A 57,097-nucleotide genomic window follows, 5' to 3' on the forward strand; every position below is an offset into this window, starting at 1 on the left:
TGTTTCTGTTCATAGCAGGCGGGGTCTGCGCCGGGGACGCCCCAGCCGAACATGGAACCCGTTTTCATGGCTTTCTCCTGCGCGGGGGTAACGCCAAGCCGCTCGTTGTTATAGTCCGCTATATCACGGTTCTGCGCTGGATCGTTCGTGTTCCAATCACTGGGGTAGTAGCCGCTTTCACCGCGCTTGATGCAGATGAGCTCACCGGTGCCGGGGAGGGTGGAGAAGCACAGCTCCGGCAGTCCATCCGCCAGCTTGGGAGCGAATAATTCCTGCTCCGTCTGGATGCTCCACTCGTCCGAGTTCCAAAGGTGGACATACAATTCACCGCCGTCATCCACGGAAATCTCCCGCTGCTCAAAGCCCTCGCCCCAGCCGTCCGAAGCCTGCCCAGTGAGATATTCCTTTAAGGTTTCCAGCTCTGTGTCGGATAATTCCCCGGCGACACGGCATTCCGCCACGCCCCAGAGCTGCCGGTCACGCTTCTCCACGGTGAAGACGGCGGAGCGTACCTTGCGGTCAACGCTGTCGGCTTCATCATACCAATGCATGAGACCTCGCTCGGTCTCCTCCGGCATCCGGTTTTTCACCAGCGCCGCCGTGATCTGATCCTGATAGCCGCGCAGCTCACTGCCCTCCAGCAATGTGCTGCTGTCGTCGAAGTCGCCGTACTCGTTCCGCTCATAGAGATCGGCGGTCAGGGGCATATACAGCTTGAGGCTGGTCAGCTTGGGCGGCAGCACGGTGAAGCTGTCCTCGCCGGGGGCGAGCGGCAGTGTGCGGCCATTATCCCACTTCATGAAAATTTGACCCTCATCGTCCACAAAGTCTACTTCGCCCTCCGTGCCGGGAAGAATGGGATGATAAGGGTCCTTCATCGAATTAAGCCGGATGCGGGTGCCGGGGGGATACTGCTCCTTGATAAAATTCACCATTTTTCTGTCCATCATCGTTTCCTCCATGTTTTGCTCTCTGTCGTAAAACTCCAGCTCGTAGATCACGCCGCGATCTTGCTTTCGGGTATCCTTCACCTTGACCGTCGTACCATCAAAGATGTAATTGCTGGCTTTCCCAAAATCGGTGTAGAAGCCCTTGCCGTGGTTGCAGGTTGAGAAGGGATGCTCCGGCTGATCCTTGATCTTGGAATAGAAGCCCACCGTCTGCACCGTGGTCACCACACGGGTCAGTCCCACCAGATCAGGGTGATTTTTCTGGCTGAGCGTCTTAAACTCTACACCGGGCTGGATGAAGCGCTTCAGTTCAGCAAGGTTTTTGATTGCAACAGGCTTTCGCTGCTTATCCGATCTCTCCATGTTCACATCCCTCCCAGCGTCATATTGGGGCCGGGCTGCAGCTCGTAATCTTCCTGTTGGCGGGGATTTTCCTCGCCGTAGAGGTCGAAGACGATATCATCCACAGCCTTGCGGATGGTAGGATCGTCGGACAGCACCTCATACCGAAAGCCTGTTGTCGGGCGGTACGGAAGTTCCTCCCGCAGGCACTTGAGAAAGGCTTCCGTATCGGTGAAGTCCTGTGTATCGCCATTGGCATAAGTGATGCGGCCTACCAGCGGCTTGTCCCTTGCTATGTTCTGGCGCTGGACATCCAGATCATAGGCTGTCAGATACCCGTTATAGTCACCAGGGGACGGATTACAGCGCAGGCAGTAGCGGTAATGCTCGGTTTCCACGATGTAGCCGTAGTTCTGTACATAGCCGCCGGTGATCTTGCCTCCGTGTTCATAGCAGAAGCGCTCCATGGAAAAGCGGCTTTTCAGGATGTCCTCCCGCATCATGTCAACGACTTGCTGAAGCTCTGCTTTGAACACAGGGCTGTTCAGCTCCTCCGGGCCCCTCGGCCACCAGGTATGCCAGAACTCATTTCCGCTGCGACCGAAGTCCATGCGGACATGACCGATGGTACCCCGCCTCTTATCTTCTTCGGGGTTCGGAGTATAAAATAGGCCCGCCTCATCTGGGCGGGCCGGACGGATATGGAATCTGCTCATATTTTCCATCATTTTAACCTCTTTCTTATGGTATAGCTACACAACATAGCACATATCGGCTGTAATAGCTACTGAAACATTTGCTGTCTCTGCGTCTGTTCCGGAAAGGGCGGTTCCAAACGCCGCAGCCGACCAAACTCTGTTTCTATCACAGAGTCATTTTCCATGCAGTCAGTGCCATACTTTTCAAAGTCCATGTAACCGTCCAGTTCGCAGATGGCCTCATCGTCCAACCCCAGCGTTTCCTGCAAGCGCTGCTGACCATAGCCGTAGGTATCTACGATGCGCTGGTAGTTATCCAGATTCTGCAAGAGCTCTAAAGCTCCACGCAGAGTTTCCGGCTTCTCGGCATCCAACACAGCGGCATAGGTCAGAAGCATCCCGTCCTGCTGCCAGATACCTTCTAAGGCTTCCGCAAAGTCGTTGTAATCCTCCACGGCGGGGCAATCCGTGTCGCAGATCAGTTCACCGATGTATGGCACCTTGAAACGAATATCATGGAGCAGCGCATCCGCGAAAACATCGATGTCGAGATAAGCCTTCACAGCGTTGAGGTATTCCTCATCAGCGGGGAGGACGAGGGTGTAGTCCGGCTTTCCATCGACGCGCAATGTCATGCGGAGCATTTCATCCCGACTCTCGTCTCGCCAAGGCTCTGCCGGCGAAAGGTAACTGCGGTCGATTACCATATCCGGTGTCAGCAGACTGCGGGCATTCGGTACGAAAGCGCTGTACCGGGCGTAGTTATAGCCCTGTGGGTCAACAAGGACACCGTCTGTTCCATCCGCATCGAGGATGAGCAGGCAGTGCCTGGCATCATCATCGTGCTGAATGGCGTTTTTGTTCTCTGCGATGAAATCATAATCCACCAGCAGGGCACGGCTGAACTGCTGAAACCGCTGGACAGGCAGCTCGATGACCTTGTCCACAACACAGGCTTCGCCTTCGTACTCAGACTGCTTTCGCTTCAGTTCTGCCTGAATGATCATGCCATACCTCCCATCTCCATATGGCTGCTCTGACTGCCATCCATGATTTCCGCCAGACTGGTGTAGCCCTTGTAGGCGATATAGCCCCGGTCAGTGAACATTCCGTCCTCCTCGCCCATGCGCTGGAGGCCATACTTCTCGTAATCATAGAACTCATCCAGATTCTCATCGTAGTCAAAATGACCGGACTGCTGGATCATGTACTTGCCGTATTCCTCCGGCGTATGCGCACCAGGCGCGAAATCAAACAGGTCGAGATTCTCTACGAGGTTTTTAATCTGTTCCGCATTCTGCGGCTTTGCCAGCGTTACCACAGCGCCCAGCTTTTTCATGTCATCCGAGGATAACTCATCCGTTGCCTGTGCCAGCACATTGAGGCCCGCAAGGCTTTCCTGTTCCATATCCAGCAGCACATCCACTTCATTCGGCAGCTGAGTATCCTCCAACCGAAGCTGGATATCCAAAGGAGCTGTGATGCCTGCACGCTGGAGGGTGCGGTCGATCTCCTCCTGCGCCATGGGAAGGTACAGCCATGTGATATGCTCCGTGTCCTCTGGCTCGGACTTAGCGGTCACCGCAACCGTGATGGCATTTGGCTCATAGTAGTAGCAGGGGAAGAACTGTCCATCGTAGACCTGCTCCAGCTTCATGCCGTTATCATAGACCACGCCGTAGGGTGTGATCATACCGCTGCCGCTCTCGATGAGCTGCCTTGCTGTTGCCTCACCGTCCAGCGCATCCAGTTCCTCCGTTTTGGCGCAGCCACCGTGCAGATTCATGTAGTGGTCCCGGCCAATGGCAGCAAGGTCTGAAAAATCCGCAATGACCGTGGCCTGTTGGCAGCAGAAGGTCAGGTTGATCAGATCCTTCAGTTCAAAAAGCTCCAGCTTGTGAGCCATCGCCTGAAACTGTGCGGCTTCGCCGGTATCAAAGCTATCCAGCCGTTTGGCGAGGTAATTCAGTTCCTCTACATTGACCGTGAGCATCTCCGTGCGCTTAAGCACAGAGTAAAAGCTGTTGATCTCCTGCACCTGGCAGTCGGCTTTGACCGCATCGCCAATTTCCAATGCCTCCAGCAGCTTCATGCAGTGTGCGTACTGGTCGCGGGGGATGGGGAACGGGATAGTTGCCACGCCGTATTCCGGGTGATGCGGATTGCCGAGCACCGCTTGTATCATCATGTTTCATTCACTCCTTTTTCCAAATTCAAAACCACGTCTCCGTACTTGGCCATCAGCAGTGCGCCGGTGATCAGGTGGAACGCCTCATCTGTGACCAATTCCGGAGACGCAAGATCTGCAAGAGTGATATTGCAGCAGCCGACCGCAATGGCCTTCGCCGCCTGGTAGACGCTGTAGAGCTCCGGCTCGATTCCTCCGAGACGGACGCTTTGAAAGTCAAAGCCGTCGTTCCCGCACTTCCAAACCATCCTGCGCCAAAGGCTCTCGTATGCCGTGAGCAGGAAGAGGGCGGCTTTGTTCCGGTCGGACAAGCGCCAGCAGCGCTCTCGCCAGTGTGTCCATCTTCGTCGGTGGGCGTCTGACAGGAAGAATTGAGGTTTTCTTTCTCTGAATTGCTGATGCATCCGTTTTCGGAGCTGCGGCCCCATAGAGGGTGCGAAGCAGTCCCGCACGAACTCATTCAGTTCCAGTACGCCTGCTTCGATCCGTTCCTCCAGGCAGGTGCATTCACACAAGCGGCACGGATGCTTGCGGACATAGTTCTGGCAGTATTCGCACGCCACATCTTTGGGCGTGTAATGGAATGGGCTGCGGTATATTCCACCGCCTCTGGGCTTTTGACCGGGCTGAGACATCATCAGCTGCTCCATCGCCTGCAGCGGCGTGTCTCGCATAAAATAGCGCGTCATAAGTGAACTCCTCTCTGAAACAAAAAATGGCCGGAATCTTATTGCTAAGACTCCGGCCATTACCGTTTTATATTACATTGTCTGTTCCTGCGCAGCTTGTTCCAAGGTTTCTTCCTGCTGCCGAATCCGCTCATCCAAATCCGGCACACACTCCTCAATCTGCTGCTGAACACTGCGGATCATTTTTTCCTGCTCTCCCGTGAGTTCAAAGAAATCTCCGTCTACAGAGTCTGCACAGCAGCGATAAATCTCGGTCATCTGCTCTGGGGTGAAAAGCTGTTCCTTTTGAATCAGTCCGGAGCGGATGGCAAAGTCCTGTTTGGCTCCTGCATAGTTCTCCATGAAATAGTGACCATGACATACGCCTGTGTGCCCATAGGCCCAATCCCATGTGACAAAGTGGACTCCGTGTTTGCTCTGGACTCCGGCCAGCACAGTGCCGTTGAAATCGGCCAGCACCTTGTAGCCATCCTCCAGGCCGTCGGCTTTCAAAGAGGGCGCCGTCTCGAGCTGCCGCATATATTCCGCTGTGGTCTTGACGATCTCATATACCTTGTCCTTGGCGGCGATCCGTTCTGGCTCGTCAATATCCTCATTGCGGTAGGCAACGCCGCCGGTCTCAGTTACCTCACACAACGGCGAACCGTCAAGCTGGATACACAGCCTGTCAGCGTGAATTTCGTCCGACTGGAAACCCTCCTTAGCAAGGACAATTGCTGCTTCTCTGAGGTAGCGAGTCTGCGAATCTTTACTGTGGTCGTTCATAGCTATTTTCCCTCCGTCGTTGATAAAATAAAAAAGCGCCCATCTTCGTATTGAAAATGGACGCCAATTGTGTACTTGATTTAATTGTTGCGGGAAGCGGGGAGGTGTATCTGAACCGTAGATAGAACAAGACCGTAAGGCGTTGGCCTTACGGTCTGTTGTTGGTGGAGATAAGCGGGATCGAACCGCTGACCTCTTGAATGCCATTCAAGCGCTCTCCCAGCTGAGCTATACCCCCATGGAACCGGAAGCCCTTGATTTTACTGGACTTCCGGGATATTAACTTTTTAGATGCCGCGTTGCGATTGCGGGTTGCTTTACTGGTGACTTGCTCTCCCAGCTGAGCTATACCCCCATGTTGCCAGAAACCCTTGATTTTGCTGGATTTCTGAGCTATTCAATTTTTTGACTTTACTCTCCGTTGCGGGGGAGCACACCCGGTTGCTTGCGCTCCCAGCTGAGCTATACCCCCATATGGAAGAGAGTGTAAATATTGAGTTTTAAGTGCGGGGGTTGTTTACCGCTTCAACCGGGCTCCCAGCTGAGCTATACCCCCATATTTTGTTGCCGCATCGCTGTCGACTTGCTTAGTATAGCATAAAAGCGAAAAATGTCAACCCCTAAATTCAAAATTACCCGAGAAATTTTCCGACGCCGTCCAAACGTCCTCCGAGCTCTGCCCGACAGCCGCCGGAAAGGGAAAGGGGGACCGTGGAAACGGTCCCCCTTTGTGTCGGTGAAGGCCGGTACGTACCTGAAAGCTGGGGCTTACACCTTCAGCTTGTCCTTCTGCACCTCGTTCAGGCTGGCGATGACCATGCCCGTCAGGGCAAACAGCGCAATGACGTTGGGCAGGACGATCAGGTTATTGAACATGTCGGTAAGCTCCCAGACGAAGTCGCTGCTGGAGACGGTGCCCAGGAAGATGAACACCAGCGCGATGATGGTATAGATGACGCTGCACAGCTTGCTGTTCTTGCGGCCGAACAGATAGTTGGCGTTGATCTTGCCGAACAGGTTCCAGCTGAGGATGGTGGAGAAGGCGAAGAACAGCAGGCAGATGGCCACAAACTTGGCGCCCAGGCTGGCACCAAATACGGAGCCAAAGGCGGTCTGGGCCAGGTTGGTCTTGCCCAGGGTGGCGGTGATGTCGCCGGTGTAGCCGCCGGCCAGAGGGCCATCCTTGGTGTACAGGGTGCAGATGATGACCAGTGCGTTGAGGGTCAGCACCACGAAGGTGTCGATGAATACGCCGATCATGGCCACGACACCCTGATCGTGGGCGTGAGCTACGTTGGCCTGAGCGTGGGCGTGGGGCGTGGAGCCCATACCGGCCTCATTGGAGAACAGGCCGCGCTTGGCACCCTGACTGATGGCAGTCTTGAGAGCGTAGCCGAAGCCGCCGCCGATGATGGCCTGAGGCTGGAAGGCGTACCTGAAGATCATACCGAAGGTGGAGGGGACGTACTGGATGCGGGCCGCCAGGATCACCAGACCGCCCAGCAGGAAGATGCCGGCCATGATGGGGACGATCTTCTCCGTCACTGCGGCCAGACGCTGCACACCGCCCAGGAAGATGACGGCGCAGATGATGACCAGCACAATGCCCATGATCCAGGAGGGAACGCCAAAGGCGGTCTCCATGGTGGAGCCAATGGAGTTGGACTGGACCATGCAGCCCATGAAGCCAAGAGCCAGAATGATGGACACGGCGAAGAAGCCCGCCAGGAACTTACCGAAGCCGCCCTTGAACGCAGTGGTGATGTAATACACGGGGCCGCCCTTGATGTTGCCGTCCGGCTCCACGATGCGGGTTTTCTGGGCCAGCGTGGCCTCGCCGTAGATGGTGGCCATGCCGAAGAAGGCGATGATCCACATCCAGAAGATGGCGCCGGGGCCGCCGGTGAGGATGGCGCCGGAGGCACCCACGATGTTGCCGGTGCCCACCTGGGCGGCGATGGCGGTGGCCAGCGCCTGGAAGGAGGTCATACCGCTTTTCTGTGCGCCGCCGCGGAGGTTCATCTCACCGAAGAACTTCTTCATGCCCTCGCCGAAGCAGCGTACCTGCACGAAGCGGGTGCGGATGGAGTACCACAGGCCGACGCCCACCAGCAGGAAGATGAGGATGTAATTGCTGAGGTACTCGTTGATCTTGGAAACGATAGGGAACAGGGTGGATTCGATCATGGGTTCATTCTCCTTACCAAAAAATTAAGAGCCGCTGCAGGGCAGCGACTCTGGAGAAGTCAGGGGGCAAGCAAAACTACTTGTCAGCTCCGTCCTTTTGCCTGAGAGATTCGGCGCGGTAAACGCCTTGCACCTTCGGCACCCAATTGAATGGGATTCTCCAGAGTACCCTCCGCGTCCGGTCTGAACATTCCGGACGACTCATCGGGTGTATCAAATTGATGGACGTATGTTACCACAGAACGGACAGCTTGGCAACCCCCTTTTTCAGATTTTTGCGAAAAAATACAAATTCGCCGAAAAAACACGGACCCGCAGCAGGGCGGGCCCGTGTGGGTATCGCACGGTGCGGCCGTCAGGGCCGCAGCGTGAAGGTCATGGCGACGGGGTTGTGGTCGGACCAGGCGAAGCCGGTGTCGATGACCACGGCACTCTCGGCGGTGACGTTGGCCGTCACCAGGAAGCCGTCCACCGTCAGGACGTACTGCCCCTGGTGGTAGGGGCCGTCGGCGTTGCGGCAGCTGGGGACGGGGTCATCCTTGTCCAGCGGCGTTACCAGAGAGATGTCCAGTCCCTCGAAGGTGCCGGCAGGGATGGGCTGTGCCCAGGAGTACTCCTGATCCGCCTCGCCGAACCAGGCGGCGGAGTCGCCCAGCAGATCCTTATTGAAGTCGCCGCCGGCCACGCACCAGTTGCCTGCATCGTACTCCGACTGCATGTCCGCCAGCAGCAGCTTCAGCTGCTCCGTGGCGATGGTGCCATCGCTGGTATATGCGGAGAGATGCAGGTTGTAAAGGACAAGCTCTTTACCGCCTTCCACGGGGATGCGGCTGACGGAATAGCACCGGTCCAGGTCCAGCAGCTTCATGAAGCCGCCCTCCACCGGCAGCTCCACACGCCCGGCCGAGGTGATGGCGGCGGAGGAAAGGGTCAGCAGGCCGGAGCGGGACGCGCCGTGAGGCCGCAGCAGGGGGTACATCAGGTACGGCGAGTCGTAGTTCTGGCAGAACACGCCGCTCATGTCCTCCAGCGCCTCCGCCAGATAGGGCCGCTCGTCCACCTGATAGCTGCGGGTGGAGCCGATGTCCACCTCCTGCGCCAGCAGGAAGTCCGGCGACTGCTCCGTCAGAAACGCGGAGATCTCCGACAGATTCTTCGTCAGCCGCTCTTCGCTCCACGCACGGGACTCAGTGCCGCCGTCCATAAAGAAGCCGTAGTCGTCCTCGTAGGCGCCGAAGCCGATGTTGTAGGACAACACGGTGTAGGGCGTGTCCGTCCGGACGGATGCGGCGCCGCCGTCGGAGGGTGTCAGCGCCATGTCGCCGATGCGGTGATAGTCGATGAATACGTAGGCCACGTAGCCGCCCACGATGAGCAGGATCGCCAGCAGGACGCACAGCGCGGCCTTCAACCATTTTTTCACGTTCAGGGGCCTCCTTCATTTTGCATTGTTTACATTTTTCCCAGCTTATAGTATACTTGCTTTTATCGCATTTGAAAAGAGGGAATCCAGTTGAAGAAGATCGTGATACGCTTCAATGCACCGGTGATCCTGACGTTTGCCCTGCTGAGCCTGCTGGCCCTGCTGCTGGGCAACTGGACCAACGGCGCGACGACCTACCAATATTTCTCCGTGTACCGCGCATCGCTGTCCGACCCGCTGACCTACGTGCGGTTCTTCGGCCACGTGCTGGGCCACGCGGACTACGAGCACTATATGAGCAACATGCTGCTGATTTTGCTGGTAGGGCCGGGGCTGGAGGAGAAGTACGGCAGCGGCACCATGGTCTGGACCATCGCACTGACCGCCCTCATCACGGGGCTGGTGCACTTTGTGTTCTTCCCCAACACCGTGCTGCTGGGGGCCAGCGGCGTGGTGTTCATGATGATCGTGTTGTCCTCCTTCACCGCCATGCGCCGTGGCGAGATCCCCGTCACGCTGATTTTGGTGGTCATCTTCTATCTGGGCGGCGAGATCATGGATGGACTGTTCAAACAGGACAGCATCTCCCAGATCACCCACATCGTGGGCGGACTGTGCGGTCTGGTGTTCGGCTTTACCATCCGGCGGGGCAGGAGGTAGTGCCATGTGGATACTCATCGGTGTCACGGCGGCGCTGCTGGTGTGCGACCGCGTGCTGAAGGCGCTGGCACGCAGCGAAAAGCTGCGGTATCGCGGAAAGCTCCTGCAGCTGACGCATCTGGAGAACCCGGGCTTCTTTCTGGGCAAGGGCAGCCGCTATCCCAGGCTCCTGCGGTGGGTACCGCTGGGGATCTGGCTATTGGCGGCGGCGCTGCTGCTGCCCGATGTGGAGCGGCGGACGGCGCCGGCGCGGCTGGGCATCCTGCTGACTCTTACCGGCGGCCTGAGCAACCAGTACGACCGGCTGCGGCGGGGCAGCGTCACGGACTACGTCCGATTCCCCGGGGCGGGGAAGAAGCTGCGGAGCCTTGTGTGGAATCTGGCGGACTTCATGCTGCTGGGCGGCACGGTGCTGACGGCCATCGGGCTCCTGCGGGAGCTGATAAAGGGCAAATAAGACAAAAGGCTGAGCGAAGCTCAGCCTTTTTGTACGCGTATCCGTCACTTCTCCTTATAATACAGGCGGCAGTGGCAGTAGCCTTCGTAGTCGGGGTCGGCGATCTGGTCCTTGAACTCCCTGCACATGCAGCGGTTCTCCTCGGTGCGGGCCAGGCGGCAGGGACAGTAGCCGCCGGTGCGGCGCAGGCCCTCCCGGATGGTGCGGACGATCTCCTGATCCTCGTTGAGACGTACCTTCATACGCAGTTCTCCTTTGCATTGAGTTTGCTGTCAGTATAACCGGCGGCGCGGCGTTTTGCAACCATGTAAAAGGGTCAGGGAACGCCTGCGCGTTCCCTGACCTGCGGGAATAGAGCGGGGGTCGGATGACAGGTGGAAGGGCCTGTATCAGAACGCACGGCGCTGGGTGAGCAGCCGCACGAAAGCCACGATGGCCAGTACGCCGATGGCTGCCGCCGCGCCAATGCTCACAAAGGAGAGCACCGTACCTACGGCGTTGGGCAGAAAAAACGCTGCCACAGCGGACACCATGCACAGAACCACCAGACCTGCGATCGTATTCATCTTCACCATATTCGTGTTCTCCTTTCTGTCAGATCCGTGTTGCGTTTTACTTTGTACCTATACTATACCAGACCTTTTGGTACGCATCCTTACAGGGAAAAGACAAATTGGTGGGAAGTTGGATACAAAACGGTTACATACCGGTCAATTCGGTGACAATAGACGGGGGATTTCTCCTTGTCAACGGGAGGAATATTTGCTATAATACAGAGAACTATCGAAAAGCGGCGTTTCTGAAAGGGAGGAGCTTCCTTTGCAATATCTGACAAATCTTTGGAATGCGCTGGACTTCGGCTCGCTGGAGAGTATCCTGCTGCGGCTGACCGCCGTGTTCCTGTGCCTGACCATCCACGAGACGTGCCACGGACTGGCTGCCTACGCGCTGGGAGACCCCACCGCCAAGCGGGCTCATCGGCTGAGCCTGAACCCGCTGCGGCACATCGACTGGATCGGCTTTGTGATGATGATCGTGGCGGGCTTCGGCTGGGCTAAGCCCGTGCCGGTGAATCCCAACTACTTCAAAAAGCCCAAGCAGGGCATGGCGATCACGGCGCTGGCCGGCCCGGTCTCCAACTTCGTGCTGGCGCTGCTGCTTCTGCTGGCGGCGCGGCTGGTCTATCTCCGCGCTCTGGCCACGGGTACGCTGCCGGAGACGCTGTTCACGTTTCTGGTGAATACCGCGTCCCTGTCGGTGGGTCTGGGCCTGTTCAATCTGGTGCCGGTACCGCCGCTGGACGGCTCCAAGGTCGTGGCGGTGCTGCTGCCGGACCGCGCCTATAACTGGCTGATGCGCTACGAGCAGTTCGGTATGGTGCTGCTGGTAATCATCATCTCCGTAGGCATCGGCAGCAATGCGCTGGACGCGGCCATCCGCTGGGTGTTCGATCTATTCTGCCGCATCGTCGGCTTCTGAGGAGCAAAACCGTTGGACGATCTGATCTTTAAGCTGGAAAGGGTGGTGCAGACCAAGGGCAGCGAGCCGCTGGAGGATTTCGAGGGGCCGCTGGATCTGATCCTGTTCCTGCTGAGCAAAAACAAAATTGAAATACAGGACATCCCCATCGCGCTGATCCTTGACCAGTATCTGGCGTATCTGGAGCAGCGCAAGCAGATGGATCTGGAGGTGGCCAGTGAGTTCATCACCATGGCTGCCCACCTGATGTATATCAAGACCCGCATGCTGCTGAGTCTGGAGGATGAGGAGGCGCAGAGCGAGATGGACGCCCTCATCCAGTCTCTGGAGGAGCGGAAGCGGGGCGACGCCTACGCCAAGGTGCGCTACATCACCGAGCGGCTGGGCCCCATGGGAGAGTTCGGCCGTAGCGTGCTGACCCGCCCGCCGGAGCCTATGGAACGGGGCAAGATCTACGAGTACCAGCAGGAGCCGGCGGATCTGATCCTGGCTATGCAGGAGGTGACGGACCGCCGCGGTCAGGTGGAGGAGGCTCCACCGCTGAAGGCCTTCGACGAGATCGTGAAGCGGGAGCCGTACCCGGTGGAGACCAAGGCGCGGGAGATCATCCGCCGCCTGCGGCAGGGGGGCATCACCCGATTCCTGCTGCTGTTCCGCGGCAGCCGCAGCCGCAGCGAGCTGGTGGCCACGTTTATGGCGGTGCTGGAGCTGTGCCGGAGCAACCTGATCCGGCTGGCGGGCTCTGCCAGCGACTGCACCGTCACCTGCGACGGGGACGTGCCGGAAGAACTGACGTAAGGGGAGAAGCATGGATACACGGGAAATGAAAGAGATCGAAGCTGCGGTGGAGGGCATCCTGTTCGCCTCCGGCGAGCCGGTGGCCGTGGACCGCATCTGCGTGGCGCTGGACATGGACCGCCCCACGGTGGAGCTGGTGCTCCAGCGGCTTCAGGACTATTACAGCTATGAACGGCGGGGTATCCGCCTTTTGAAAATGGAGGACAGCTACCAGCTGTGCTCCGCGCCGGAGTATGGCGATCAGATCCGCAAGGCATTCGAGATCCGAAAGCCTGCCAAGCTGAGCCAGCCGGCACTGGAGGTACTGACCATCATCGCCTACTACCAGCCTACCACCCGCGCCTATGTGGACCAGATCCGCGGCGTGGACAGCTCCTACACCGTGGGACTGCTGCTGGACCGGCACCTCATCGAGGAGTGCGGCAGGCTGCAGGTGCCCGGGCGGCCCCGCCTGTACCGGACGACCCAGTCGTTCCTGCGGGCGTTCCACCTGAACTCACTGGAGGATCTGCCGCAGATGCCGGGGCTGGAGGCCGACGGCCAGATGCGCCTGGACGACGAGGGGAACCTGCCGGCGGAGGGAGAATAAGAGGAAGGGGGGACCCTGTTGGTCGCACTGTGGATATTGGGCATACTTCTGCTGCTGATCATCCTGCTGCTGTTGCTGCGGGTAGGTGTGCGCATCCGCTTCGGCGACGAGCTGTGCGTCACGGCCACAGCAGGTCCCATCCGGCTGCAGCTGGTGCCCAAGCCGGAAAAAGAAAAAAAGGAAAAGCCCAAAAAGGAGACGGCGTCCGGAGCGAAAAAGGAGGGCGGCGAGAAGAAGTCCTCCGACAAGAAGCTGCCGCTGGGCCTGACGTTCGCCGATATTCGCAGCGCGCTGCCCGCCCTGTGGGAATCCCTGAAGCGAGGCCTGCGCCGGACGCGGCAGCGCCTGCGCATCGACCCCATGCAGCTGTCGGTGTGCTTCGGCGGCGACGATCCCGCCCGGGTGGCGGAGACCTACGGCTGGGCTAACGTTGCCATGTGGACGGTGATGCCGGAGGTGGAGAAGCTGACGCGCATGCCGGACCCCCGCATCCATCTGGAGACGGATTTTAACGCCGCCGAGACCCGCGTCAGCGGCGAAGTGGGGCTGAGCTTCCGTATCGGCGATCTGGTGTCCATCGGCATTGCCTTTGCCGGCCCCGCCCTGAAATGGTTCCGCGCCTTCCGCAAGGCGCAGAAGACCCAGGAGAAGCAGGCGGCCAGGGAGCGGGAGGCCGCCCAGCGGAACACGAAAGACCAGGCGCCCGCCGCGGCGGACGCGACCCATACGACTAACTGAAAAAAGGAGCGTACAGCATGGAAAACAACGAGAAGAAGAACTCTATCAGTGCGATGATGGAAGCCTCTATGGATAAGATCCGCCAGATGGTGGACTCCAACACGGTGGTGGGCGAGCCGATCAACACGGCGGACGGCGTGACGCTGATCCCCGTGTCCCGTCTGAGCTTCGGCTTCGGCTGCGGCGGAGGAGATTACGGCAAGCAGCCGGATAAGGTGGGCGCTGCCGCAGCAGCAGGCGTGCGGGTGGAGCCTATGGCGTTCCTGGTGGTCAAGGACGGCGTGACCCGCATGCTGCCGGTGGGCACCCCTGCCATCACCACGGTGGACCGCGTAGTGGAGATGGTGCCTCAGGTCATGGACCGCGTGGAGAGCTTCATCGACAAGAAGCGGGAAAAAGCGGACTTCTAAGGCAAAATACTTGGCCCCGCCGCCGAATATACTGGGATGATTCTATCGTATAAGGGTGATCCCAATGTCAGTCAGAATGCTTCGGGGCTTGTGGGTCCTATGTCTCATTTTCTGCATAACGCCGGCTGTGGCGGAGGCTCTGGAGGTCTCCGCCACGGCTGCTGTCCTGATGGACGCGGACATGGGGCAGGTGCTCTACGAGAAAAACGGCGACCGCCAGATGCTCATCGCCAGCACCACCAAGATCATGACGGCGCTGGTGGTGCTGGAGCACGCCGCGCCGGACGACGTTATCACCGTGACGCCGGACCACATGGCGGAGGGCTCCTCCATGTACCTGAGGGCCGGTGAAACGGTGCGGGTGGAGGAGCTGCTGTACGGACTGCTGCTCTGCTCCGGCAACGATGCGGCGCTGGCGCTGACAGAGTGCGCCGGAGGGCTGACACCCTTTGTGGCGCTGATGAACGAGAAAGCGGCGGCGCTGGGCATGGCCCACACCAGCTTCGCCAATCCCAATGGGCTGGACGCGGACGGCCACTATTCCACAGCGCGGGACATGGCGGTGCTGGCCGCCGCGGCGGTGGAAAACCCCACGTTCCGGCGCATCTGCTCCAGCCGCAGTGTCACCATCGGCCAGCGCACCATGGAGAACCACAACCGCCTCCTGCGTCAGGTGGAAGGCTGCGTCGGCCTGAAAACGGGGTACACCCAGGCGGCGGGCCGCACACTGGTATCCTGTACGGAGCGGGACGGCTGCCGTCTGGTGGCGGTGACGCTGCAGGACGGCAACGACTGGGCCGACCACGCCGCCCTGTATGACTACGGCTTCCGGCTGACGGCTCCGCGCCGTGGGGTGCAGACGGCGCTGCTGCGCCTGCGGGAGCCGCTGACGGCGGCATGTGCGGCACTGCACAGTTAGAGAAAGACAGAGAGGGGAAAGTGTCATGGCTGAACGACTCCAGAAGCTGCTGGCCGCTGCGGGCCTGTGCTCGCGGCGGATGGCGGAGGAGTGGATCTCCGCAGGGCGCGTCTGTGTCAACGGTGCGCCGGCGACGCTGGGCGACCGCGCCGATCCGGAGACAGATACCATCACCGTGGACGGCCAGCCGCTGCCCGCCGACACGCGGCGGGTCTACCTGATGCTTAACAAGCCGCGGGGCTATGTCACCACCCTCTCCGATGAATACGGACGGCATACGGCGGCGGAGTTGGTGTCCGGCTGCGGCGCACGGGTGTACCCCGTGGGACGGCTGGATCGGGACTCCGAGGGATTGCTGCTGTTCACCAACGACGGCGATTTCGCCCACCGGCTGCTGCACCCCAGTCATCAGGTGGACAAGGTCTATCTGGTAACGGTACGCGGTGACATACGGGGCGCGGCGGAGCGCCTGATGGCCATCACGGAGCTGGACGGCGAGCCCATTGCACCGGCCCAGGCCCGGGAACTCTGCCGCCGCGAGGGGCAGGCCCTCCTGCGTGTCACCATCCATCAGGGCAAGAACCGGCAGATACGGCGCATGTGCGCCGGGCTGGGCCTGCATGTGGAAAAATTGCAGCGCGTGGAGGAGGACGGCCTGCGGCTGGACGACCTCCCAATTGGCAAGTGGAGATACTTGACAGCGCAGGAAATACAAAGGATAACGGGAGGCGATACACGTGAATAGGAGCGTTTTGCAGACCATACGGAACGGCATGGATACGTTCTCCAAGGGACAGAAGCGTATCGCCAATTATATTCTGGAAAACTACGATAAGGCGGCCTTCATGACCGCCAGTAAGCTGGGCCAGACGGCGCAGGTCAGCGAGTCCACCGTGGTGCGCTTCGCGGCAGAGCTGGGCTATAACGGCTACCCTGATATGCAGAAGGAGCTGCAGGAGCTGATTCGCGGTAAGCTCACGTCCATCCAGCGCATTCAGGTGTCCAGCGACCAGATGAGCGGCGGGGACATTCTGGGCAGCGTGATGCAGCGGGACATGAACAGTATCCACGACATCATCGAGGAGTTGGACCGCGACGAGTTCGAGCGGGTGGTGGACAAGCTGCTCCACGCCAAGCACATCTATATTCTGGGTGTGCGCTCGTCCTCATTTCTGGCGGGCTACCTCAACTTTTATATGCACTTTATCTTCGAGAACGTCACGCTGGTGCAGAGCGCGGCCGCCGGCGAGATCTATGAGCAGCTGGTCCACATCGGGCCGGGGGATGTGCTGCTGAGCATCTGCTTCCCCCGCTACTCCAAGATGGCCATCCACGCGGTGCAGTTTGCCTGCGCCCGCAAAGCGGATGTCATTGCCATCACGGACAGCCCCATGTCACCCATGTACCAGATGGCCACGCTGTCGCTGCTGGCGCCCAGCGATATGATCTCCTTCGTGGATTCCATGACGGCGCCGCTGAGCCTGCTGAACGCCCTGATACTGGCGGTGGGCAAGCAGCGCAAGGAGGAGCTGTCCGCCGCACTGGCGGACATGGAACAGGTGTGGTCGAAGTACGGTATCTTCGGGAAAGAGGACGATGATTGAGATCGTAGTCATCGGCGGCGGCGCCGCCGGTATGATGGCAGCCATCACCGCCGCCCGTCAGGGCGGACAGGTGACGCTGCTGGAGCCCAACGAGAGGCTTGGCAAGAAACTGAATATTACGGGAAAGGGCCGCTGCAATGTGACCAACGACTGCGATCAGGAGACGCTGATGGCCAATATTCCCGGCAACGGCCGGTTCCTGTACAGCGCCCTGACCCGCTTCACGCCCCAGGACGCCATGGCGTTTTTCGAGGGGCTGGGCGTACCGCTGAAGGTGGAGCGGGGGAACCGTGTGTTCCCTGTGTCCGACAGGTCCTTTGACATCTCCGGCGCTCTGGAGCGGGAGCTGCGGCGCCTGCACGTCCGCTGGGTGCGGGACAGGGCGCGGGAGATCACGGTACAGGACGGCCATGTCACCGGCGTGCAGGGCGAGAAGCAGCACTATCCGGCATCCGCCGTGGTGCTGGCCACCGGCGGCGTGTCCTATCCCGCCACCGGCTCTACCGGCGACGGCTACGCCATGGCGGCGGCGCTGGGGCATACCATTGTGCCGCCCAGGGGCTCGCTGGTGCCGCTGGAGAGCGGCGATCCCGACTGCGCCGCCATGCAGGGCCTGAGCCTGCGGAATGTGGAGGCTACGGTGCTCAACGGCAGGAATAAGCCGGTATTTCGGGAGTTCGGTGAGATGCTGTTTACCCATTTCGGCGTGTCAGGCCCGCTGATGCTGTCCGCCAGCGCCCACCTGCGCCGCTGGGACAAGGAGCAGTACCGGCTGGTCATCGACCTGAAGCCGGCACTGGATGAGCAGAAGCTGGACACCCGTATCCTGCGGGACATCGGGGAGAATCCCAACCGCGATATGGGCAATATTCTGGCAGGGCTGGTGCATCGCAGCATGGTACCGGTGCTGCTGCGCCGTCTGGCTCTGCCGGAGGGCGAAAAGGCCAACAGCCTCACCAGGGAACAGCGCCGCGTGCTGGTGCAGGAGCTGAAGCATTTCGCGGTACCGCTTACCGGTCCCCGCCCCGTGGCGGAGGCCATCGTTACCGCCGGCGGCGTCAAGGTGGGCGAAGTGGTGCCCAATACCATGGCCTCCAAGCTGACGGACGGGCTGTATTTTGCCGGCGAGGTGCTGGACGTGGACGCCTACACAGGCGGCTTCAACCTTCAGATCGCGTGGGCGACCGGATATCTGGCGGGACTTTTCGCCGCAGAGAGATGAGGATGGAATGATGAATAAAAAACAATACGCCGTGGCCATTGACGGGCCCTCCGGCGCAGGGAAGAGCACACTGGCCAAGGCGGTGGCGGAGCGTCTGGGCATCCTGTATGTGGACACCGGCGCCATCTACCGTACCATCGGGCTGTACGTGCAGCGCTGCGGCGTGGACCCCAAGGACGCACCGGCGGTGCTGGCGCTGCTGCCGGAGGTACACATCGGCATGGATCACGACGCCGACGGCGTGCAGCGTATGCTGCTGAACGGGGAGGACGTGACGGCGGACATCCGCCTGCCGGAGATCTCTATGTATGCCTCCGCCGTCTCCGCCATCCAGGGCGTGCGGGATTTCCTGATGGAGATGCAGCGCTCGCTGGCGCGAGAGCACAGCGTCATTATGGATGGCCGCGACATCGGTACGGTGGTGCTGCCCGATGCGGACGTAAAAATTTTCCTCTACGCCGATGTGAAGGTGCGGGCCGGGCGCCGCGCACTGGAGCTGGAGCAGCGGGGCACCCCCAAGCCCTATGAGGAGGTGCTGCGCGAGATGGAGGAGCGGGACTACAACGACACCCACCGCGCCGCCGCGCCGCTGCGTGCGGCGGACGATGCCATCATGATCGACACCAGCGATATGGATTTTGACGCCAGCCGCGAGCTGCTGCTGGACGTGATACGGGGGAGTGTATCCAATTGAGAAACAAGTTCTATGCCCGGGCCTGGAGCATCCTGCGCCCGCTGGTGATGTTTTTCCTGCCGGTGGAGCTGCGGGGCACGGAGAACCTGGGGGACGAGGCCGCCATTCTGTGCGCCAATCACTCCAGTGCCTGGGACCCCATCCTGCTGGTGCTGGCCATGCCCCAAAACTTCAACGTGCGCATTATGGCGAAAAAGCAGCTGTTTTCCATCCCCGTAGTGGGGTGGTTCCTGCGGAACATCGGCGTGTTCCCCGTGGATCGCGGCAACAGCGACATCAACGCGGTGAAGACTGCCATCACCAGCCTGCGTGACGGCTGGAACCTGCTGATCTTTCCGGAGGGCACGCGGGTAAAACAGCCTGGACAGGTGACGCCCAAGAGCGGCGCGGGTATGATGGCCATCCGCTCCGGCGTGAAGATGGTACCGGTGTTCATCGGCACGAAAAAACGGCTGTTCCGCAAGACGGTCATCACCTTCGGCGAACCCTTTGAGCCGGTCTACACCGGGCGCAAGGGCACGGCGGAGGAGTATCAGGCCAACACCGACGAGGTCATGCGTCGTGCCTACGCGCTGGGTGGTGTGACATGCGTGTGATACTGGCGAAATCCGCCGGCTTCTGCTACGGCGTGGAGCGCGCCGTGAAGCTGGCGGAGCAGACGGCCCGGGACAAGGGCGGCTGCGTCATGCTGGGCAGCATCATCCACAACGCCCACGTGGTGCAGGGGCTGGCCGCATTGGGTGCGCGGCAGGTGGACGACCCCGCGCAGGTGCAGGCGGGGGATACGGTGATCATCCGTTCCCACGGCGAGAAAAAGCAGGTTTACCAGCAGCTGGAGGCCGCCGGCGCGTCTATCGTGGACGCCACATGTCCCAATGTCCGGCGCATCCAGCGCCTGGTGGCGCAGGCGGAGGAGCAGGGCCGCACGCCCCTCATCATCGGCGAGCAGCACCATCCGGAGGTGATCGGCGCGGCCAGCTGGGCGGAGAATTCCGTCATTTTAGACGGGCCGGAGGCCCTGGAAAACTGGCTGTCGCAGCGGCCGGAGCGGCGTGAGCGGCCCCTGATGGCAGCGGCCCAGACCACCTGCATTCGGGTTCTCTGGGAAAACTGCGTAAAAATTTTAAAAAAACAGTGTACAAACGTAGAAATCTTTGATACAATATGTGATGCTACGCATAAGCGTCAATCGGAAGCGGCAGACATTGCCGCTAAGGTGGACGTGATGGTCGTGGTCGGAGATCGTAAGAGTGCCAACACCAAACATTTAACGGAGATTTGCAGCGAGAGGTGCCCCGTGGTCTGTCAGATCGAGCGGGCGGAAGAACTCAAGGGTGACTTTCTTAACGGATGTTCTGTGGCGGGGCTTACAGCCGGCGCGTCCACGCCTGCGGGCATCATTAAGGAGGTATATACAAGAATGAGCGACGAGATCAAGAACGTGGAAGCTACCGAAGAGAGCTTCGAGGAAATGCTGGAAAAATCTTTTAAGACTTTGAATACAGGAGAGAAGGTAACCGGTATCGTGACTGCCATCGGTCCCACCGAGGTGCAGGTTGACCTGGGCTGCAAGCAGGCAGGTTATATCAACATCGACGAGCTGTCCGCCGATCCCAGCGTGAAGCCTGAGGATGTGGTGAAGGTCGGCGACGAGATCGAGACCTATATCATCCGCGTCAACGACGTGGAGGGCTATGCCATGCTGTCCAAGAAGCGTCTGGACGCTGTCAAGGTCTGGGAGGATATCGAGAAGGCCCGTGAGGAGAAGACTACCCTGGAGGGCAAGGTCACCGAGGAGAACAAGGGCGGCATCGTGGTCAACGTCAAGGGCGTGCGCGTGTTCGTGCCCGCTTCCCAGTCCGGCCTGCCCCGCGGCGCTGAGCTCAGCGCTCTGATCGGCCAGACCGTCTCCCTGCGCATCACCGAGGTCAACCGTGCCCGCCGCCGCGTGGTGGGCTCCATCAAGGCCGTGACCTACGAGGCCCGTCAGGCTGCCCAGGCCGAGATTTGGGAGAACATCGAGGTGGGCAAGCACTACACCGGCACTGTCAAGTCTATGACCTCCTATGGTGTGTTCGTGGATATCGGCGGCGTGGATGGTATGGTACATATCTCCGAGCTGTCCTGGTCCCGCATCAAGAACCCCGCCGAGGTGGTTTCCGTGGGCGACACCCTGGATGTATATGTCATCTCCTTCGATCCCGAGAAGCGCAAGATCTCTCTGGGCGTGAAGGATCGTTCCTGCAACCCGTGGGACAAGTTCATGTCCACCTATAAGGTCGGCGATGTGGCCAAGGTCCGCATCGTCAAGCTGATGACCTTCGGCGCCTTTGCCGAGGTAGTTCCCGGCGTGGACGGTTTGATCCACATCTCCCAGATCGCGGATCGCCGCATCGAGAAGCCCGGCGACGTGCTGGCTGAGGGCGACATCGTGGACGCCAAGATCACGGCTATCGACGAGGAGAAGCAGAAGATCTCTCTGTCTATCCGCGCTCTGCTGACCCCCGCCGCTGACGAGGGTGACGACGAGTAAAAACGTCTGTTAAAAAGCAGCGGTACGAGTGTACCGCTGCTTTTTTTGTACGAAAGTGTACCTGTTTACACCCGTATACATACAAGCTCGTGCCCGAATCACGGTATGTTAAATTTTGCACAATCAGAAGGACTGATAATTGGCACATCCGCCAATGTACTTCTCCCAGGCTTGTGGTAAAATTAACGATTAGGAGAACGAAAAGAAAGAGGAGGAACTGCTATGTCTTTTGCTGATTATCTGGAACTGTACCGCCAGAAGCTGACCACCGCGGATGAGGCGGTGAAGATTATCAAGTCCGGCGATTGGGTGGATTACGGCTTCTGCGCCATTCAGCCCCGCGTGCTGGACGAGGCACTGGCCCGCCGCGCACCGGAACTGGAGGATGTGAAGGTCCGCGGAGGAATCAGCCTGTGGAAGCCTGCTATCTTCGATATCGAGGACCCCGCACGCCACATTATTTTCAATTCCCACCACATGAGCGGGGTGGAGCGCCATTACATCGCCAGCGGCGCCGGGTTCTATGAGCCCATGCGCTATTCTGAGCTGCCCCGCTACTACTACGACCACATCACGCCGCCGGACGTGGCCATGTTCCAGGTCACGCCCATGGACAGCCACGGCTACTTCAACTTCGGCCTGTCCGCATCCCATGTGCGTGCCGTCTGCGAGAAGGCCAAGGTGGTCATCGTGGAGGTCAACGAGAACATGCCCCGCTGTCTGGGCGGTTTTGACAACACCATCCACATCAGCGAGGTGGACATGGTGGTGGAAGGCCGCAACGACCCCATGGGCATTCAGCCTTCCGGAGAGGCCGATGATGTGGATAAAGCGGTGGCTCGCCTGATCGTAGAGCAGATCCCCGACGGAGCCTGCCTCCAGCTGGGCATCGGCGGCATGCCCAACACCGTGGGAGCTATGCTGTGCCAATCCGATCTGAAGGATCTGGGCGTACATACGGAGATGTACGTGGACGCCTACGTGGATCTGGCTATGGCGGGAAAGGTCACCTGCGCCCGTAAGAATATCGACCGCGGCCGTCAGGTCTACGCTTTCGCAGCCGGTACCCAGAAGCTCTACGACTATCTGGACGACAACCCCGCCTGCATGGCCGCGCCTATCAGCTATACCAACGATGTGCGCACCATCGCGGCTATCGACAACTTTGTCTCCATCAACAATGCGGTGGATGTGGACCTGTACGGTCAGGTCAACGGCGAGACGGCGGGTACCCGCCAGATCAGCGGCTCCGGCGGCCAGCAGGACTTCGTGCTGGGTGCGTATCTGTCCCATGGCGGCAAAAGCTTCATCTGCCTGTCTTCCACCCATCAGAATAAGGACGGCACAGTAGCGTCCCGCATCCGCCCCACGCTCCAGACCGGCTCCGTGGTGACGGACACCCGCGTCAACACCATGTACGTGGTGACGGAGTACGGATGCGTCTGCCTGAAGGGCCTCAGCGTCTGGGAACGGGCGGAGAAGCTGATCTCCATCGCCCACCCCGACTTCCGCGACGAGTTGATCCGCGAGGCGGAGAAGCAGCACATCTGGTATCGCCACAACAAACGGTAACACGAAACAGCAAAGAAGAGGGCCTGCGGCCCTCTTCTTTGCGCCTTGTAAACCGTGGAAAAGTGCGGTATACTAATAGCAAAATCCAGCGATAGGAGCGAAAAACGATGGGGAGCCTGTTTGAAAAATGGAAGAAGGGCCTGAAGAAGAAGGTACACCCCTTCTGCACGGCCATTGTACCGGCAGCAGGGAAGTCCTCCCGCATGGGCGGCGAGGATAAGATGTTCGCACCGCTGTGCGGTGTGCCGGTGCTGGCGCGGACGCTGACCGTGTTGGATCAGGCTGTGCTGGTGGACGAGATCGTGGTGGCTGCCCAGCCGGAAAAGCTGGAGGAAGTGGCGGCGCTGGTCAGCAGCGCCGGCATCCGCAAGCCCGTCCGCGTGGTGGAGGGCGGCGCAAGCCGGGCTGAGTCCGTACTGCTGGCGGCGCTGGAGGCCAACGAGGACGTGGAGTATCTGGCAGTCCACGACGGGGCCCGCCCGTTGGTACTGCCGGAGCAGGTGGATGATCTGATCCGCCTGGGCCAGCGGACCTACGCTGTGGCGCCGGCCGTGCCGGTGACGGACACGGTGAAGGTGGCGGATCTGTCGGGGCTGGTGCTGTCCACGCCGGACCGCAGCACCTTATTCGCTGTGCAGACGCCCCAGGTGTTCCAGGCGAACCTGCTGAAGGCCGCGCTCCAGTCCGCCATCGCCGCCGAGGCACCGCTGACAGACGATTGCTCCGCTGTGGAGCGGCTTGGCAAGGAGGTTTACTTGACACCTGGATGGCGGGAAAATATCAAGATCACCACGCCGGAGGACCTGTCTGTGGCGGAGCTGTTCCTGCGTCGGCGGGAGGTGCAGGCATGATAGATCTGCGCATCGGGCACGGCTACGACGTACACCGTCTGGTGGAGGGCCGTCCCCTGATTTTGGGCGGTGTCACCATTCCCTACGAGCGGGGGCTGCTGGGCCACTCCGATGCGGATGTACTGGCTCACGCGGTGATGGACGCGCTGCTGGGCGCGGCGGCGCTGGGTGACATCGGCGGCATGTTCCCCGACAGTGATGAGCGCTGGCGGGATGCGGACAGCCTGCACCTTCTGGAACAGGTGGCGGCGCGGCTGGCGGAGACCGGCTGGGAGGTCGGCAACGTGGACGCCACGGTGCTGGCCCAGGCCCCGAAGCTGGCTCCCTACATTCCGGAGATGCGGCGGCGGATGGCAAACGCTATGGGCATCGATGCGGCGCAGGTGTCCGTTAAGGCCACCACCGAGGAGCATCTTGGCTTCACCGGCGCGGGGGAGGGCATGGCCTGCCACGCGGTGGCATTATTGGGGAAAATGTGATACATGATGAAGAAATTGGCGGGACCGACCGAAAAGGCCGGTCCCGCCTTTCACATCGGCGTTTGACACCTCATAAAATGGCGTGTGAGGAGGTGCGATATGGAAGAATATCTGATGACCGCCCGCTCCGTCACACAGGCGCAGCGCATGATGCAGGCGCTGTCGCAGCACGGCATCCGCGCCGCCATGGGCCGCTCACCGGTGGGACTTACCGGCAGCGGCTGCGGCTACGTCCTGCGGATGCAGGGGCAGCGGGCGGAGGAGGCTGCCGCCCTGCTGCGCGGCATAGGGCTTGCGCCGCTGCGGATCTACGTCCGCGATGGCAGCGGATACAGCGAGGTGGAGCTATGATCTATTTTGACGCCGGAGCCACGACATTACAGAAGCCGGAACGGGTGCGCCGCGCCATGTACCGCGCCGCAGCGGCCATGAGCTCGCCCGGGCGGGGCAGCTATCCCGCCACGCGGTTGGCGGAGGAGACGGATTTCCGGTGCCGCAGTCTGGCGGCAGCGCTGTTCGATGTGGAGGACCCTGCATGCGTGGTGTTCACATCCAGCGCCACCCATGGGCTGAACATCGCCATCAAAACGTTGGTGAAGCCCGGATGCCGCGTGGTCATCTCCGGCTACGAGCACAACGCGGTGACGCGGCCTCTCCACGGCATCCCCAATGTTGAGCTGACCGTCATCGACGCGCCGCTGTTCCGACCGGAGTCCATGCTGGCGGAGTTTGAGCAGGCGCTGGATGCCGGAGCGGACGCGGTGATCTGCACCCATGTGTCCAACGTGTTCGGCTATCGCCTGCCGGTGGAGGGCATCGCGGCGCTGTGCCGCCGGAGGGGCGTGCCCTTCGTGCTGGACGCTTCCCAGTCGGCGGGGATGCTGCCGGTGTCCATGCGGGAACTGGGCGCGGCGTTCATTGCCATGCCGGGGCACAAGGGGCTGTACGGCCCACAGGGGACGGGGCTGCTGCTGTGCGGCCACGAGGCTCAGCCGCTGCTGGAGGGAGGCACCGGCTCCCAGTCCCTTTTGCAGCACATGCCGCAGGAGCTGCCGGACCGGCTGGAGGCAGGGACCCACAACATGCCGGGCATTGCGGGACTGCTGGAGGGCCTGCGGTTCGTGGCGGAGAAGGGGATCGACCGCATCGCGGGCCACGAGCGGCGGCTTGCCATGCGCGCGGAGGAGCAGCTGCGCGGCATCGATGGCGTGGAGCTGTTCTGCAAGAAGGGGTTCGACCACCAGACGGGAGTGCTGAGCTTCCGCGCGGCGGGCCGCGACTGCGAGGAGCTGGGGGAGCGTCTGGCAGCGCAGGGCGCGGCGGTGCGGGCGGGGCTGCACTGCGCGCCGCTGGCACACCGCACGGCGGGGACGCTGCAGACCGGCACCGTTCGAGTAAGTATGTCGGTTTTCAACACGCCCCAGGAGGTGGACCGCTTCACAGCCATGGTGCGGGCGGCAGTTCGTTAAACTGCAAGACTTGACTCAGAATTTTTTGTTGCATTTTCCCAATATTTTTTATATAATGGTAGTATCTATTTCTATGCGGAGTTCTGTCCGATACGGAAGGGTTGACAGTATGGAAACAATGCTGGCGTTTTTAGAAAAAATTGGGAATTACTTAATGCTCGTGCGCCTCACGGATATTCTGGACGTGGCCATCATCGCGTTTCTGGTCTATAAGCTGCTGGACCTGGTAAAGAGTACCCGCGCGGAGAATATCCTCAAGGGCGTGGTGATGTTCCTGCTGGCCCTGTGGCTGGCGGAGATCTTCCACCTCAACGGCATCGCCTATATTCTGGGCAACATGGTGCAGGTGGGCATCCTGGCCCTCATCATCCTGTTCCAGCCGGAGATCCGTCAGATTTTGGAGAAGCTGGGCAGCAAGAACATCCGGCTGCTGAGGGCATTCACGCCGGCGCAGCAGCAGTCCGAGGTGGAGAAGGCCATCGACCAGACGGTTATCGCCTGCAAAGAGATGTCCCAGAGCAAGACCGGCGTGCTCATCGTGTTTGAGCGGCATATCCTGCTGGACGACATGGTGCGCAGCGGCACTACGCTGGACGCCGCCGTGTCCTCGGAGCTGCTGAAAAACATCTTTTTCGTTAAGGCACCCATGCACGACGGTGCGGTCATTATCCGCCACGGGCGCATTTTGGGGGCGGGCTGTATGCTGCCCCTGTCCAAGAACGTGAACCTCAGCCGTGACCTGGGCATGCGTCACCGCGCCGGCATCGGCATGAGCGAGAATTCCGACGCCGTGGTGGTCATCGTCTCCGAGGAGACAGGCTCCATCTCCGTGGCGATAGGCGGTATGCTGAAGCGGCACCTGATGCCGGAGACACTGTCCAAGCTGCTGCGCAACGAGCTGATGCCGCAGCCGGAGGAGCTGGAGGACAAGCCGCGCCGCAGTCTGGCAGATCTGCTGGGCCTGCGGAGGAAGGAGGGCGACAATGGAGCAGAAGAATGAGAAGTCCGGCGTCAGCCGGAACAAGGTGCTTCAGGTCATCGCCTCCATTCTGGTGGCCGTTGCCATCTGGGTCTATGTGGACGTGGAGAAGGCACCGGAGCGAACCAAGACCATTCGGGACATCCCCGTGGAATTTTCCGGCGAGTCCACCACGCTGGCGGACAAGAACCTGATGCTGCTGTCGGGCTACGACACCACAGTGGATCTGACCATCAAGGGCACCAAGCGGGAGCTGGTGAAGATCAACAAGGACAATGTGCGCCTGGTGGCCAGCACGTCCAGCATCGACTCCGTGGGTGTACACACCCTGCGATGGGACGTGGTATACCCCGATGGAGTGCAGTCCTCGGCCCTGTCGGTGGACTGGGCCAGCAAGTACAAGGTAACGGTGACGGTGGGTGAGCTGTATACCAAGGAGGTGCCGGTGAACTGCGTCGTTACCGGTACGGTGGCGGACGGCTACTTCACCGGCGAGACGGTGCTGGACCCCACCACACTGGTGCTGCGGGGACAGCGAGATGACCTGCTGAACGTGGCCTACGCCAAGCTGACGGTGGACATCAGCGACGCCACCCGCTCAGTCATCCAGACGGAGAGCGTACAGCTGTACGACAACGACGACAACCCTGTGGACAACAGCAATATCCGCACCAATGCCAGCCTGATCCAGGCCAAGGTGCCGGTGCTGACCACCAAGGAGGTCTCGCTGGCGGTGGAGCTGTCCGGCGTGCCGGGCTCGGCCGGACAGAGCATCAAGACCACCATTACGCCCAGCAGTGTGCGGCTCATCGGCGAAGCAGATGTGCTGGAGAACATCGATGAGATCGTGCTGGCCACGCTGTATATCGAGGATCTGGACATCTGGCAGCAGAACAGCTATGTGGTGACGGCACCGGACGGCACATGGCTGGCCAACAGCAACGAGGTGGCCACCGTGGAGATCACCATGGAGGGTATCGAGGAAAAGACCGTCACGGTGGACACGTTCAGCTATACCAACGTGCCCAGCGGGCTGTACGCCGAGGTGCAGGACACGCTGGATGTGCGGCTGTGGGGCCTCAGCGAGGAGCTGGCGGAGCTGAAGGCGGATGCCATAACGGCCACCGTTGACCTGAGCAGCGTGACGGAGACGGGCAGCTGCCGTGTGCCGGTGACGGTGACGGTCAGCGGCTACCGCGATGTGGCGGTGAAGGGCAGCTACGAGGTGACGGTGTATGTCACCGACACGCAGCCAGAGCCTGAACCGGAGCCTGACGGCGGCCTGACGTCCCACGGGAACAACGGGTCCGGAAACGAGAATTAAAACGAATTATCCCGAGAGGTGACATGAGATGACTCAGATCGCAACGGTGGAAAAGGTGCTGGCCGGCGGGTACGCGGAGATCTCCGTGCCAAGAAAGTCCGCCTGCGGACATGACTGCGAGGAATGTGCCGGCTGCGGCATGACCGGCGCGGCCATCCACGCCCGCGCCAGAAACGACGTGGGCGCCCAGAAGGGCGACAAGGTGGTGGTGGAGAGCAGCACGAAAAAGCTGCTGGGCGTGGTGGCGTTGGTGTACCTGCTGCCGGTGGTGGGCTTTCTGCTGGGGTACTTCCTGACGGAGGGGCTGATGAGCGAGGGCTGGCGCTACGCGGCGGCGGTCATCGCGGCGGCAGTGTTTTTCCTGCCCAGCGTGTTCTACGACAGGCAGACCAAGAAGGACGGTAGCCTGACCTATACCATCCTGCGGCTGTTCTGACGGATGTTCGGTTATGTGCGGCCATCGGACCGGCGTCTGACGGAGGAGGAACGGGAGACGTTCCGCGCCGCCTACTGCGGACTGTGCCACGCGCTGGGAGCGTCTTACGGCCCGGCGGGGCGGATGATCCTGAACTACGACCTGACGTTCCTGGCCATGGTGCTGTCGGAGGGCGGCGGGACGTGCGAAAAGCGGTGCGCAGTCCATCCGTTCCGGAAACGGCGGTGTGCCTGCGGCGACGCGGCCATGGATACCGCCGCCGACATGAGCGTGATCCTGACCTGGTGGCAGATACAGGACGGCATCGCCGATCATGGCCTTTTTCAGGGGCTGAAGTATCGAGCGGCGGCACTGCTGCTGGGGCGGGCCTATCGGAAGGCGCGGCGGCGGCAGCCGGACTTTGACGCCGGGACGCAGAAGCGCCTGACGGCGCTGGCGGAGCTGGAGGCGGAGCGGTGTCCATCACTGGACCGCCCCGCAGACGCCTTCGCGGTGCTGCTGGCCGGTGCGGCACAGGGCATCGCGGATCCGGTGAAACGGCGGGTGGCGGAGCAGCTGCTGTACCATCTGGGCCGCTGGGTGTATCTGGTGGACGCAGCGGACGATCTGAAGGAGGATCTGAAAACCGGCAGCTATAACCCACTGGTCCTGCGATTCCGGGTGCAGGACGGGGCGCTGTCGGAGGAGGATCGGCAGCAGCTGGCCGGTACGCTGGACGGCTCCGTGCGGGCCATGGCGGCGGCCTTCGAGCTGGCGGACTTTGGCGTGTATGCGCCGGTGCTCCGCGCCGCGGTCTACGAGGGACTGTATATCGTGGGGGCGGCCGTGCTGAACGGTACGTTCCATAGACGGAGACGAGAGAGACAAGCTATACGAAAGGCGGACACCAACGATGCGTGATCCCTATCAGGTGCTGGGTGTTCCCAGCACCGCCACGGACGATGAAGTGAAAAAAGCCTATCGTGATCTGGCGCGGAAATACCATCCCGACAACTATCACGACAACCCGCTGGCCGATCTGGCACAGGAGCGCATGAAAGAGATCAACGAGGCCTATGAGGAGGTCCAGAGCCAGCGCAAGGCCGCGCGGCAGGGCGGCGGCTACACGGGCGGCAGCTACGGCGGCTACGGTGGGAGCTACGGCGGTGCAGGCTACGGAAACGCGGGCTACGGCACCGGCGCTTCGCGGCTCCAGCGTGTCCGCGCCGCCATCACCCAGGGAAACCTGAACCTGGCGGAGGAGCTGCTGAACGCCCAGACCGACCACGATGCAGAGTGGAACTACCTCAAGGGCGCGATCTGCACACGGCGGGGATGGCTGGACGAGGCACGGCGGTACTACCAGACGGCGGTACAGATGGCACCGGACAACGCGGAGTACCAACGGGCGCTGGATATGGCGGAGGGGCGGCAGAACGCCTACCGTCCCAACGGCTACGGCTCCGTCACCACCGGCAGCTGCGACAATAACGACTGCCTGCGCCTGTGCGGCATCAGTCTGTGCTGCAATGCGCTGGGCGTGCCCGTTTGCTTTTGCTGACAACGAGAGGGCGACCTCTTTTCCTATACTAATGAAGGAGATGATCGAGTGGTCAAGAGTATGACCGGCTACGGCCGCGCGCGGCAGATGCGCAGCGGTCGGGACATCACGGTGGAGGTGCGGTCCGTCAACAACCGCTACCTGGACTGTACGGTGAAGATGCCCCGCGCCTACATTTTCGCGGAGGACGCCATCAAGAGCCGCGTGCAGAAGGCAGTGTCCCGCGGTAAGGTGGATGTGTTCATCACCATCGACGCCACAGGGGCCGACGAGACAGTGGTGACCGTCAACGAGGCGCTGGCCCGCGGGTATTACGATGCGCTGATGCGGCTGAAGGACACTTTCGGGCTGGAGGGCCGCGTCACACCGGACATGCTGGCCAAGTTCCCCGACGTGCTGACCGTCACCAAGGCGGAGGAGGATGTGGACGCTATCGCCGCCGATATCTGCGCCGTGCTGGAGGACGCGCTGGCGGCCTACAACGAGATGCGGGCCGTGGAAGGCGCCAAGCTGGCGGAGGACGTGGGCGGCCGCGCCGCTGTCATCGAGGAGACGGTGGACAAGGTGGAGCAGCGGTCACCGGAGACGGTGGCGGCCTACCGCCAGCGGCTGGAGACCAAGATGATGGAGGTACTGCAATCCGCTACCATCGACGAGTCCCGCATCCTCACCGAGGCGGCCATTTTCGCCGACAAGGTGGCAGTGGACGAGGAGACAGTGCGCCTGCACAGCCACATGGCCCAGCTGCGGACCATGCTGGCCGGCGATGTTCCCGTGGGCCGGAAGCTGGACTTCCTGGTGCAGGAGATCAACCGCGAGTGCAACACCATCGGCTCCAAGTGCAACGACCTGACCATTGCGCAGGATGTGGTGAACATGAAGGCCGAGGTGGAGAAGATCCGCGAGCAGATCCAGAACATTGAGTGAGGTGGCCATGCAGCTTGTGAATATCGGCTTCGGCAGCCTTATCTCCGTGGAGCGGCTCATCGCTGTGGTCAGCCCCGACTCCGCACCGGTGAAACGACTGGTGCAGGAGGCGCGGGACCGCGGCATGCTCATTGACGCCACCTTCGGACGGAAAACGGCGTCGGTGTTCATCATGGACAGTGACCATGTGGTGCTCTCGGCGCTGAGCACGGAGAAAATGGCGCCCCGTCTGGGTCTGACGGTGAAAGATCTGACAGAGGAGGAATAAGATTTGAACAGGAAGGGCAAGACATTCATCATCTCAGGTCCCTCCGGCGTTGGAAAGAGCACGGTGCTCCACGCGCTGTTCGAGGGGCGGAACGACCTGTATTTTTCCGTATCCGCCACCACCCGCGCACCCCGTGAGGGGGAGCGGGACGGCGTAGATTACCACTTCATCCATGCGGACCGGTTTCGCAGCATGATCGAGGAAGATGCGTTTTTGGAATATGCCGAGTATGTGGGCAACTTCTACGGCACGCCCAAGAAGTACGTGGATGAGGCCATGGAGCAGGGGAAGGATGTGATCCTGGACATCGAGGTCCAGGGTGCGGCCCAGGTCTGTGCCAAGCGGCCGGAGACGGTGCGCATCTTTATTGCACCTCCCAGCTGGGAGGAATTGGAGCGGCGTCTCACCGCCCGCGGTACGGACACGCCGGAGAAGGTGCAGAAGCGCCTGCTTCGGGCCCAGGTAGAGCTGCAGAACGCCAGCGACTACGATTATTTTGTCATCAACGACACGGTGGAGCAGGCCGTGGAGGAACTGCGCGCTATTCTGTGCGCAGAGCACTGCAAGCCCGCCGAGCGTATGGAATTGATCTTAAACGGAAAGGAAATGTGATCGCTATGATGCTGTATCCCGCTATGAACAAACTGACCGAGTATATCCCCAACCGCTATATGATGGTGAACGTGGTGGCGCGCCGTGCCCGCCAGATCGCCGCCGAGGCCGAGGCCAACGGTGAGCATCTGGAGGAGAAGCCCGTGACCGAGGCGATCAACGAGGTGGCCGAGGGCAAGTTCGTGGCTAACCCCATCATCGAGGAAGACAATATCTGACATGGCCGTGATCGCCAAGGTGGCCGTGCAGGCGGCACCCTACGCCATCGACAAGGTGTACGACTATCTGTTGCCTCAGGACATGGCGGCGCAGGTGGGCTGCCGTGTGCTGGTCCCCTTTGGACGGGGCAACCGGTCCAGCGAGGCGCTGATCCTGTCGCTGGGCGTCGGCGTGCCGGACAAGCCGCTGAAAACGGTGCGGTCGCTGCTGGACGAGGAGCCGGTGGTGTCGGACAAGGAGATACGGCTGGCGCTGTGGATGCGGCAGCGGTATTTCTGTACGTTTTACGATGCGCTGCACACCATCCTGCCCGCAGCAGTGTGGTACCGTTATCGGGAGCTGTGGCGCATGGCGGACGGCGTGCTGCCGGAGGGCCTTCCGGAAAAGGAGGCGGCTGTGTGCCGCCTGCTGGAGGACGGGCCCATGGAGACGGACGCGCTGAAGCAGGCCCTTGGCGATGATGTCGCGCCGCTGCTGCGCCGCATGGAAAAGGCGGGGAAGCTGCGGCGCGAGACAGAATCCCGCCGTAAGGTGCGGGACAAGGTGGATCTGTTCGTGAAGCTGGCGGTGCCGGCAGACCAGGCACTGGAGATGGTGGGCAAGACTGCCCGCCGCCAGCGGGAAGTGGTGGCCTTTCTGGCCCGGAACGGCGAGACGGGGCTGCATGACCTTTGCTATTTCACCGGCGCGGCCCGCAAGACCGTGGAGGTACTGGCCCAGACGGGAACAGTGTGCCTGCGGGAACAGGAGACCTACCGAATTACGGAAAAACAGTATACTGTAAAGGCAATACCCATTACACTGAATGATGAGCAGCAGCAGGTGTACGAGGACGTTCTGCGGCAGGTGCAGTCCGGAAAAGCCGGTGTCACGCTGCTGCAGGGCGTTACCGGCAGCGGCAAAACGCTGATCTATATCCGGCTGGCGCAGGAGCTGCTGCGGCAGGGGCGGTCCGTGATGATCCTGGTGCCGGAGATCGCGCTGACGCCTCAGATGATGGCGCGATTCACCGCCTATTTCGGCGATGAGGTAGCGCTGCTGCACAGCGGACTGCGGATGACGGAGCGCTACGACCAGTTCAAGCGTATCCGCCGCGGCGAGGCCCGCATCGTGCTGGGTACTCGTTCGGCGGTGTTTGCACCGCTGGGCAATATCGGGCTCATCGTCATGGACGAGGAGCAGGAAAGCTCCTACGAATCGGAGACGGCACCCTGCTACCATGCCAGGGACATCGCCAAGTACCGTTGCTTACAGGAGGGGGCAAGGCTCCTTCTGGGCTCTGCCACCCCAACGGTGGAGACGGCCTACTGGGCGGAAAAGGGCGATTATCAGAAGGCGCTGCTGCGGCAGCGCTACAACCGGCAGGCGCTGCCTGCGGTGATCTTAGCGGATCTGCGCCAGGAACTGCTGGAGGGGCGGAACGGCATCATCAGCCGTCCGCTGTACGATGAATTGCAGAAAAATCTGGCGGCGGGGGAGCAGAGCATCCTGTTCCTCAACCGGCGGGGCAGCAGCCGTCAGCTGCTGTGTCCCCAGTGTACCTACGTGCCAAAGTGCCCGCGGTGCAGCGTGTATCTGACGTATCACAGCGCCAACGGACGGCTGATGTGCCACTACTGCGGCTACTCGGTGAAGGCGCCGGAGGTGTGTCCCGAGTGCGGCGGTCGGTTCAAGCACATCGGCGTGGGCACCCAGCGGGTGGAGGAGGAGCTGCACACCCTGTTCCCCGACACGCCGCTGCTGCGGATGGACGCGGACACGGTGTCTGTGGGTCACGAGACCATCCTGCGGGAGTTTGAGGAGAAGCGCGTGCCCATCCTTCTGGGTACCCAGATGGTGGCCAAGGGGCTGGATTTTGAAAATGTGACGCTGGTAGGCGTGCTGGGGGCCGATACGTCCCTGTATGTGGACCACTACCGCGCTGCGGAGCGCACCTTTAACCTGCTGACCCAGGTCATCGGCCGCGCGGGACGCGGCAGCAAGGTAGGACGGGCGGTCATCCAGACCTACACCCCGCAGAACGACGTGATACAGGCGGCGGCGCAGCAGGATTACCAGCGCTTTTACGATGCGGAGATCCAGCTGCGGCGGCTGCGGAGGGACCCGCCTTTTGCCGACCAGTTCACCGTGACGGTGACGGGGCAGGAGGAGGATGAAGTGCGGCGGGCACTGGACCTGCTGACCCACAGCCTGCGTCAGGCGGCGCAGCAGCCGCCGTACCGTGATATGGACCTGCAGATTCTGGGTCCCGCGCCGGCGCCGGTGGTGAAGATCAACGGCAGCTACCGCTACCGCACCATGGTGCTGGGGCGGAACGAACGGCAGCTGCGGCAGCTGCTGGCATCATTTATGCGAGAGTTCGCGCAGCGCGGCGAAAACCGCCGCCTGCATATCTATACCGACTGCAACTTGATGGATTAAATCTGAGAAAACGAGGTAGGAACAATGGCGTTAAGGAAAATTGCTTTACAGGGCGAACCCTGCCTGACCAAGGTGTGCCGTCCGGTGACGGAGTTCAATGACCGCCTGCACGTGCTGCTGGATGATCTGGCTGACACGCTGGAGGACTCCGGCGGCGTGGGCCTGGCCGCCCCGCAGGTAGGCGTGCTGCGCCGCGTGTGCGTGGTGCTGGACGAGGAGGATCAGCTCATCGAGTTGGTGAATCCGGAGATCATCCGTACTGAGGGTGAGCAGACCGGCCTGGAGGGCTGCCTCAGTGTTCCCGGGAAATACGGCGAGGTCACGCGGCCGGAGATCGTCCGCGTCCGCGCTCAGGATCGCGACGGCAACTGGTTTGAGGTGGAGGACGAGGGTCTGACCGCCCGCTGTTTCTGCCACGAGATCGAGCATCTGGACGGCCATCTGTTCGTGGAGCATACGGACCACCTGCTGACTGAGGAGGAGCTGGAGGAGTACATCCGCCGCGCCGAGGCAGAGAACGGAGACGAGAACGAATGAGGATACTGTTCATGGGCACGCCCGACTTCGCCGTGGCGTCCCTGAAGCGGCTGGTGAAGGACGGGCACAACGTGTGCGGTGTGTTCACCCAGCCGGACAAGCCCAAGAACCGAGGGCACAAAATGGCGTTTTCTCCTGTAAAGGAATATGCCTTAACAGTCGGCCTGCCAGTGTACCAACCGGTGAAAATGCGGGACGGCGAAGCTCTGCGCATCGTGCAGGAGCTGGCACCGGAGCTCATCGTAGTGGCGGCCTACGGCAAGATCCTGCCGGAGGACATCCTGAACACGCCGCCCTATGGCTCTATCAACGTGCATTCGTCCATCCTGCCGAAGTATCGGGGCGCGGCACCCATTAACTGGGCCATTCTTAACGGGGAGAGCGTCACGGGCGTTACCATCATGTATATGGCCAAGGAGCTGGATGCGGGGGACATCATCCTCTGCCGTGAGACGGCTATCGACCCTGACGAGGACGCGCAGACCCTGACGACCCGCCTGGCGGAGCTGGGCGCGGACGCGCTGTCCCAAGCAGTGGAGCAGCTGAAAAACGGTACCGCCGTCCGTATGCCTCAGGACCACAATGCCTACACCTACGCCCCCATGCTGGATCGGAGCCTGTCGCCCATGGACTTCACCAGAAGTGCCCGGCAGCTCCACGATCAGGTGCGGGGACTGATCCCCTGGCCCTGCGCGTCCATGGAGCTGGACGGCAAAAATGTGAAGATCTACCGCACCGCCATCGGCAGCGAGACGACGCTGGCTGCGGGGAAGATCGCTGAGGCCGGTAAGCAGGGCCTCGCCATTGCCTGCGGCGACAGGCGGCTGCTGCGCATTCTGGAATTGCAGGCCGAGGGCGGCAAGCGCATGGCGGCAGCGGACTATCTGCGTGGGCATCCTGTACAGGTGGACGTATGAGCGATATGCAGCGAAGCAGCGCCCGTGATACTGCGCTGGAGGTGCTGATGCAGGTCAGCCGCGCCAACGCCTGGTCGGACGGCAGTCTGAAACGCACCATTGCCAAAAACAAGCTGGACAGCCGGGAGGCGGCGCTCTGCACGCGTCTTGCCTACGGTGTCATCCAAAACCGCGGTCTGCTGGACTACTATATCGGCTGCTGGTGCAGCCAGAAGCCTAACCGGCTGGAGCCGGTGATTTTGAATATCCTGCGCATCGGAGGGTATCAGATCCTGTTCATGGATAAGATCCCCCACCGCGCCGCCGTCAACGAGGCGGTGGAGATGACCAAGCGCTGGGGCCGTCCCAAGGCCGCAGGCATGGTCAACGCGGTGCTGCGGAAGTTTGTGACCAACTGGATGGACATGCCCGCGCTGCCCCAGGGCACCACAGCGGACTATCTGTCCGTGCGGTACAGCCATCCCAAGTGGCTGGTGCGCCGCCTGATCGACGTGATCGGGGCGGAGGAGACGGAGGACTACCTGCGGATGAACAACGAGATCGTCCCCACCACCATCCAGACCAATACGCTGAAATGTACGGCGGAGGAGCTGGAGAAGGAGCTGCGCACCGCCGGCGTGACGGTGAACGCCCACCCATGGCTGGAGGGCTGCTTCGAAGTGTCGGCCACCGGCGATCTGGAGCGCCTGCCCGCCTTTACGGAGGGGCACTTCACGGTGCAGGACGCCGCGGCCCGATTGGTGGCCACAGCGGCAGCGCCGCAGCCGGAGACTCGTGCGCTGGACATGTGCGCCGCGCCCGGAGGCAAGTCCTTTGCACTGGCCATCGACATGGGGGACAAGGGCGATATCCTTTCCTGTGACATCCATCCCCACAAGCTGGCGCTCATCGAAAAGGGCGCGGCGCGATTGGGCATCCGATCCGTCCGGACGGCGCTGGCCGATGGGCGGGAGCATCACGCGGCGTGGGAAAACGCCGCAGACCTGGTGGTGGCTGATGTGCCCTGCTCGGGACTGGGCATCATCCGCAAAAAGCCGGATATCCGCTACAAGGACCCCAAGGAGCTGGCGGAGCTGCCGGCCATTCAGGCCGCCATATTGGACAACGCGGCCACCTACGTGCGGCCGGGCGGCGTGCTGCTCTACTCCACCTGCACGGTGCTGCCGGAGGAAAATGAGGGCGTCACCACGGCGTTTCTGGACACGCACCCTGAATTTGCACTGGAACCGTTTACCCTGCCGCGGCCCATCGGCGGCTGCTGCGGACAGCTGACGCTGTGGCCGCAGCGGTACGGCACGGACGGCTTCTATATCTGCCGGATGCGCAGAAAATAAGCGAGGAGCTTTTATGACCGATATCAAATCCATGACCCAGCAGGAGCTCTCCCAATTTCTGAAAGAGCTGGGAGAGCCGGCGTTCCGCGCCAAGCAGGTCTTTACGTGGCTGCATCGGGGCGCCGCCTCCTTCGACGAGATGACCAACCTCTCCAAGTCCCTGCGGGAAAAGCTGAAGGGGCGCTGTTTTATCACCGCGCCTGTGGTGGCCCGCAAACAGGAGTCTCGGCTGGACGGCACCATCAAGTACCTGTGGGAGCTGTCGGACGGCAACTGCATTGAGACGGTGCTGATGCAGTACCACCATGGCAACACGGTGTGCATCTCGTCCCAAGTGGGCTGCCGCATGGGCTGCGCCTTCTGTGCCAGCACCATCGCCGGAAAGGTGCGGGATCTGCGGCCGTCGGAAATGCTGGATCAGGTGATGTTCACCCAGCTGGATTCCGGCCGGACGGTGTCCAACATTGTGCTGATGGGCATCGGCGAGCCACTGGACAACATGGCCAATGTGCTGCGGTTTCTGGAGCTGGTGAATCATCCCGATGGCATGAACATCGGTATGCGGCATATCAGCCTGTCCACCTGCGGCGTGGTGCCCGGTATCGATGCCCTGGCGGAGCAGCAGCTGCAGCTGACGCTGTCTGTCTCGCTGCACGCGCCGGACAGCGAGACGCGCAGCCGCATCATGCCGGTGAACCGCGCCTATGACGTGGAACTGCTGTTTGATGCCTGCCACCGCTATTTTGAGAAAACGGGGCGGCGCATCAGCTTTGAGTACGCCATGATCGACGGCGTCAACGACAACGACTGGCAGGCGGACCTCATCGCCAAAAAGCTGCGGGGCATGCCTGGCCATGTGAATCTCATCCCGCTGAACGACGTGGTGGAGAGCCCGTACAAGCCCAGCCGCCGCGTGGCCGCCTTCCAGAAGCGGCTGGAGTCCCACGGCATCACCGCCACGGTACGGCGCAGTCTGGGTGGAGACATCGATGCCTCCTGCGGCCAGCTGCGGCGAAAGGCCATGGAGGAAAAGGAAAGGGGGCGCCTGACATGAAAATGTGGGGCATCACGAATACCGGTCTGGTCCGCAGTGAGAATCAGGACGCCTACGCCGCCTTTACGGTGGGCGGTTACAGTGCCGCCGTGGTCTGCGACGGCATGGGCGGCACCAACGGCGGCCGCGTTGCAAGCGGCATCGCGGTGGAGCAGTTTGAAAAGGAACTGCGGGCTGTGCTGCAGGAGAACGCCGGAGAGGAGCAACTGCGGCAGGCCACGCTGTACGCCATCTCCCTGGCCAACGACGCCATACGCCGCGCGGCGGCGCAGAACGCCGACTATCAGCACATGGGCACCACACTGGTGTGCGCCTTGGCCAAAGAGGATCTGGTGATGGTGGGTAACATCGGCGACAGCCGGGCCTACCACATCAACGGAGAGGGCATCCGCCAGATCTCCCGTGACCACTCTGTGGTGGAGAGCATGGTGGAGAAGGGCGACATCACTCCCCAGGAGGCCCGCCGCCACCCCAACCGCAATCTCATCACCCGTGCGCTGGGTCCCGATACCCAGGCACAGGCCGATACGTTCGCCGTGGCGTGGCATCCAGGGGATTTCATCCTGCTGTGCACCGATGGGCTGGTGAACACCGTCTCGGATCAGGAGATGCTGTTTGAGGTGCTCCACGATGGCGACATCGAGAGCTGTCTGGACCATCTGATGCAAATATCACTGCGCCGCGGCGCACCGGACAACGTCACGGTGGTGCTGCTGATGAACACGTAAAGGAGATGACAACATGGATCAATACATAGGACGTATGCTGGATGATCGCTATGAAATTCTGGAGCTGATCGGGTCCGGCGGCATGGCAAATGTGTATAAGGCCAGATGTCATCGGCTGAACCGACTGGTGGCGGTGAAGATACTCAAGAGCGATCTGGCGGAAAACGCCGACTTCCGCCGGCGTTTTCGGGACGAGTCACGGGCCGTGGCTCAGCTGTCCCACGCCAACATCGTGTCGGTGTATGATGTGTCCACCAGCGGTGAGACGGAGTACATCGTCATGGAGCTCATCGACGGCATTACCCTGAAGCAGTATATGGAGCGGCGGGGCCGCATGGACTGGCGGGAGTCGCTGCACTTCATCAGCCAGATCATGCGGGGCCTGAGCCACGCCCACAGCCGCGGCATCATCCACCGCGACATCAAGCCCCAGAACATCATGGTTCTGCGGGACGGCAGCGTGAAGGTGGCCGATTTCGGCATCGCATGCCTGGCAAACGCCAGCCAGACCCTGACCCAGGAGGCGCTGGGCTCCGTCCATTACATCTCGCCGGAGCAGGCGCGGGGCGACCGCATCGATGCACGTTCCGACATCTACTCCGCCGGCGTGGTGCTGTATGAGATGCTGACGGGACGGCTGCCCTTTGAGGGCGACTCCGCTGTGTCCGTGGCCATCCAGCACCTGAGCTCCGTGCCGCTGGCGCCGCGGGACATCGACCATAGCATCCCTGAGCCGCTGGAGCTGATCTGCATGAAGGCCATGAACAGCGATCCCGACAAGCGCTATCCCACGGCGGATGCCATGCTGGAGGATCTGGAGAAGTTCCGCAAGGACCCCGCCGTGGATATGGACTACATCCGCAAGGAACTGGCATCGGTGCAGCCGGACAACGAGCCCACCATGTCCATTCCCACCGCGCAGGTGGCCACCGCCGTGAAAAAGCGGGCCGACCAGATGCGGCGCGACCAGCCGGAGGACAACATCCGGCCCCGCGACAAGAAGTCCATCGCCATCATGGGCGGTATCTTCGCAGCGGCTCTGGTGCTGGTGTTCCTGCTGTTCAAGCTGATTTTGGGCGATTTTGGCCCCGCCGGCAACAACAAGAGCTACGATGTTCCCAATGTGCTGGGCAAGACCGTGGAGGAGGCCCAGCTGATGGACGGCGTCAAGGATATTTTTGAAATCGTGGTGAAGGGCACCCAGCGCTCCGACACCTATGAGCCGGGGCAGATCATCCAGCAATCGCCGGATGCCGGACGCAGCCGCAAGAGCAACTTCGTCATCGAGGTCTACGTGGCGGCGGAGGAGGAGAAGGTGCCCATGCCGAATGTCACCGGCCAGGAGTACCGGCAGGCACGCATCCAATTGCAGGAGCTGAATCTGAACCTGAAATTCGACTTCCAGAGCCAGAATTCCGACACGGTCCATAAGGATATGGTCATCTCCACGGAGCCCGCCGCCGGGGAGGACCTGACCGAGGGTCAGCAGGTGACAGTGTACGTCAGCACCGGCCCCAAGACGGTGACGGTGCCCTCGTTCATCGGGCAGGACATTGCCATCGCCATCAAGAATGCTCAGGACATGGGCCTCACCGTGGGCCAGCCGGAGTTCGACCCGTACAGTCTGGTGGAGACGGGCCGTGTCACTGAGCAGAACATCGACCCAAACGAGGTGGTAGATGGCGGCACCCAGATCGTCTTTACCATCAGCGGCAGCGGCGAGGAGGACATCGTGACCCGCACCAAGGTGACGGAGTTCGCCCTGCCGGAGGACATGGGCGGCATGATCAAGGTGGAGTTTGAGCAGGACGGCGCCGTCGTGGACAGCCAGTACATCAGCGCCAACCTCCAGACTGTGACCTACACTTTCACCGGTCAGGTGGGGCAGACATCACTGGTGCGGGCTTACTTCACCTGCATCAACGACAACTCTGCGGTATCTTCACCCACGCAGGAGATCGTCTTTTGAGTCGGGGGCGCATTGAAAAGGCCCTCAGTGGCTTCTATTACGTAAACACCGGAGGCGAGGTGCTCCGGTGCCGCGCCCGCGGCAAGTTCCGGCGCGAAGGACTCAGCCCGCTGGTAGGCGACTGGGTGGAGGTACGGGAGCTGGGCGGCGGCGAGGGCTTCGTGGAGGCGGTGGAGCCGCGAAAGAACGTGTTCCTCCGCCCGGCTGCCGCCAATATCGACCAGTTGGTCATCATCGCCTCCGCTGCCATTCCGGTGACGGAACCGTACCTCATCGACCGCATCGCTGCCATCGCCGCCCTGAAAAGCTGTCAGGTGCTGCTGTGCCTGAACAAGTGCGACCTGGATCCTGCGGACGAGCTGTACGACATCTACCGCCATTCGGCCATTCAAGTGCTGCGGGTCAGCGCTGCCACAGGAGAGGGTATTCCGGAGCTGTGCGCGGCAATCGCTGGCAAGCTAAATGCCTTTACAGGGAATTCCGGCGTGGGCAAGTCCAGTATCCTCAATGCCCTGTCGCCGCAGCTGACGCTGCCGGTGGGGGAGGTCAGCAAGGCGCTGGGTCGCGGACGCCATACCACTCGCCATGTGGAGATGTTCTCCCTGGGAGGCGATACATGGGTCATCGACACGCCGGGCTTTTCCTCCTTTGACACCCAGGAGATGGATCTGGAACTGAAGGAGCATCTGCCGGAGACGTTCCCCGAGTTCGCGCCCTACGCAGACCAGTGCCGCTTTGTGGGATGCAGCCACATCAAGGAGAAGGGTTGCCGCGTGCTGCAGGCGGTGAAGGACGGGGACATCCACCCCAGCCGCCACCGCAGCTACGTCCGGCTCTATCAGGAGCTGAAGGACCTGAAGTCCTGGGAGAAAAAATGAAAAAAGCGGAGTGCGATGCACTCCGCTTTTTTTTCGGCCATATACTGGACCAGAGGGGGGTCTTGTATGAGAGGCTGGAACTGCGGCGGCTGGATCATCGGCATTTGCGCGCTGGCATTGGGACTGGGCATCCTGATCGCGGCCGTCTTTCCTGTGGGGTGTCTGATGTTTCTGGTGGCGTTTCTGCTCATCGCCTGCGGGATCGCCTGTTTGCGGAATAGGAGGTAGCGTATGAAGATCGTGGTATGGAAGTCTCCGCGGTTCCTGCGGGGCCTGCTGTGCAGCATTTTCGGGATCAGGGAATAACAGTGCCCGCCCGCTCATATGGTAGAGGTACAACGGAGAAATGAGAGGGCGAGACCATGGAGTTAGGCTTACATTTTACGGAACTGACCTGCTGCGAGCAGACCGGCCGTCTGGTGATGTCCCACGAGGAGACCATGGAGACGGCCATTGCGGAATACTGCCCCGACATGACGCGGATCGTCAGCGTCTGCGGGCAGCTGCAGATACGGGAGCGGACCGCATTGGAGGGCCGCGTCACCGCCACCGGCACCGTGCGGGTCACGGTGTTGTATACCTCGGAGGAGAGCGCCGGCTTGCGCAGCCTGACGCTGCCGGTGCCATTCTCCTGTACGGCGGAGGACGAGACGCTGGCGTCGTCGCAGCTGCTCTGGGCCACAGGACGGTTGTTGTTGGCAGAGGCGCAGGCCGTGACGGCGCGGAAGCTGTATGTCCGCGTGCTGCCGGAGGTGACGCTGACCGGCTACACCCGCGCCCAGTGCCGGTTTTGCAGCGGCACGGAGGAGGACCCTGCTCTCCGCGTCCGGCGCAGGGATCACGACATCAGCCTGCTGGATACGGCGGCGGAACGCAGCTTCTCCGTGGCGCAGGAGACGCCGGAGGTGTCCCCCGCGCCGGAGGACCTGCTGCTGTACCGGCTCTGCCCGCGGCTCACCAGCTGCCGTCTGGTGGGCAGCAAGCTGGTGCTGAAGGGAGAGCTGGCCCTGTCGGCGCTGTACCGCGGGCAGGATCAGCAGCTGCACACCTATGAAACGGAGCTGCCGATATCCCAGATCCTGGACGGCGCGGATCTGCCGGAGGAGGGGGAGCTTTCCGGCATCCTGTGCCTCACCGGAGGGGAGGTGCGGGTCCTGCGCTCTGACAGCGGCGGCGGGTTCTCCATCTCGGCAGAACTGCGGCTGCTGCTGCGGGCCTACCGAACGGTGCGGTGCAGCTGCGTGGAGGACCTGTACAGCATTCGCCGGCCGGTGCAGCTGCATCAGGAGACGGTGGCCGTACCGGTGGGGAGGCCCTGCCGCTCCCTGCGGGAGGAGAGCATTCAGCATCTGGACTTCGGCGGCAGCCGCCCGTTCTTCTTTATCACCGACACGGACTGCACACCTGCTGCCGTGACGGAGGAGGGAGGTCAGACGGCTCTGCGCACCACGATACATACCCGACTGCTGTATCTGGATGAGGCGGATGCCCCCGCCGTCACGGAGCGGACGGAGGAGATCGTGGTGCCGGTGCAGGGACCGGTGCAGTCTGTATCCTGCACACTGGCGGGGCCACCGGACGTCCGGTTCACAGGCAGCGGCTGCGATGTGCGGCAGGTGGCGGAATTCCTCATCGGCGACATGCAGGCGGACCAGATGCGCACCGTCGCCGCCGTGGAGCTGCTGGACGGGGAGGAGCAGGAGAAGATACCCTCCCTGGTGCTGCGGCGACTGCTGCCGGAGGAGACGCTGTGGGATGTGGCCAAACAGTACCGAACCGATGAGGAACTGCTGCGGACGGTGAACCATCTGGAGGAGGGGGAGACACCGGACAAAATGCTGCTGATCCCCCGCGTCCGGTGAATTGTGCATTGACTTTCCCTATGTCCGTGGGGTAGAATAACGGGTGCGAGCAGACTGGACAGTCGCGGGAACAAGGCGAAAGCCTGTTCATGAGGAAAGTCCGGGCTCCACAGGGCAAGAATAACGGGTAACGCCCGCCGAAGGCGACTTCAGGAAAAGTGCAACAGAGATATACCGCCGCGTCACATCCCCAAATGGGGACCTCCGCGAAAACGTCAGTTTTTGTGGGGAGATAAGGTACAGCGAAGTGATTTTGGCCTGCCGTTTGCGGCCGGACGAAAGCTATGGAGCTGGCACCGACGAGGTAAGGGTGGAAAGGCGAGGTAAGAGCTCACCCGACGGCGCGTGAAAGTGACCGTCGCTGTAAACTCTATTCGGAGCAACACCGGTATGGGAGCATATAGGCTGGCCCGGCCGCTCCCGGGGTGGCTTGAGCGTGCCGGCAACGGTACGCCCAGATAGATGACTGTCGAAACAGAACCCGGCTTATAGGTCTGCTCGCAGGACCATTCCAAGGCCGCAGCGGCTCACGCTGCGGCCTTCTTTGTGCGCTTCGCACAATTTCGATGGAAATATGCGGCGTATTTTAGAATACAAAACTATTTACATTAGTTCGATAAAGTGGTAGAGTGATAGCGTAGTAAACAACCAAGCCGGTCTGCCGGCGAGAAAACCGGTATTCCGGTCAGTAAAGGAGAAAAAACGATGAAAAAGCTGATTGCACTGATGCTGGCCATGGTCATGGCCCTGTCCCTGGTGGCCTGCGGTAAGCCTGCAGAGAACGACGATTCCGCAAACGACAACAATACCAATACCGACGGTGACGCCACTGCCACACGGACCTTCGTGATGGGCGTCGACGCGGAGTATCCCCCCTTCAGCTATCTGGGCGAGGACGGCCAGTACACCGGCTTCGACGTGGAGGTCTGCAAGGCTGTCTGCGATCTGCTGGGCTGGGATCTGCAGGTCTTCGGTGTGAACTGGGACCAGAAGCTGGTGCAGCTGGATGCCAAGGAGTGTGACTGCGTATGGTCCGGCATGACCATCCTGGACTCCATGAAGGAGGCCGGCTATGTGATCTCCGCGCCTTACTATGACAACACCCAGGTCATCATGGTCAAGGAGGGCAGCGACATCAAGTCTTCCGCTGACCTGGCCGGTAAGGTCGTGGCCGTGCAGCTGGGCACCTCCGGCGAGGCGCTGCTGGCCGATGGCGGTGATCTGGCCGACCTGGCGGCGACCTTCGCTGACCTGACTACCTGCGACAGCTTCCTGAAGTGCTTCACTGAGCTGGGCGGCGGCGCCGTGGACGCTGTCATCGTGGACAAGCCCGTGGCTGTCTCCTATGCCGAGTCCAACAAGGGCTTCACCGTTCTGGACGAGGGTCTGGGCGCCGAGCAGTACGGTATCGCCTTCCGCGCCGGTGACGAGGAGCTGTGCGCCACCGTGGAGGACGCCGTGGCTCAGCTGGTGGCCAACGGCACCTACGCCGAGATCGCTGCCAAGTATCCCGACATCGCCAACAACCTGACCCTGCTGGGCTGAGCCTGAGGCATCGGCGCACAAAAGAAAACAGCATACCGGCTCCCGAGGGAAATTCCTCCCTCGGGAGCGTATGTGCATGAATTGAGGATAACATATGACCTTACTGACCATGATCGTCAAGATGGGGGAGGGACTTTCCAAGACCTGCGCCATCTTCTTTCTGACGCTGCTGTTCTCCCTGCCGCTGGGCATGATCGTTGCGCTGCTGCGCATGAGCAAAAACAGGATCGTCTCCGGCATCACCCGTTTCTTCATCTCCATTCTCCGCGGCACGCCGCTGATGCTGCAGCTGCTGGCCGTGACCTACGGCCCCTACTACCTCTGTGACTTGCCGGTGGCCCGCAACAAGCTGATCCCTGTGGTCATCGCCTTTGCCATCAACTACGCCGCCTATTTCGCGGAGATCTATCGCGGCGGCATCGAATCTATGCCGGTGGGACAGTATGAAGCGGCAGAGGTGCTGGGTTATACCAAGGCCCAGACCTTTATCCATGTCATCCTGCCGCAGGTGTTCAAGCGCATCATGCCCAGCATCACCAACGAAGTGGTGACGCTGGTGAAGGACACCTCCATGGCGTTCACTGTCTCCTATCAGGAGATGTTCACCATCGGCAAGCAGATCGCCAACTCCGAGACCAGCTTTACGCCGTTCCTGGTGGCAGGCGTGTTCTACTTCGCGTTCAACGCCGTTGTGGATCTGGTCATGGGCAAGGTGGAAAAGCGTATGGACTACTACAAATAAGGGAGGCGGTCGCATGAAACTGTTACAGATGAACCACGTGCAGAAGAGCTTCAACGACGACACGCTGCACGTTCTCAAGGACATCAGTCTCTCCGTAGAAAAAGGCGAGGTGGTGGCCATCATCGGCCCCTCCGGCAGCGGCAAATCCACGCTGCTGCGCTGCGCTGCGATGCTTACCGACATGGATGACGGCGAGCTGTTCTACGGCGACATACAGGCTGCCCGCAGCGAAAACGGCAGGGCGGTCTACGCCGGCAAGGAGACACTGAAAAGGGTGCGGGAAAAGTTCGGGCTGGTGTTCCAGAGCTTCAACCTCTTTCCTCACTATTCCGTGCTGAAAAATCTGACGGACCCCCAGATTCGCGTGCTGGGCCGCGACAAGGAGACGGCGCAGCAGCGGGCGCGGCAGCTGCTGGAAAAGATGGGGCTTTCCGACAAGGAGGGCGCCTACCCCTGCGAGCTCTCCGGTGGACAGCAGCAGCGGGTAGCCATCGCCCGTGCCCTGGCCATGGATCCCGAGATCCTATTTTTTGATGAACCCACCTCGGCGCTGGACCCCGAGCTGACCGGCGAGATCCTGAAGGTCATCCGTGACCTGGCGGAGGAGCATATGACCATGGTCATCGTGACCCACGAGATGTCCTTTGCCAAGGACGTGGCAGACCGCGTTATCTTCATGGCCGGCGGCGTCATTGTGGAGGAGGGCACGCCGGAGGAGGTCATGGTCAACACCCGTGAGGAACGGACCCGTCAGTTCCTGGGGCGGTATCAGAGATGAGAAAGCTGCGCGTGGTGCGGGCAGATCCCGCTGGAAACATCACTCTATTCGTCCTGACGCCCGTAGGCAAGGCGGAGTGCGCCGCTGTGGCCGCACAGCTCATGGCCATCCGGGAGCTGCAGGCGGAGCAGGTAGGCTTCATCTTCCCCAACGGCCATATGGAGATGGAGGCGGGGGAGTTCTGCGGCAACGCCTCCCGTGCCTACGGATTCCTGCTGGCGAAGCAGCAGGGGCTCTCCGGCTGCCGGAGCATGCAGCTGTCCGTCAGCGGCTGCGATCACCCCATCACCGTGACGGTGGACATGGACGCCGGTACGGCGGAGGCAGAGATGCCGCTGCCGAAATTTGTCAGGCCGGTGGACGCTCCTGCCACCGGTACGCTGGTGCATCTGGGAGGCATCGCCCATCTGGTGGTGCAGGATGTCCCGCCCAGCCGTGAGTTTTTCGCCCAGGCCGAGCCGCTCTTTGCGGCGGACCCTGCGCTGGATGCCTACGGCGTGTGCTTCGTGGAGGGGGACCGTATGACGCCGCTGGTGAAGGTACCGGAGGCGGGAACACTGGTGTTCGAGGGCAGCTGCGGCAGCGGTACGCTGGCCTGCGCAGTGGCCATGAGCCAGGGCAGGGAAGGCATATTTTCCGTCTCCCTGCGGCAGCCGGCCGGAACAGTCAACGCCTCCGTGACGCGGCAGGACGGCGCGGTCATTGCGGCGTCTATCGGCGGACCGGTAACGCTGAGCGAGCCCTTTGAGGTGACTATCTGAAAAAATGCCTGAAAAAACGCACCCGACAGGGTGCGTTTTTTGGTTGTACAATTGTACCCAAAGCGGTATAATGTCTGTATTGAGCAACTGTTAGACGGAGGGATATAACATGACCTTGCATGAGTATATGGAGAGCCTGCGGCAGAAAACGGTGGCAGTGCTGGGCATCGGCGTCAGCAACACGCCGCTGGTGCAGCTGCTGCTGCGCAGCGGCATTTGCGTCACCGCCTGTGACAAGCGGACGAGGGAGCAGCTGGGCACGCTGGCTGACGAGCTGAAGCAGGCGGGATGCACGCTGCGGCTGGGACCGGATTATCTGGAGGGTCTCCACGAGGACGTGATCTTCCGCACCCCGGGCCTGCGGCCTGATGTGCCCCAGCTTGCGGCGGCGGTGGCCAATGGCAGCATGCTGACCAGCGAGATGGAGGAGTTCTTCCGTGTCTGCCCGTGTCCCATCATCGCCGTCACCGGCTCCGACGGTAAGACGACGACCACCACCATCATCGCCGAGCTGCTGAAGGCGGCAGGGAACACAGTGTGGGTAGGCGGCAATATCGGACACCCGCTGCTGTGCGATGCCGACCGTATGCGGCCCCAGGACTATGCGGTGCTGGAGCTGTCCAGCTTCCAGCTGATGACCATGGACCGCAGTCCCCATATCGCGGTGGTGACCAATCTGGCCCCCAATCACCTGGACATGCACAAGGACATGGCAGAGTACGTAGCGGCCAAGGAGAACATTTTCCGCCACCAGACCGCCGGCGACATTGCCGTGTTCAACGCCGACAACGCCATCACGGCGGAGCAGGCGGGGCGCACCGTAGGCCGCAGCCGCCGCTTCAGCCGTCAGACAGAGCTGAACGACGGCGTGTTCCTGCGGGGCGAGGACATCGTCTGCCGCAGTGCGGCGGAGGAGCGGGTCGTCATGAAGACATCCGACATCAAGATCCCCGGTGTCCACAACGTGGAGAACTACATGGCAGCCATCGCCGCTGTGGACGGTCTGGTGCCGGACGATATTATCCGTGACTTCGCCCGCAGCTTCGGCGGCGTGGAGCACCGCATCGAGCTGGTGCGTACCTACCGTGGTGTCCGGTACTACAACGATTCCATCGCCTCCAGCCCCTCCCGCACCATTGCGGGGCTGCGCTCCTTCCCGGAGAAGGTTATCCTCATCGCCGGCGGCTATGACAAGCACATTCCTTTCGACGTACTGGGCCCCGAGGTGACGGCCCACGTGAAGCTGCTGGTACTCTGCGGGGCCACGGCGGGGAAGATCCGCGCCGCAGTGGAGGCCGCGCCGGACTACCGCCCGGGCTGTCCGGAGATCCTGGAGGTCACGCCTTTTCAGGCTGCGGTAGAGGCCGCCCGCGACCATGCCGCCGCAGGCGATGTGGTGACGTTGTCCCCGGCCTGTGCTGCCTTCGACCAGTTCAAGAACTTTGCCGAGCGGGGCAGGGTGTTCAAGGAGATCGTCCGCAGCTGGCCGGAGGAATGAGGAAAAGCCTTGGCATCATAAACTCCCTGCAAGGGGGGTGGATGCCGTGGAACGGCTTCGTTATCTGCGCCTGACCGGACGACAGAAGGTGCTGGTCTGGTGTACCTTTCTTCTGGCGGCGTTGGGAGCGCTGACTGCTGCCGCCGTGCTGCATATGAGGCCCATCGTGGTGGATCTGGCCACCGCTCGCACCTCTAACATGGTGAACCGCATCGTGGTGGCCGCCATCAACGACGCGGTGGACAGCGGGCGCATCGACTACGGGCGGCTGGTGTCCTTCGATAAGGATGCCAACGGCCATGTGACGGCGCTGAAAAGCAACATGGCGGAGTTCAACCGCCTGCAGGCGTCTATCTCCGACGATATCCTCCAGCGTATGGCGGATGTGTCCACCACGGATTTGTCCATCCCCATCGGCACGCTGACCGGCTCGCCGCTGCTGGCAGGCCGCGGGCCGTGTCTGCACGTGCGCATGCAGTCCGTGGGCACTGCCACCGCCCGCTTCGATAACCAGTTTTCCTCCGCCGGCATCAACCAGACCCGCCACCGCATCCTGCTGGATGTGGATGTCCACGTCAGCATCCTGCTGCCCGGGCTGACCACCTATACCAAGGTGTCCAACGAGATCTCCGTGGCGGAGACGGTGATCGTGGGCGGCGTACCCGACACCTACACCTATTTCAGTACCACGCCGGACGAGATCGAGAACTACGCCGACGAGTACATCATCAACAACGGATAAGAGGTCACACTATGGACTACCGACAGGAAATGAAGGAGCTGCGGGACACCCTGAATGCCCACGGCTACCGCTATTACGTATTGGATGAGCCCACCATCTCCGACTACGAGTACGACCACATGCTGCGCCGTCTGGAGGATCTGGAGGCGGCACATCCGGAGGAAATCACACCGGATTCGCCCACGCAGCGCATCGGTGGCCGCACGCTGTCCGAGTTCCAGCAGGTGACGCATCCCGTGCCGCTGGAGAGTTTGCAGGACGTGTTCAACGACGATGAGGTGTGCCAGTTTCTGGAAAAGATACCACTGGACGCGCCGCTGTGGAGCGTGGAGCCAAAGGTGGACGGCCTGTCCGTGGCCCTGGAGTACAGAGACGGCGTGTTCGTCCGCGGCGCCACACGCGGCGATGGACGGGTGGGGGAGGACGTGACGGAGAATCTGCGCACCATCCGCTCCATTCCTATGACGCTGCCGGAGAAGCTGCCCCGTCTCATCGTCCGCGGCGAGGTCTACATGGCTCGCAGCGTGTTCGATGAGATCAACGCCCGCCGCGAGCTGGAGGGCAAGCCCCTGATGGCCAACCCCCGCAACGCTGCCGCCGGCTCCCTGCGCCAGCTGGACCCCAAGATCGCGGCCCAGCGCCGTCTGGACATCGCCGTATTCAATCTCCAGCTGGCGGAGGGACGGGAGTTTACCACCCACACCGAGGCCATCGACTATCTGGCGTCCCAGCATTTCAAGGTCATTCCGCACCGGCAGCTATCCAAAACCGCCGATATTCTGGCGGAGATCGCCGCGCTGGGCGACTGTCGGGAGCGTTTCCCCTTCGACATCGACGGCGCGGTCATTAAGCTGGACAACCTGGCGGAGCGGGAGGTGCTTGGCAGTACTGCCAAGTGTCCCCGCTGGGCCATCGCCTACAAGTACCCGCCAGAGACCAAGGAGACGGTGCTCCGCGATATCGTGGTACAGGTAGGACGCACTGGCGTGCTGACTCCCAAGGCGGAGCTGGAGCCGGTGCGTCTGGCGGGCACCACTGTGACCTACGCCACCCTGCATAATCAGGACTATATCGCCCAGAAGGACATCCGCATCGGCGACACGGTGCTGGTGCGCAAGGCGGGGGAGATCATCCCCGAGATCGTGGCCGTGGTGCCGGACAAGCGTCCGGACGGCGCACAGCCCTACACGCTGCCGGACCGCTGCCCCGTCTGCGGCGCGGAGGTGGTGCGGGACGAGGATGGCGCGGCTCTGCGCTGCACCGGCGCGGAGTGCCCTGCCCAGCTGCTGCGGAATCTGACCCATTTCGCCAGCCGAAACGCCATGGACATCGACGGTCTGGGTCCCGCCGTGATACAGCAGCTGGTGGACAGCGGCCTTGTCAGGACTGCCGCCGACCTGTACAGCCTGCGGCCGGAGCAGATCGCGGAGCTGGACCGTATGGGTCAGAAGTCCGCCCGGAACGCGGTGGAGGCCATCGCCAGAAGCCGTGAGGACGACCTGTGGCGCCTCATCTTTGCCCTCGGCATCCGGCAGGTAGGTGAGAAGGCCGCCAAGGTGCTGGCTGCACGGTTCGGCAGCATGGACGCGCTGTCCACCGCCACGGAGGAGGAGCTGACCGCCATTGATGACGTGGGGCCCATCACGGCGAAATACATCCGCCAGTGGATGGACAGCCCACAGTCCCAGGACCTGCTGGCACGTCTGAAGGCCGCAGGGCTCAATATGACCTGTAAAGAGGAAACGGTTGACAGCCGTTTTGCAGGAATGACTTTTGTCCTTACCGGCGCACTGGAGAAGTTTACCCGCGATGAAGCGGGGGAGATGATCGAAAAACGGGGCGGCAAGGTGTCCGGCTCCGTTTCCAAAAAGACCACCTACGTGGTGGCGGGAGAGAACGCCGGCAGCAAGCTGCAAAAGGCGCAGCAGTTGGGCATCCCCGTCCTCACGGAAGATGAATTTCTGGAGTTTCTGAAATAAGGAGGTACACGTCATGGCAGAGCATACCGATCAGAATCTGCTGCATCAGGTGATTTACAGCGTCTTTGTGCGCAACCACACCAAAGAAGGCACCTTCCGCGCGTTGGAGGGCGACCTGGACCGCCTGAAGGGGCTGGGTGCAGACATCATCTGGCTCATGCCCATCCATCCCATTGGTTCGGAGGGCCGTAAGGGCACTCTGGGCAGCCCCTACGCCATTCAGGACTACCGCGGCATCAATCCCGAGTACGGCACGCGGGAGGACTTCATCCATCTGGTGGATGCCATCCATGCTCGCGGCATGAAGTGCATCATCGATGTGGTGTACAACCACACCTCACCGGACTCCGTGCTGGCCCACACCCATCCGGAGTACTTCCTCCGCGACGCAGAGGGTCGCCCTACCCGAAAGGTGGCGGACTGGTGGGATGTGGTGGACCTGGATTACAGCAACCGCGACCTGTGGAACTACCAGATCGACACATTGAAGCAGTGGGCCGCCATCGTGGATGGCTTCCGCTGCGACGTGGCCAGCAGCGTCCCGCTGGACTTCTGGTGTGAGGCACGCCGCCAGGTGGAGACGGTGCGCCCTGGCTGCATCTGGTTGGCCGAAAGCGTCCACGGCGCCTACGTGCTGGGCATGCGCCGCACGGGCGCGGCCTGCGCCACGGACACCGAGCTGTACCGCGCCTTCGACATGACCTACGACTACGACATCTGGCCTTTTTACGAGGGCTTCCTGAAGGGAGATCTGTCCCTGCGGACCTACACGGACATCCTGAACTATCAGGAGCTGACGTATCCCACTGGCTACATCAAGGCCCGCTGCCTGGAGAACCACGACACCTGCCGTGCGGCCTCCTGGTTCACCAGTGACCGCCAGCTGTACCACTGGCTGGGATTCCTGTACTTCCAGCGGGGTGCCGCCATGCTGTACAGCGGCATGGAGTACGCGCCCAAAAAGCGGGTGGGGCTTTTCGACGCCGACGACAACTACGGCGACATGCGGCTGGACGTGCAGCGGTACCTCACCGCCTGCAAGGCCATGAAGCAGACGCTGCCGCTGGGCGGCGGCTTCTGGTGGGTAACCGCCAGCGACAGTGTGGTGCTGGGCCACTACGAGGGACTGGAGGGCCGCGCACTGGGCGTGTTTGACCTGCAGGGCCGCGGCGGTGAAGTGGCCGTGGATCTGCCGGACGGTGTGTACGAGAACCGTTTGGGCGGGCAAGTCACCGTCCGGAACGGCAGGCTGCCGCTGGGTGAATACCCCGTGGTGATCTGATGCGGGCCGCCGCTATTGGTTTTTTATACAAAGCGAAAAGAGATTCTGTGACGTATGTCACAGAATCTCTTTTGTTCATTGACCTGCGGCAATCGAAATGCTATACTTTTACACGGCATATCTAGGCTCTTTCCTGTGGCAAAGCAGGGAGGAGCTGATAGAAAAGAGGAGGAAAGAATCATATGAGCAAGATCATGAAGATCTGCGACGGCAACGAGGCGGCGGCATACGTCGCCTATGCGTTCTCCGAGGTCGCAGCCATCTACCCCATCACACCCTCCAGCCCTATGGCGGAGCACGCCGACGCGTGGTCGGCCAACGGCAAGAAGAACATCTTCGGCCAGCCGGTTCGTCTGGTGGAGATGCAGTCCGAGGCCGGCGCCTGCGGCGCGTGCCACGGCGCACTGGAGGCCGGTGCGCTGGCCACCAGCTTCACCGCCTCTCAGGGCCTGATGCTGATGATCCCCACCCTGCACCGTATCTCCGGCGAGCGTCTGCCCGGCGTGCTGCACGTGGCGTCCCGCACCGTGGGTACCCACGCATTCTCCATCTTCGGCGACCACTCCGACGTAATGAACTGCCGTCAGACGGGCTTTGCCCTGCTTTCCAGCGGCAGTGTGCAGGAATCCGCCGATCTGGCTGCCGTGGCACATTTGAGCGCCATCAAGGCCCGCATCCCGTTCCTGCACTTCTTCGACGGCTTCCGTACCAGCCATGAGATCCAGAAGATCGACGTGCTGAGCTACGACGAGTACGCCAAGCTGGTGGACCGCAACGCACTGGCTGCCTTCCGCGCCAATGCCCTGAACCCGGAGGATCCCCGGATGCGTTCTCTGGTGGATAACCCCGACATCTACTTCCAGCTCCGCGAGTCCAACAACACGGCCTACGCCGAGCTGCCCGACATCGTGGAGGACTACATGGCTCAGATCAGCAAGCTGACCGGCCGTGAGTACCACCTGTTCAACTACTACGGCGCGCCCGACGCCGAGCGCGTCATCGTGGCCATGGGCTCCGTGGGCGGCTGCGCACAGGAGGTCGTCAACCATCTGAACGCCAAGGGCGAGAAGGTGGGCTTCCTGCAGGTACACCTGTTCCGCCCCTTCTCCCGCAAGCACCTGATAGCCGCCATGCCCAAGACGGTGAAGAAGATCGCCGTCCTCGACCGCGTCAAGGAGATCGGCTCCATCGGCGAGCCTCTGTACGAGGACATCTGCGCCGCCTATATCAACGAGAGCGACCGCCCCGCCATCTACGCCGGCCGCTACGGTCTGAGCAGCAAGGACACCACCCCCGCCCAGATCAAGGCTGTGTTCGACAACCTGCTGCTGGATGAGCCGAAGAATCACTTCACCATCGGCATCGTGGACGATGTGACCCATCTGTCCCTGCCCGTGGGCGCACCTCTGCTCACCGAGCCGGAGGGCACCATCTCCTGCAAATTCTGGGGTCTCGGCTCCGACGGTACGGTGGGTGCCAACAAGAACTCCATCAAGATCATCGGCGAGACGACGGATATGTACTGCCAGGCGTACTTTGAGTACGACACCAAGAAGTCCTTCGGCATCACCAAGAGCCACCTGCGCTTCGGTAAGCACCCCATCAGCTCCACCTACTATGTGTCCAACGCGGACTTCATCGCTTGCCACAACCAGACGTACCTGACCAAGTACGACATCATCCACGAGCTGAAGCCCCATGGCAGCTTCCTGCTGAACTGCGAGTGGGCGGAGAACGAGCTGGAACAGCACGTTCCCGGCGAGATCCTCAAGTATATCGCCGACAACGACATCAAGTTCTATATCATCGACGCCAACAAGGAGTCGCAGGCGCTGGGACTGGGCAACCGCTCCAACATGGTGCTGCAGGCCGCCTTCTTCAAGCTGGCCAACGTCATCCCCGTGGAGGACGCCGTGGCCCACATGAAGGACGCCGTCAAGAAGACCTACGGCCTGAAGGGCGAGAAGATCGTCAACATGAACATCGCCGCCGTGGACGCCGGCCTTAACGCACTGGTGGAGGTCAAGGTGAAGCCCGAGTGGACGAACCTCACCGACAAGGCGCTGAAGCCCGCCGGCGAGAACCTGCCCTACGTCATCAAGAACATTCTGGTACCCATCAACGCCCAGAAGGGCGACGATCTGCCCGTCTCCGCCTTCAAGGGCATGGAGGACGGCACCATGCCGCTGGGTACCTCCCGCTACGAGAAGCGCGGCATCGCCACCCATCTGCCTGTGTGGGATGCTGCCGAGTGCCTCCAGTGCAATATGTGCTCCTTTGTCTGCCCCCACGCCGTCATCCGCCCGTTCCTGCTGGACGAGGGCGAGGTCAAGGCGGCTCCCGTGGATATGACGCTGGTGGATGCCAAGGGCCCCGGGCTGGACGGCCTGAAGTATACCATGGGCGTGTCCACGCTGGACTGCACCAGCTGCGGCAGCTGTGTGGCCTCCTGCCCCAAGAGCGGCAAGGCGCTGAAGATGGTACCTGCTCACGAGGTGTCTCTGGATCAGACCGGCTGGAACTTCCTGACCGGCGTGAAGGAAAAGACCTCCCGCGTGGACAAGTTCACCCTGAAGGGCAGTCAGTTCAAGCAGCCTCTGGTGGAGTTCAACGGCGCCTGCGCCGGCTGCGGCGAGACGCCCTATATCAAGCTGCTGACCCAGATGTTCGGCGACAAGATGTATCTGGCCAACGCCACCGGCTGCACCCAGGCCTGGGGCGCGGCCATGCCCTGCGTGCCGTACTGCAAGAACGCCGAGGGCAAGGGCGTGGCATGGTCTAACTCCCTGTTTGAGAACAACGCCGAGTTCTCCTACGGTATGTGTCTGGCTGTCAAGCAGCTGCGCGAGTGCGTCACCGGCTACGTCAAGGAGCTGGATGCGCTGACCAAGGATGAGACCGTCAAGGCCGCCATTGCCAAGTGGCTGGAGACCTACGAGGATCTGGACGCCTCCACTCCCGCTACCGAGGCGCTGGTGGCGCTGCTGGAGAATGGCAAGTTCTCTGCCGAGGAGCAGGCCATCGTGGACGAGATCCTCAAGCGCAAGAAGGATATGTCCAAGAAGACCATGTGGATGTACGGCGGCGACGGCTGGGCCTACGACATCGGCTACGGCGGCCTCGACCACGTCTTCGCCATGGGCGAGGATGTCAACGTGCTGCTGGTGGACACCGAGGTGTACTCCAATACCGGCGGACAGTCCTCCAAGGCCACGCCCATCGGCGCGGTGGCGCAGTTCCAGGCCAGCGGCAAGAAGACCAAGAAGAAAGACCTTGGTATGCTGATGATGACCTACGACAATGTGTATGTGGCACAGTGCTCCATGGGTGCCAATCCCAACCAGCTCATCAAGGCCATCAAGGAGGCCGAGGCTCATAAGGGTCCGTCCATCGTCATCTGCTACGCGCCCTGCATCAACCACGGTATCAAGAAGGGTATGAACAACGTCCAGCAGGAGATGAAGGACGCTGTCAACTCCGGTTACTGGAACCTGTACCGGTACAGCCCGGAGACCAAGACCTTCACGCTGGACAGTAAGGAACCCACCATGCCGCTGTATGACTTCATGAAGGGCGAGGTGCGCTATGCCTCTCTGGAGCTGAGCTTCCCCGAAAATGCCAAGGTGCTGTTCGCCGAGGCAGAGGAGGCCGCCAAGGAGAAGTACGACGCCTACAAGCGCCGTGCGGAGAAGTGAGGAAGTTTCTCCGCGGTAAACTTCTTCGTGAATTTGTGACAAAATAAGATAGAGCCGCCCCAAGGGCGGCTCTATCTTATTTTTCTTTTGTTTCGGCGCAGATTATTTTTTATTGCGGTGATAAATATCCGTTAATTTGTTGACATACAGCAGGGAGAGTGATAAAATTAACAAAGTAAAAAATCCTACTTCATGAGGGGAAAGGGAGAACAGTATGGCAGTACCGTTTGACTACACAGCAGAATACCGGCGCAAACTCTGCACACCGGATGAGGCGGCTAAGGTCGTCAAGAGCGGCGACTGGATCGACATCGCTATGGGCGCGGGCTTCCCCTCGCTGATGGATGCCGCCGT

General features: G+C 61.4%; 58 protein-coding genes, 1 tRNA gene, 1 other RNA gene and 1 riboswitch (1 of these 61 cut by a window edge). Of the genes, 49 read left to right on the top strand and 11 right to left on the bottom strand.

Going from position 1 to position 57,097, the window contains the following annotated elements; all coding sequences use genetic code 11:
• The 9 genes from ACZM22_RS04895 to ACZM22_RS04935 form a co-directional block, all read right to left on the bottom strand.
• Positions 1-1,313: DUF4314 domain-containing protein (locus tag ACZM22_RS04895; RefSeq protein WP_489543298.1), on the bottom strand; the 1,313-nt coding region annotated here is incomplete at its 3' end.
• Positions 1,314-1,315: 2 nt separating this feature from the next.
• Entirely contained in the window at positions 1,316-2,008 is a 693-nt protein-coding gene (locus tag ACZM22_RS04900; protein WP_489543299.1) for a hypothetical protein, read from the bottom strand.
• Positions 2,009-2,076: 68 nt separating this feature from the next.
• Complete coding sequence (locus tag ACZM22_RS04905) at positions 2,077-2,997, bottom strand: DUF6329 domain-containing protein (RefSeq protein WP_484438147.1); 921 nt, start codon at positions 2,995-2,997, stop codon at positions 2,077-2,079.
• On the bottom strand, positions 2,994-4,178 hold the full coding sequence (locus tag ACZM22_RS04910) for an antirestriction protein ArdA (protein WP_489543300.1): 1,185 nt from the start codon (positions 4,176-4,178) through the stop codon (positions 2,994-2,996). Before ACZM22_RS04910 ends, ACZM22_RS04905 begins: the two co-directional genes overlap by 4 nt.
• Positions 4,175-4,867 (bottom strand): hypothetical protein, encoded by a 693-nt coding sequence (locus ACZM22_RS04915; protein ID WP_489543301.1) that lies wholly within the window; start codon positions 4,865-4,867, stop codon positions 4,175-4,177. The genes ACZM22_RS04910 and ACZM22_RS04915 overlap by 4 nt, the downstream gene beginning before the upstream one ends.
• Before the next feature lie 72 nt (positions 4,868-4,939).
• Positions 4,940-5,632, bottom strand: coding sequence for a hypothetical protein (locus ACZM22_RS04920; protein ID WP_489543302.1), 693 nt, complete (start codon positions 5,630-5,632; stop codon positions 4,940-4,942).
• Positions 5,633-5,794: 162 nt separating this feature from the next.
• Positions 5,795-5,870 (bottom strand) — tRNA-Ala (locus ACZM22_RS04925).
• A 530-nt stretch (positions 5,871-6,400) separates the two neighbouring features.
• Positions 6,401-7,819 carry an alanine/glycine:cation symporter family protein gene (locus ACZM22_RS04930; protein ID WP_489543303.1) on the bottom strand — a complete coding sequence of 473 codons (1,419 nt, stop codon included), beginning with the start codon at positions 7,817-7,819 and terminating at the stop codon, positions 6,401-6,403.
• A gap of 79 nt (positions 7,820-7,898) precedes the next feature.
• A riboswitch (glycine riboswitch) is annotated at positions 7,899-7,993 on the bottom strand.
• Positions 7,994-8,174: 181 nt separating this feature from the next.
• A complete protein-coding gene (locus tag ACZM22_RS04935; protein WP_489543304.1) occupies positions 8,175-9,242 on the bottom strand; it encodes an endonuclease/exonuclease/phosphatase family protein in 1,068 nt (355 codons plus the stop codon).
• 90 nt (positions 9,243-9,332) lie between these two features.
• On the opposite strand from ACZM22_RS04935, the gene ACZM22_RS04940 reads away from it, so the two are divergent.
• Both ACZM22_RS04940 and ACZM22_RS04945 read left to right on the top strand, forming a co-directional pair.
• Positions 9,333-9,902 carry a rhomboid family intramembrane serine protease gene (locus ACZM22_RS04940; RefSeq protein ID WP_483268587.1) on the top strand — a complete coding sequence of 190 codons (570 nt, stop codon included), beginning with the start codon at positions 9,333-9,335 and terminating at the stop codon, positions 9,900-9,902.
• Between the two features lie 4 nt (positions 9,903-9,906).
• Positions 9,907-10,359, top strand: coding sequence for a signal peptidase II (locus tag ACZM22_RS04945; RefSeq protein ID WP_484437019.1), 453 nt, complete (start codon positions 9,907-9,909; stop codon positions 10,357-10,359).
• Positions 10,360-10,403: 44 nt separating this feature from the next.
• On the opposite strand, the gene ACZM22_RS04950 is transcribed toward ACZM22_RS04945, so the two are convergent.
• Positions 10,404-10,601 (bottom strand): ferredoxin thioredoxin reductase catalytic beta chain, encoded by a 198-nt coding sequence (locus ACZM22_RS04950; RefSeq protein WP_483268585.1) that lies wholly within the window; start codon positions 10,599-10,601, stop codon positions 10,404-10,406.
• Positions 10,602-10,748: 147 nt separating this feature from the next.
• Positions 10,749-10,934 (bottom strand): hypothetical protein, encoded by a 186-nt coding sequence (locus tag ACZM22_RS04955; protein ID WP_483268584.1) that lies wholly within the window; start codon positions 10,932-10,934, stop codon positions 10,749-10,751.
• 244 nt (positions 10,935-11,178) lie between these two features.
• On the opposite strand from ACZM22_RS04955, the gene ACZM22_RS04960 reads away from it, so the two are divergent.
• The 47 genes from ACZM22_RS04960 to ACZM22_RS05190 form a co-directional block, all read left to right on the top strand.
• Complete coding sequence (locus ACZM22_RS04960) at positions 11,179-11,838, top strand: site-2 protease family protein (RefSeq protein WP_489543305.1); 660 nt, start codon at positions 11,179-11,181, stop codon at positions 11,836-11,838.
• A gap of 12 nt (positions 11,839-11,850) precedes the next feature.
• On the top strand, positions 11,851-12,636 hold the full coding sequence (locus ACZM22_RS04965) for a segregation and condensation protein A (protein WP_489543306.1): 786 nt from the start codon (positions 11,851-11,853) through the stop codon (positions 12,634-12,636).
• A gap of 10 nt (positions 12,637-12,646) precedes the next feature.
• A complete protein-coding gene (scpB, locus tag ACZM22_RS04970; RefSeq protein ID WP_484423846.1) occupies positions 12,647-13,225 on the top strand; it encodes an SMC-Scp complex subunit ScpB in 579 nt (192 codons plus the stop codon).
• Positions 13,226-13,243: 18 nt separating this feature from the next.
• The gene (locus tag ACZM22_RS04975) at positions 13,244-13,963 is read left to right on the top strand and encodes a hypothetical protein (protein ID WP_489543307.1); all 720 of its coding nucleotides are present in this window, start codon (positions 13,244-13,246) and stop codon (positions 13,961-13,963) included.
• Between the two features lie 17 nt (positions 13,964-13,980).
• The gene (locus ACZM22_RS04980; protein ID WP_484437015.1) at positions 13,981-14,373 is read left to right on the top strand and encodes a spore germination protein GerW family protein; all 393 of its coding nucleotides are present in this window, start codon (positions 13,981-13,983) and stop codon (positions 14,371-14,373) included.
• Positions 14,374-14,437: 64 nt separating this feature from the next.
• Positions 14,438-15,292 (top strand): D-alanyl-D-alanine carboxypeptidase family protein, encoded by an 855-nt coding sequence (locus ACZM22_RS04985; protein ID WP_489543308.1) that lies wholly within the window; start codon positions 14,438-14,440, stop codon positions 15,290-15,292.
• A 25-nt stretch (positions 15,293-15,317) separates the two neighbouring features.
• Positions 15,318-16,037 carry a pseudouridine synthase gene (locus ACZM22_RS04990; RefSeq protein ID WP_489543309.1) on the top strand — a complete coding sequence of 240 codons (720 nt, stop codon included), beginning with the start codon at positions 15,318-15,320 and terminating at the stop codon, positions 16,035-16,037.
• Positions 16,030-16,896, top strand: coding sequence for a MurR/RpiR family transcriptional regulator (locus ACZM22_RS04995; RefSeq protein WP_484423850.1), 867 nt, complete (start codon positions 16,030-16,032; stop codon positions 16,894-16,896). The genes ACZM22_RS04990 and ACZM22_RS04995 overlap by 8 nt, the downstream gene beginning before the upstream one ends.
• Entirely contained in the window at positions 16,889-18,118 is a 1,230-nt protein-coding gene (locus tag ACZM22_RS05000; protein WP_484423851.1) for a BaiN/RdsA family NAD(P)/FAD-dependent oxidoreductase, read from the top strand. Before ACZM22_RS04995 ends, ACZM22_RS05000 begins: the two co-directional genes overlap by 8 nt.
• A 10-nt stretch (positions 18,119-18,128) precedes the next feature.
• Entirely contained in the window at positions 18,129-18,812 is a 684-nt protein-coding gene (cmk, locus tag ACZM22_RS05005; protein ID WP_484423852.1) for a (d)CMP kinase, read from the top strand.
• Positions 18,809-19,408 (top strand): lysophospholipid acyltransferase family protein, encoded by a 600-nt coding sequence (locus ACZM22_RS05010; protein WP_484423853.1) that lies wholly within the window; start codon positions 18,809-18,811, stop codon positions 19,406-19,408. Before cmk ends, ACZM22_RS05010 begins: the two co-directional genes overlap by 4 nt.
• A complete protein-coding gene (locus tag ACZM22_RS05015) occupies positions 19,399-21,345 on the top strand; it encodes a bifunctional 4-hydroxy-3-methylbut-2-enyl diphosphate reductase/30S ribosomal protein S1 (RefSeq protein WP_484423854.1) in 1,947 nt (648 codons plus the stop codon). The genes ACZM22_RS05010 and ACZM22_RS05015 overlap by 10 nt, the downstream gene beginning before the upstream one ends.
• A gap of 222 nt (positions 21,346-21,567) precedes the next feature.
• Complete coding sequence (locus ACZM22_RS05020; RefSeq protein WP_489543310.1) at positions 21,568-22,917, top strand: butyryl-CoA:acetate CoA-transferase; 1,350 nt, start codon at positions 21,568-21,570, stop codon at positions 22,915-22,917.
• A gap of 107 nt (positions 22,918-23,024) precedes the next feature.
• The gene (gene ispD, locus ACZM22_RS05025) at positions 23,025-23,768 is read left to right on the top strand and encodes a 2-C-methyl-D-erythritol 4-phosphate cytidylyltransferase (RefSeq protein ID WP_489543311.1); all 744 of its coding nucleotides are present in this window, start codon (positions 23,025-23,027) and stop codon (positions 23,766-23,768) included.
• Positions 23,765-24,247, top strand: a complete 483-nt coding sequence (gene ispF, locus ACZM22_RS05030; RefSeq protein WP_483269165.1) for a 2-C-methyl-D-erythritol 2,4-cyclodiphosphate synthase — start codon at positions 23,765-23,767, stop codon at positions 24,245-24,247. Before ispD ends, ispF begins: the two co-directional genes overlap by 4 nt.
• 99 nt (positions 24,248-24,346) lie before the next feature.
• Positions 24,347-24,598 (top strand): putative Se/S carrier protein, encoded by a 252-nt coding sequence (locus tag ACZM22_RS05035; RefSeq protein ID WP_484437006.1) that lies wholly within the window; start codon positions 24,347-24,349, stop codon positions 24,596-24,598.
• Entirely contained in the window at positions 24,595-25,716 is a 1,122-nt protein-coding gene (locus ACZM22_RS05040; protein WP_484438074.1) for an aminotransferase class V-fold PLP-dependent enzyme, read from the top strand. Before ACZM22_RS05035 ends, ACZM22_RS05040 begins: the two co-directional genes overlap by 4 nt.
• Positions 25,717-25,825: 109 nt before the next feature.
• Positions 25,826-26,716 (top strand): diadenylate cyclase CdaA, encoded by an 891-nt coding sequence (cdaA, locus tag ACZM22_RS05045; protein WP_483268196.1) that lies wholly within the window; start codon positions 25,826-25,828, stop codon positions 26,714-26,716.
• Entirely contained in the window at positions 26,700-28,019 is a 1,320-nt protein-coding gene (locus ACZM22_RS05050; protein WP_483268195.1) for a CdaR family protein, read from the top strand. The genes cdaA and ACZM22_RS05050 overlap by 17 nt, the downstream gene beginning before the upstream one ends.
• Positions 28,020-28,047: 28 nt before the next feature.
• Positions 28,048-28,455: a SoxR reducing system RseC family protein gene (locus ACZM22_RS05055; protein ID WP_483268194.1), complete on the top strand. Its 408-nt coding sequence runs from the start codon at positions 28,048-28,050 to the stop codon at positions 28,453-28,455.
• A gap of 3 nt (positions 28,456-28,458) precedes the next feature.
• Positions 28,459-29,355 carry a DUF5685 family protein gene (locus ACZM22_RS05060; RefSeq protein ID WP_483268193.1) on the top strand — a complete coding sequence of 299 codons (897 nt, stop codon included), beginning with the start codon at positions 28,459-28,461 and terminating at the stop codon, positions 29,353-29,355.
• Positions 29,348-29,995, top strand: a complete 648-nt coding sequence (locus ACZM22_RS05065) for a DnaJ domain-containing protein (protein ID WP_489543312.1) — start codon at positions 29,348-29,350, stop codon at positions 29,993-29,995. Before ACZM22_RS05060 ends, ACZM22_RS05065 begins: the two co-directional genes overlap by 8 nt.
• 48 nt (positions 29,996-30,043) lie before the next feature.
• Positions 30,044-30,922 (top strand): YicC/YloC family endoribonuclease, encoded by an 879-nt coding sequence (locus ACZM22_RS05070; RefSeq protein ID WP_483268191.1) that lies wholly within the window; start codon positions 30,044-30,046, stop codon positions 30,920-30,922.
• A 7-nt stretch (positions 30,923-30,929) separates the two neighbouring features.
• Entirely contained in the window at positions 30,930-31,190 is a 261-nt protein-coding gene (locus ACZM22_RS05075; RefSeq protein ID WP_484423864.1) for a DUF370 domain-containing protein, read from the top strand.
• A gap of 3 nt (positions 31,191-31,193) precedes the next feature.
• Positions 31,194-31,802 (top strand): guanylate kinase, encoded by a 609-nt coding sequence (gene gmk / locus ACZM22_RS05080; protein WP_489543313.1) that lies wholly within the window; start codon positions 31,194-31,196, stop codon positions 31,800-31,802.
• 5 nt (positions 31,803-31,807) lie between these two features.
• Positions 31,808-32,020, top strand: a complete 213-nt coding sequence (gene rpoZ, locus ACZM22_RS05085) for a DNA-directed RNA polymerase subunit omega (RefSeq protein WP_489543314.1) — start codon at positions 31,808-31,810, stop codon at positions 32,018-32,020.
• Between the two features lies 1 nt (position 32,021).
• A complete protein-coding gene (gene priA, locus ACZM22_RS05090; RefSeq protein ID WP_489543315.1) occupies positions 32,022-34,442 on the top strand; it encodes a replication restart helicase PriA in 2,421 nt (806 codons plus the stop codon).
• 24 nt (positions 34,443-34,466) lie between these two features.
• Positions 34,467-34,979 (top strand): peptide deformylase, encoded by a 513-nt coding sequence (gene def / locus ACZM22_RS05095; protein WP_483268186.1) that lies wholly within the window; start codon positions 34,467-34,469, stop codon positions 34,977-34,979.
• A complete protein-coding gene (gene fmt / locus ACZM22_RS05100) occupies positions 34,976-35,896 on the top strand; it encodes a methionyl-tRNA formyltransferase (RefSeq protein WP_489543316.1) in 921 nt (306 codons plus the stop codon). Before def ends, fmt begins: the two co-directional genes overlap by 4 nt.
• Complete coding sequence (gene rsmB / locus ACZM22_RS05105) at positions 35,893-37,230, top strand: 16S rRNA (cytosine(967)-C(5))-methyltransferase RsmB (protein WP_489543317.1); 1,338 nt, start codon at positions 35,893-35,895, stop codon at positions 37,228-37,230. Before fmt ends, rsmB begins: the two co-directional genes overlap by 4 nt.
• A 13-nt stretch (positions 37,231-37,243) precedes the next feature.
• Positions 37,244-38,284, top strand: a complete 1,041-nt coding sequence (rlmN, locus tag ACZM22_RS05110; protein ID WP_483268183.1) for a dual-specificity RNA methyltransferase RlmN — start codon at positions 37,244-37,246, stop codon at positions 38,282-38,284.
• A complete protein-coding gene (locus tag ACZM22_RS05115) occupies positions 38,281-39,012 on the top strand; it encodes a Stp1/IreP family PP2C-type Ser/Thr phosphatase (protein ID WP_489543318.1) in 732 nt (243 codons plus the stop codon). Before rlmN ends, ACZM22_RS05115 begins: the two co-directional genes overlap by 4 nt.
• Before the next feature lie 13 nt (positions 39,013-39,025).
• On the top strand, positions 39,026-40,981 hold the full coding sequence (gene pknB, locus ACZM22_RS05120) for a Stk1 family PASTA domain-containing Ser/Thr kinase (RefSeq protein ID WP_489543319.1): 1,956 nt from the start codon (positions 39,026-39,028) through the stop codon (positions 40,979-40,981).
• A complete protein-coding gene (rsgA, locus tag ACZM22_RS05125) occupies positions 40,978-41,859 on the top strand; it encodes a ribosome small subunit-dependent GTPase A (RefSeq protein WP_489543320.1) in 882 nt (293 codons plus the stop codon). The genes pknB and rsgA overlap by 4 nt, the downstream gene beginning before the upstream one ends.
• Positions 41,860-41,925: 66 nt before the next feature.
• Positions 41,926-42,087 carry a hypothetical protein gene (locus tag ACZM22_RS05130; RefSeq protein WP_444053247.1) on the top strand — a complete coding sequence of 54 codons (162 nt, stop codon included), beginning with the start codon at positions 41,926-41,928 and terminating at the stop codon, positions 42,085-42,087.
• A gap of 134 nt (positions 42,088-42,221) precedes the next feature.
• Positions 42,222-43,721 (top strand): DUF3794 domain-containing protein, encoded by a 1,500-nt coding sequence (locus tag ACZM22_RS05135; protein ID WP_489543321.1) that lies wholly within the window; start codon positions 42,222-42,224, stop codon positions 43,719-43,721.
• Between the two features lie 46 nt (positions 43,722-43,767).
• Positions 43,768-44,226: RNase P RNA component class A (gene rnpB / locus ACZM22_RS05140), an RNA gene on the top strand.
• Between the two features lie 200 nt (positions 44,227-44,426).
• Positions 44,427-45,266: a transporter substrate-binding domain-containing protein gene (locus ACZM22_RS05145; RefSeq protein ID WP_489543322.1), complete on the top strand. Its 840-nt coding sequence runs from the start codon at positions 44,427-44,429 to the stop codon at positions 45,264-45,266.
• Positions 45,267-45,360: 94 nt separating this feature from the next.
• The gene (locus ACZM22_RS05150) at positions 45,361-46,008 is read left to right on the top strand and encodes an amino acid ABC transporter permease (RefSeq protein ID WP_483268177.1); all 648 of its coding nucleotides are present in this window, start codon (positions 45,361-45,363) and stop codon (positions 46,006-46,008) included.
• 13 nt (positions 46,009-46,021) lie between these two features.
• Positions 46,022-46,786: an amino acid ABC transporter ATP-binding protein gene (locus tag ACZM22_RS05155; protein WP_484423876.1), complete on the top strand. Its 765-nt coding sequence runs from the start codon at positions 46,022-46,024 to the stop codon at positions 46,784-46,786.
• Complete coding sequence (locus tag ACZM22_RS05160; protein ID WP_489543323.1) at positions 46,783-47,547, top strand: histidine racemase CntK family protein; 765 nt, start codon at positions 46,783-46,785, stop codon at positions 47,545-47,547. The genes ACZM22_RS05155 and ACZM22_RS05160 overlap by 4 nt, the downstream gene beginning before the upstream one ends.
• A gap of 109 nt (positions 47,548-47,656) precedes the next feature.
• Positions 47,657-49,045 (top strand): UDP-N-acetylmuramoyl-L-alanine--D-glutamate ligase, encoded by a 1,389-nt coding sequence (gene murD, locus ACZM22_RS05165; protein WP_489543324.1) that lies wholly within the window; start codon positions 47,657-47,659, stop codon positions 49,043-49,045.
• A 46-nt stretch (positions 49,046-49,091) separates the two neighbouring features.
• Positions 49,092-49,787 carry a sporulation protein YunB gene (gene yunB, locus ACZM22_RS05170; RefSeq protein WP_489543325.1) on the top strand — a complete coding sequence of 232 codons (696 nt, stop codon included), beginning with the start codon at positions 49,092-49,094 and terminating at the stop codon, positions 49,785-49,787.
• Between the two features lie 11 nt (positions 49,788-49,798).
• Positions 49,799-51,766 carry an NAD-dependent DNA ligase LigA gene (gene ligA / locus ACZM22_RS05175; protein ID WP_489543326.1) on the top strand — a complete coding sequence of 656 codons (1,968 nt, stop codon included), beginning with the start codon at positions 49,799-49,801 and terminating at the stop codon, positions 51,764-51,766.
• A 13-nt stretch (positions 51,767-51,779) separates the two neighbouring features.
• A complete protein-coding gene (locus ACZM22_RS05180; RefSeq protein ID WP_489543327.1) occupies positions 51,780-53,048 on the top strand; it encodes an alpha-amylase family glycosyl hydrolase in 1,269 nt (422 codons plus the stop codon).
• A 182-nt stretch (positions 53,049-53,230) separates the two neighbouring features.
• The gene (nifJ, locus tag ACZM22_RS05185) at positions 53,231-56,743 is read left to right on the top strand and encodes a pyruvate:ferredoxin (flavodoxin) oxidoreductase (protein ID WP_489543328.1); all 3,513 of its coding nucleotides are present in this window, start codon (positions 53,231-53,233) and stop codon (positions 56,741-56,743) included.
• A gap of 214 nt (positions 56,744-56,957) precedes the next feature.
• Positions 56,958-57,097 carry the 5' portion of an acetyl-CoA hydrolase/transferase family protein gene (locus ACZM22_RS05190; RefSeq protein WP_489543329.1) on the top strand. Its footprint extends 1,210 nt past the window's final position, so only the first 140 of its 1,350 coding nucleotides appear in the window; its start codon is at positions 56,958-56,960; its stop codon lies off the right edge, out of view.

This window comes from Vescimonas sp. (assembly GCF_057856985.1).

Bases quoted from the DNA above. Each gene is read 5' to 3' on its own strand.
- rsmB (WP_489543317.1), top strand. From the start codon at position 35,893: ATGAGCGATATGCAGCGAAGCAGCGCCCGTGATACTGCGCTGGAGGTG.
- ACZM22_RS05060 (WP_483268193.1), top strand. From the start codon at position 28,459: ATGTTCGGTTATGTGCGGCCATCGGACCGGCGTCTGACGGAGGAGGAA.
- ACZM22_RS05135 (WP_489543321.1), top strand. From the start codon at position 42,222: ATGGAGTTAGGCTTACATTTTACGGAACTGACCTGCTGCGAGCAGACC.
- ACZM22_RS04910 (WP_489543300.1), bottom strand. From the start codon at position 4,178: ATGATGATACAAGCGGTGCTCGGCAATCCGCATCACCCGGAATACGGC.
- ACZM22_RS04950 (WP_483268585.1), bottom strand. From the start codon at position 10,601: ATGAAGGTACGTCTCAACGAGGATCAGGAGATCGTCCGCACCATCCGG.
- nifJ (WP_489543328.1), top strand. From the start codon at position 53,231: ATGAGCAAGATCATGAAGATCTGCGACGGCAACGAGGCGGCGGCATAC.
- ACZM22_RS05180 (WP_489543327.1), top strand. From the start codon at position 51,780: ATGGCAGAGCATACCGATCAGAATCTGCTGCATCAGGTGATTTACAGC.
- ACZM22_RS04905 (WP_484438147.1), bottom strand. From the start codon at position 2,997: ATGATCATTCAGGCAGAACTGAAGCGAAAGCAGTCTGAGTACGAAGGC.
- ispF (WP_483269165.1), top strand. From the start codon at position 23,765: ATGATAGATCTGCGCATCGGGCACGGCTACGACGTACACCGTCTGGTG.
- ACZM22_RS05130 (WP_444053247.1), top strand. From the start codon at position 41,926: ATGAGAGGCTGGAACTGCGGCGGCTGGATCATCGGCATTTGCGCGCTG.
- ACZM22_RS05150 (WP_483268177.1), top strand. From the start codon at position 45,361: ATGACCTTACTGACCATGATCGTCAAGATGGGGGAGGGACTTTCCAAG.
- ACZM22_RS05035 (WP_484437006.1), top strand. From the start codon at position 24,347: ATGGAAGAATATCTGATGACCGCCCGCTCCGTCACACAGGCGCAGCGC.
- ACZM22_RS05065 (WP_489543312.1), top strand. From the start codon at position 29,348: ATGCGTGATCCCTATCAGGTGCTGGGTGTTCCCAGCACCGCCACGGAC.
- ACZM22_RS04900 (WP_489543299.1), bottom strand. From the start codon at position 2,008: ATGAGCAGATTCCATATCCGTCCGGCCCGCCCAGATGAGGCGGGCCTA.
- ACZM22_RS05050 (WP_483268195.1), top strand. From the start codon at position 26,700: ATGGAGCAGAAGAATGAGAAGTCCGGCGTCAGCCGGAACAAGGTGCTT.
- ACZM22_RS04985 (WP_489543308.1), top strand. From the start codon at position 14,438: ATGTCAGTCAGAATGCTTCGGGGCTTGTGGGTCCTATGTCTCATTTTC.
- fmt (WP_489543316.1), top strand. From the start codon at position 34,976: ATGAGGATACTGTTCATGGGCACGCCCGACTTCGCCGTGGCGTCCCTG.
- ACZM22_RS04955 (WP_483268584.1), bottom strand. From the start codon at position 10,934: ATGGTGAAGATGAATACGATCGCAGGTCTGGTGGTTCTGTGCATGGTG.
- rpoZ (WP_489543314.1), top strand. From the start codon at position 31,808: ATGATGCTGTATCCCGCTATGAACAAACTGACCGAGTATATCCCCAAC.
- ACZM22_RS04980 (WP_484437015.1), top strand. From the start codon at position 13,981: ATGGAAAACAACGAGAAGAAGAACTCTATCAGTGCGATGATGGAAGCC.
- ACZM22_RS04915 (WP_489543301.1), bottom strand. From the start codon at position 4,867: ATGACGCGCTATTTTATGCGAGACACGCCGCTGCAGGCGATGGAGCAG.
- cdaA (WP_483268196.1), top strand. From the start codon at position 25,826: ATGGAAACAATGCTGGCGTTTTTAGAAAAAATTGGGAATTACTTAATG.
- ACZM22_RS05040 (WP_484438074.1), top strand. From the start codon at position 24,595: ATGATCTATTTTGACGCCGGAGCCACGACATTACAGAAGCCGGAACGG.
- rlmN (WP_483268183.1), top strand. From the start codon at position 37,244: ATGACCGATATCAAATCCATGACCCAGCAGGAGCTCTCCCAATTTCTG.
- scpB (WP_484423846.1), top strand. From the start codon at position 12,647: ATGGATACACGGGAAATGAAAGAGATCGAAGCTGCGGTGGAGGGCATC.
- ispD (WP_489543311.1), top strand. From the start codon at position 23,025: ATGGGGAGCCTGTTTGAAAAATGGAAGAAGGGCCTGAAGAAGAAGGTA.
- ACZM22_RS05075 (WP_484423864.1), top strand. From the start codon at position 30,930: ATGCAGCTTGTGAATATCGGCTTCGGCAGCCTTATCTCCGTGGAGCGG.
- ACZM22_RS05020 (WP_489543310.1), top strand. From the start codon at position 21,568: ATGTCTTTTGCTGATTATCTGGAACTGTACCGCCAGAAGCTGACCACC.
- cmk (WP_484423852.1), top strand. From the start codon at position 18,129: ATGAATAAAAAACAATACGCCGTGGCCATTGACGGGCCCTCCGGCGCA.
- ACZM22_RS04930 (WP_489543303.1), bottom strand. From the start codon at position 7,819: ATGATCGAATCCACCCTGTTCCCTATCGTTTCCAAGATCAACGAGTAC.
- def (WP_483268186.1), top strand. From the start codon at position 34,467: ATGGCGTTAAGGAAAATTGCTTTACAGGGCGAACCCTGCCTGACCAAG.
- pknB (WP_489543319.1), top strand. From the start codon at position 39,026: ATGGATCAATACATAGGACGTATGCTGGATGATCGCTATGAAATTCTG.
- ligA (WP_489543326.1), top strand. From the start codon at position 49,799: ATGGACTACCGACAGGAAATGAAGGAGCTGCGGGACACCCTGAATGCC.
- ACZM22_RS04945 (WP_484437019.1), top strand. From the start codon at position 9,907: ATGTGGATACTCATCGGTGTCACGGCGGCGCTGCTGGTGTGCGACCGC.
- ACZM22_RS05155 (WP_484423876.1), top strand. From the start codon at position 46,022: ATGAAACTGTTACAGATGAACCACGTGCAGAAGAGCTTCAACGACGAC.
- ACZM22_RS05145 (WP_489543322.1), top strand. From the start codon at position 44,427: ATGAAAAAGCTGATTGCACTGATGCTGGCCATGGTCATGGCCCTGTCC.
- murD (WP_489543324.1), top strand. From the start codon at position 47,657: ATGACCTTGCATGAGTATATGGAGAGCCTGCGGCAGAAAACGGTGGCA.
- ACZM22_RS04920 (WP_489543302.1), bottom strand. From the start codon at position 5,632: ATGAACGACCACAGTAAAGATTCGCAGACTCGCTACCTCAGAGAAGCA.
- ACZM22_RS05015 (WP_484423854.1), top strand. From the start codon at position 19,399: ATGCGTGTGATACTGGCGAAATCCGCCGGCTTCTGCTACGGCGTGGAG.
- ACZM22_RS05160 (WP_489543323.1), top strand. From the start codon at position 46,783: ATGAGAAAGCTGCGCGTGGTGCGGGCAGATCCCGCTGGAAACATCACT.
- ACZM22_RS05115 (WP_489543318.1), top strand. From the start codon at position 38,281: ATGAAAATGTGGGGCATCACGAATACCGGTCTGGTCCGCAGTGAGAAT.
- ACZM22_RS05055 (WP_483268194.1), top strand. From the start codon at position 28,048: ATGACTCAGATCGCAACGGTGGAAAAGGTGCTGGCCGGCGGGTACGCG.
- ACZM22_RS04990 (WP_489543309.1), top strand. From the start codon at position 15,318: ATGGCTGAACGACTCCAGAAGCTGCTGGCCGCTGCGGGCCTGTGCTCG.
- ACZM22_RS05000 (WP_484423851.1), top strand. From the start codon at position 16,889: ATGATTGAGATCGTAGTCATCGGCGGCGGCGCCGCCGGTATGATGGCA.
- priA (WP_489543315.1), top strand. From the start codon at position 32,022: ATGGCCGTGATCGCCAAGGTGGCCGTGCAGGCGGCACCCTACGCCATC.